The organism is Streptomyces sp. NPDC001668 (assembly GCF_042893155.1).
Classification (GTDB): Bacteria; Actinomycetota; Actinomycetes; order Streptomycetales; family Streptomycetaceae; genus Streptomyces.
In genome coordinates, this window is the sequence record NZ_JBIAUQ010000006.1 from 455,846 (window position 1) to 512,427 (window position 56,582).

General features: G+C 70.9%; 52 protein-coding genes and 3 pseudogenes (2 of these 55 running past the window's edge). 21 read left to right on the forward strand and 34 right to left on the reverse strand.

All coding sequences use genetic code 11. The features are described from left to right. Both ACFYZ8_RS21680 and ACFYZ8_RS21685 read left to right on the forward strand, forming a co-directional pair. Positions 1-80, forward strand: partial view of an ABC transporter permease gene (locus ACFYZ8_RS21680; RefSeq protein ID WP_388537689.1) — the final stretch only. Its footprint begins 1,489 nt before the window's first position; the window shows 80 of its 1,569 coding nt (coding positions 1,490-1,569); its start codon lies beyond the left edge, outside the window; it ends in the stop codon at positions 78-80. A gap of 50 nt (positions 81-130) precedes the next feature. Next, the gene (locus tag ACFYZ8_RS21685) at positions 131-388 is read left to right on the forward strand and encodes a hypothetical protein (RefSeq protein ID WP_388537690.1); all 258 of its coding nucleotides are present in this window, start codon (positions 131-133) and stop codon (positions 386-388) included. Between the two features lie 36 nt (positions 389-424). Here ACFYZ8_RS21685 and ACFYZ8_RS21690 read toward each other — a convergent pair whose 3' ends face one another. The 3 genes and pseudogenes from ACFYZ8_RS21690 to ACFYZ8_RS21700 all read right to left on the reverse strand — a co-directional run bounded on the left by ACFYZ8_RS21690 (position 425) and on the right by ACFYZ8_RS21700 (position 2,443). Next, positions 425-877: a DUF5707 domain-containing protein gene (locus tag ACFYZ8_RS21690; protein ID WP_388537692.1), complete on the reverse strand. Its 453-nt coding sequence runs from the start codon at positions 875-877 to the stop codon at positions 425-427. Positions 878-1,025: 148 nt separating this feature from the next. Next, entirely contained in the window at positions 1,026-2,234 is a 1,209-nt protein-coding gene (locus ACFYZ8_RS21695; RefSeq protein ID WP_388537694.1) for a cytochrome P450, read from the reverse strand. Positions 2,235-2,243: 9 nt separating this feature from the next. Further along, positions 2,244-2,443: pseudogene (locus ACFYZ8_RS21700) on the reverse strand (DUF397 domain-containing protein). A gap of 248 nt (positions 2,444-2,691) precedes the next feature. On the opposite strand from ACFYZ8_RS21700, the gene ACFYZ8_RS21705 reads away from it, so the two are divergent. Next, positions 2,692-3,762: a MerR family transcriptional regulator gene (locus ACFYZ8_RS21705; protein ID WP_388537765.1), complete on the forward strand. Its 1,071-nt coding sequence runs from the start codon at positions 2,692-2,694 to the stop codon at positions 3,760-3,762. Between the two features lie 38 nt (positions 3,763-3,800). Here ACFYZ8_RS21705 and ACFYZ8_RS21710 read toward each other — a convergent pair whose 3' ends face one another. From ACFYZ8_RS21710 to ACFYZ8_RS21780, 15 genes and pseudogenes are all read right to left on the reverse strand, one after another. Further along, on the reverse strand, positions 3,801-4,466 hold the full coding sequence (locus ACFYZ8_RS21710; protein ID WP_359034018.1) for a response regulator transcription factor: 666 nt from the start codon (positions 4,464-4,466) through the stop codon (positions 3,801-3,803). Further along, the gene (locus ACFYZ8_RS21715; protein ID WP_388537767.1) at positions 4,463-5,830 is read right to left on the reverse strand and encodes a histidine kinase; all 1,368 of its coding nucleotides are present in this window, start codon (positions 5,828-5,830) and stop codon (positions 4,463-4,465) included. Before ACFYZ8_RS21715 ends, ACFYZ8_RS21710 begins: the two co-directional genes overlap by 4 nt. 118 nt (positions 5,831-5,948) lie before the next feature. Beyond that, positions 5,949-6,113: pseudogene (locus ACFYZ8_RS21720) on the reverse strand (response regulator transcription factor); the annotation flags it as partial. A gap of 204 nt (positions 6,114-6,317) precedes the next feature. Continuing rightward, the gene (locus ACFYZ8_RS21725) at positions 6,318-7,235 is read right to left on the reverse strand and encodes an alpha/beta hydrolase (protein ID WP_388537696.1); all 918 of its coding nucleotides are present in this window, start codon (positions 7,233-7,235) and stop codon (positions 6,318-6,320) included. Positions 7,236-7,474: 239 nt separating this feature from the next. After that, complete coding sequence (kynU, locus tag ACFYZ8_RS21730; protein WP_388537697.1) at positions 7,475-8,668, reverse strand: kynureninase; 1,194 nt, start codon at positions 8,666-8,668, stop codon at positions 7,475-7,477. Then, positions 8,661-9,503 carry a tryptophan 2,3-dioxygenase family protein gene (locus ACFYZ8_RS21735; RefSeq protein WP_359034012.1) on the reverse strand — a complete coding sequence of 281 codons (843 nt, stop codon included), beginning with the start codon at positions 9,501-9,503 and terminating at the stop codon, positions 8,661-8,663. Before ACFYZ8_RS21735 ends, kynU begins: the two co-directional genes overlap by 8 nt. A 150-nt stretch (positions 9,504-9,653) precedes the next feature. After that, positions 9,654-10,067 (reverse strand): DUF3151 domain-containing protein, encoded by a 414-nt coding sequence (locus tag ACFYZ8_RS21740; RefSeq protein WP_030319763.1) that lies wholly within the window; start codon positions 10,065-10,067, stop codon positions 9,654-9,656. Positions 10,068-10,218: 151 nt separating this feature from the next. Beyond that, the gene (locus tag ACFYZ8_RS21745; RefSeq protein ID WP_388537700.1) at positions 10,219-11,688 is read right to left on the reverse strand and encodes an MFS transporter; all 1,470 of its coding nucleotides are present in this window, start codon (positions 11,686-11,688) and stop codon (positions 10,219-10,221) included. A 58-nt stretch (positions 11,689-11,746) separates the two neighbouring features. After that, positions 11,747-12,778 carry a class II fructose-bisphosphate aldolase gene (fbaA, locus tag ACFYZ8_RS21750; protein ID WP_351989282.1) on the reverse strand — a complete coding sequence of 344 codons (1,032 nt, stop codon included), beginning with the start codon at positions 12,776-12,778 and terminating at the stop codon, positions 11,747-11,749. A gap of 139 nt (positions 12,779-12,917) precedes the next feature. Next, positions 12,918-13,466, reverse strand: a complete 549-nt coding sequence (gene pyrE / locus ACFYZ8_RS21755; protein WP_362667048.1) for an orotate phosphoribosyltransferase — start codon at positions 13,464-13,466, stop codon at positions 12,918-12,920. A gap of 10 nt (positions 13,467-13,476) precedes the next feature. Beyond that, positions 13,477-14,268 (reverse strand): aldose 1-epimerase, encoded by a 792-nt coding sequence (locus tag ACFYZ8_RS21760; protein WP_388537702.1) that lies wholly within the window; start codon positions 14,266-14,268, stop codon positions 13,477-13,479. Positions 14,269-14,281: 13 nt separating this feature from the next. Then, positions 14,282-15,073 carry an SRPBCC domain-containing protein gene (locus ACFYZ8_RS21765; RefSeq protein WP_388537704.1) on the reverse strand — a complete coding sequence of 264 codons (792 nt, stop codon included), beginning with the start codon at positions 15,071-15,073 and terminating at the stop codon, positions 14,282-14,284. Between the two features lie 70 nt (positions 15,074-15,143). Next, the gene (locus ACFYZ8_RS21770; protein WP_388537706.1) at positions 15,144-16,772 is read right to left on the reverse strand and encodes a polyamine aminopropyltransferase; all 1,629 of its coding nucleotides are present in this window, start codon (positions 16,770-16,772) and stop codon (positions 15,144-15,146) included. 89 nt (positions 16,773-16,861) lie between these two features. Further along, entirely contained in the window at positions 16,862-17,386 is a 525-nt protein-coding gene (locus ACFYZ8_RS21775) for a DUF2617 family protein (protein ID WP_388537708.1), read from the reverse strand. Between the two features lie 400 nt (positions 17,387-17,786). Further along, a complete protein-coding gene (locus ACFYZ8_RS21780; protein ID WP_388537710.1) occupies positions 17,787-18,125 on the reverse strand; it encodes a hypothetical protein in 339 nt (112 codons plus the stop codon). Between the two features lie 130 nt (positions 18,126-18,255). Between ACFYZ8_RS21780 and ACFYZ8_RS21785 the strand changes: the two genes are divergently transcribed. Further along, positions 18,256-19,455, forward strand: a complete 1,200-nt coding sequence (locus ACFYZ8_RS21785; protein ID WP_359039782.1) for a pyridoxal phosphate-dependent aminotransferase — start codon at positions 18,256-18,258, stop codon at positions 19,453-19,455. A gap of 2 nt (positions 19,456-19,457) precedes the next feature. On the opposite strand, the gene ACFYZ8_RS21790 is transcribed toward ACFYZ8_RS21785, so the two are convergent. Further along, positions 19,458-19,937 carry a hypothetical protein gene (locus ACFYZ8_RS21790; protein WP_388537712.1) on the reverse strand — a complete coding sequence of 160 codons (480 nt, stop codon included), beginning with the start codon at positions 19,935-19,937 and terminating at the stop codon, positions 19,458-19,460. A 378-nt stretch (positions 19,938-20,315) separates the two neighbouring features. Between ACFYZ8_RS21790 and ACFYZ8_RS21795 the strand changes: the two genes are divergently transcribed. Continuing rightward, positions 20,316-22,217, forward strand: coding sequence for a hypothetical protein (locus tag ACFYZ8_RS21795; protein WP_388537714.1), 1,902 nt, complete (start codon positions 20,316-20,318; stop codon positions 22,215-22,217). A gap of 382 nt (positions 22,218-22,599) precedes the next feature. On the opposite strand, the pseudogene ACFYZ8_RS21800 reads toward ACFYZ8_RS21795, so the two are convergent. Further along, positions 22,600-23,169: pseudogene (locus ACFYZ8_RS21800) on the reverse strand (hypothetical protein); the annotation flags it as partial. Positions 23,170-23,568: 399 nt separating this feature from the next. Further along, on the reverse strand, positions 23,569-24,093 hold the full coding sequence (locus tag ACFYZ8_RS21805; RefSeq protein WP_359039728.1) for a YbjN domain-containing protein: 525 nt from the start codon (positions 24,091-24,093) through the stop codon (positions 23,569-23,571). Positions 24,094-24,233: 140 nt separating this feature from the next. On the opposite strand from ACFYZ8_RS21805, the gene ACFYZ8_RS21810 reads away from it, so the two are divergent. Then, positions 24,234-24,722 (forward strand): hypothetical protein, encoded by a 489-nt coding sequence (locus ACFYZ8_RS21810; protein WP_388537716.1) that lies wholly within the window; start codon positions 24,234-24,236, stop codon positions 24,720-24,722. A gap of 33 nt (positions 24,723-24,755) precedes the next feature. On the opposite strand, the gene clpB is transcribed toward ACFYZ8_RS21810, so the two are convergent. Continuing rightward, complete coding sequence (gene clpB / locus ACFYZ8_RS21815; protein WP_388537717.1) at positions 24,756-27,353, reverse strand: ATP-dependent chaperone ClpB; 2,598 nt, start codon at positions 27,351-27,353, stop codon at positions 24,756-24,758. A 126-nt stretch (positions 27,354-27,479) separates the two neighbouring features. Between clpB and ACFYZ8_RS21820 the strand changes: the two genes are divergently transcribed. Then, positions 27,480-27,893: a pyridoxamine 5'-phosphate oxidase family protein gene (locus tag ACFYZ8_RS21820; RefSeq protein ID WP_388537718.1), complete on the forward strand. Its 414-nt coding sequence runs from the start codon at positions 27,480-27,482 to the stop codon at positions 27,891-27,893. 128 nt (positions 27,894-28,021) lie between these two features. Here ACFYZ8_RS21820 and ACFYZ8_RS21825 read toward each other — a convergent pair whose 3' ends face one another. Further along, entirely contained in the window at positions 28,022-28,357 is a 336-nt protein-coding gene (locus ACFYZ8_RS21825; protein WP_359039857.1) for a hypothetical protein, read from the reverse strand. Position 28,358: 1 nt separating this feature from the next. Further along, positions 28,359-28,520 carry a hypothetical protein gene (locus tag ACFYZ8_RS21830; RefSeq protein ID WP_359039921.1) on the reverse strand — a complete coding sequence of 54 codons (162 nt, stop codon included), beginning with the start codon at positions 28,518-28,520 and terminating at the stop codon, positions 28,359-28,361. Between the two features lie 128 nt (positions 28,521-28,648). On the opposite strand from ACFYZ8_RS21830, the gene ACFYZ8_RS21835 reads away from it, so the two are divergent. From ACFYZ8_RS21835 to ACFYZ8_RS21850, 4 genes are read left to right on the forward strand one after another with little or no spacing between them, the layout of a single operon-like run. Further along, a complete protein-coding gene (locus tag ACFYZ8_RS21835; protein ID WP_359039859.1) occupies positions 28,649-29,689 on the forward strand; it encodes a helix-turn-helix transcriptional regulator in 1,041 nt (346 codons plus the stop codon). Further along, on the forward strand, positions 29,686-30,672 hold the full coding sequence (locus ACFYZ8_RS21840; protein WP_388537721.1) for a helix-turn-helix transcriptional regulator: 987 nt from the start codon (positions 29,686-29,688) through the stop codon (positions 30,670-30,672). The genes ACFYZ8_RS21835 and ACFYZ8_RS21840 overlap by 4 nt, the downstream gene beginning before the upstream one ends. Then, entirely contained in the window at positions 30,669-31,667 is a 999-nt protein-coding gene (locus ACFYZ8_RS21845) for a helix-turn-helix transcriptional regulator (RefSeq protein ID WP_359039863.1), read from the forward strand. The genes ACFYZ8_RS21840 and ACFYZ8_RS21845 overlap by 4 nt, the downstream gene beginning before the upstream one ends. Further along, positions 31,664-32,653, forward strand: coding sequence for a LuxR C-terminal-related transcriptional regulator (locus ACFYZ8_RS21850; protein WP_388537722.1), 990 nt, complete (start codon positions 31,664-31,666; stop codon positions 32,651-32,653). Before ACFYZ8_RS21845 ends, ACFYZ8_RS21850 begins: the two co-directional genes overlap by 4 nt. Here ACFYZ8_RS21850 and ACFYZ8_RS21855 read toward each other — a convergent pair. Then, positions 32,616-33,647: a LuxR C-terminal-related transcriptional regulator gene (locus ACFYZ8_RS21855; RefSeq protein WP_388537724.1), complete on the reverse strand. Its 1,032-nt coding sequence runs from the start codon at positions 33,645-33,647 to the stop codon at positions 32,616-32,618. The two genes, ACFYZ8_RS21850 and ACFYZ8_RS21855, sit on opposite strands and share 38 nt — an antisense overlap. A gap of 459 nt (positions 33,648-34,106) precedes the next feature. Between ACFYZ8_RS21855 and ACFYZ8_RS21860 the strand changes: the two genes are divergently transcribed. Genes ACFYZ8_RS21860 through ACFYZ8_RS21870 form a run of 3 tightly spaced genes read left to right on the forward strand, consistent with a single transcriptional unit; the run spans position 34,107 to position 37,424 of the window. Then, entirely contained in the window at positions 34,107-35,651 is a 1,545-nt protein-coding gene (locus tag ACFYZ8_RS21860) for a circularly permuted type 2 ATP-grasp protein (protein ID WP_359039869.1), read from the forward strand. Further along, entirely contained in the window at positions 35,648-36,580 is a 933-nt protein-coding gene (locus ACFYZ8_RS21865) for an alpha-E domain-containing protein (protein WP_359039871.1), read from the forward strand. The genes ACFYZ8_RS21860 and ACFYZ8_RS21865 overlap by 4 nt, the downstream gene beginning before the upstream one ends. Position 36,581: 1 nt before the next feature. Beyond that, on the forward strand, positions 36,582-37,424 hold the full coding sequence (locus ACFYZ8_RS21870) for a transglutaminase domain-containing protein (RefSeq protein WP_388537726.1): 843 nt from the start codon (positions 36,582-36,584) through the stop codon (positions 37,422-37,424). A 59-nt stretch (positions 37,425-37,483) separates the two neighbouring features. On the opposite strand, the gene ACFYZ8_RS21875 is transcribed toward ACFYZ8_RS21870, so the two are convergent. Then, positions 37,484-38,587 carry a substrate-binding domain-containing protein gene (locus ACFYZ8_RS21875; RefSeq protein ID WP_359039875.1) on the reverse strand — a complete coding sequence of 368 codons (1,104 nt, stop codon included), beginning with the start codon at positions 38,585-38,587 and terminating at the stop codon, positions 37,484-37,486. Between the two features lie 240 nt (positions 38,588-38,827). Here ACFYZ8_RS21875 and ACFYZ8_RS21880 point away from each other — a divergent pair, with 240 nt between their 5' ends. After that, entirely contained in the window at positions 38,828-40,879 is a 2,052-nt protein-coding gene (locus ACFYZ8_RS21880) for a PA14 domain-containing protein (protein ID WP_388537728.1), read from the forward strand. A gap of 51 nt (positions 40,880-40,930) precedes the next feature. Then, positions 40,931-43,360 carry a PA14 domain-containing protein gene (locus tag ACFYZ8_RS21885; protein WP_388537730.1) on the forward strand — a complete coding sequence of 810 codons (2,430 nt, stop codon included), beginning with the start codon at positions 40,931-40,933 and terminating at the stop codon, positions 43,358-43,360. A gap of 55 nt (positions 43,361-43,415) precedes the next feature. Here ACFYZ8_RS21885 and ACFYZ8_RS21890 read toward each other — a convergent pair whose 3' ends face one another. The 5 genes from ACFYZ8_RS21890 to ACFYZ8_RS21910 all read right to left on the reverse strand — a co-directional run bounded on the left by ACFYZ8_RS21890 (position 43,416) and on the right by ACFYZ8_RS21910 (position 48,715). Next, on the reverse strand, positions 43,416-43,862 hold the full coding sequence (locus ACFYZ8_RS21890) for a heat shock protein transcriptional repressor HspR (protein WP_123762115.1): 447 nt from the start codon (positions 43,860-43,862) through the stop codon (positions 43,416-43,418). A 5-nt stretch (positions 43,863-43,867) separates the two neighbouring features. Then, positions 43,868-45,049, reverse strand: a complete 1,182-nt coding sequence (gene dnaJ / locus ACFYZ8_RS21895) for a molecular chaperone DnaJ (RefSeq protein WP_037900884.1) — start codon at positions 45,047-45,049, stop codon at positions 43,868-43,870. Between the two features lie 36 nt (positions 45,050-45,085). Continuing rightward, a complete protein-coding gene (gene grpE, locus ACFYZ8_RS21900) occupies positions 45,086-45,736 on the reverse strand; it encodes a nucleotide exchange factor GrpE (RefSeq protein WP_359039884.1) in 651 nt (216 codons plus the stop codon). Beyond that, positions 45,733-47,577: a molecular chaperone DnaK gene (gene dnaK, locus ACFYZ8_RS21905; RefSeq protein WP_359039886.1), complete on the reverse strand. Its 1,845-nt coding sequence runs from the start codon at positions 47,575-47,577 to the stop codon at positions 45,733-45,735. The genes grpE and dnaK overlap by 4 nt, the downstream gene beginning before the upstream one ends. 94 nt (positions 47,578-47,671) lie before the next feature. Then, positions 47,672-48,715, reverse strand: a complete 1,044-nt coding sequence (locus ACFYZ8_RS21910) for an MraY family glycosyltransferase (RefSeq protein WP_388537732.1) — start codon at positions 48,713-48,715, stop codon at positions 47,672-47,674. A gap of 215 nt (positions 48,716-48,930) precedes the next feature. On the opposite strand from ACFYZ8_RS21910, the gene ACFYZ8_RS21915 reads away from it, so the two are divergent. Next, positions 48,931-51,213, forward strand: coding sequence for a (Fe-S)-binding protein (locus ACFYZ8_RS21915; RefSeq protein WP_388537733.1), 2,283 nt, complete (start codon positions 48,931-48,933; stop codon positions 51,211-51,213). A gap of 116 nt (positions 51,214-51,329) precedes the next feature. On the opposite strand, the gene ACFYZ8_RS21920 is transcribed toward ACFYZ8_RS21915, so the two are convergent. Then, positions 51,330-51,821, reverse strand: a complete 492-nt coding sequence (locus ACFYZ8_RS21920; protein ID WP_388537769.1) for a nucleotidyltransferase domain-containing protein — start codon at positions 51,819-51,821, stop codon at positions 51,330-51,332. Between the two features lie 114 nt (positions 51,822-51,935). Here ACFYZ8_RS21920 and ACFYZ8_RS21925 point away from each other — a divergent pair, with 114 nt between their 5' ends. The 4 genes from ACFYZ8_RS21925 to ACFYZ8_RS21940 all read left to right on the forward strand — a co-directional run bounded on the left by ACFYZ8_RS21925 (position 51,936) and on the right by ACFYZ8_RS21940 (position 55,585). Continuing rightward, positions 51,936-53,216, forward strand: a complete 1,281-nt coding sequence (locus ACFYZ8_RS21925) for an FG-GAP repeat domain-containing protein (protein ID WP_388537735.1) — start codon at positions 51,936-51,938, stop codon at positions 53,214-53,216. A 15-nt stretch (positions 53,217-53,231) separates the two neighbouring features. Next, the gene (locus ACFYZ8_RS21930; RefSeq protein ID WP_388537736.1) at positions 53,232-54,188 is read left to right on the forward strand and encodes a YIP1 family protein; all 957 of its coding nucleotides are present in this window, start codon (positions 53,232-53,234) and stop codon (positions 54,186-54,188) included. Between the two features lie 155 nt (positions 54,189-54,343). Next, a complete protein-coding gene (locus ACFYZ8_RS21935) occupies positions 54,344-55,123 on the forward strand; it encodes a hypothetical protein (protein WP_388537738.1) in 780 nt (259 codons plus the stop codon). Between the two features lie 15 nt (positions 55,124-55,138). After that, positions 55,139-55,585, forward strand: coding sequence for a hypothetical protein (locus tag ACFYZ8_RS21940; protein ID WP_388537739.1), 447 nt, complete (start codon positions 55,139-55,141; stop codon positions 55,583-55,585). A gap of 33 nt (positions 55,586-55,618) precedes the next feature. Here the strand turns inward: ACFYZ8_RS21940 and ACFYZ8_RS21945 are convergent, their stop codons facing one another. Further along, complete coding sequence (locus tag ACFYZ8_RS21945) at positions 55,619-56,128, reverse strand: phosphoribosyltransferase (RefSeq protein ID WP_388537741.1); 510 nt, start codon at positions 56,126-56,128, stop codon at positions 55,619-55,621. After that, a protein-coding gene (gene dcd, locus ACFYZ8_RS21950) for a dCTP deaminase (RefSeq protein WP_359039902.1) crosses the window boundary here: on the reverse strand, positions 56,125-56,582 show its 3' portion. It continues 118 nt past the right edge of the window; only the last 458 of its 576 coding nucleotides appear in the window; its start codon lies off the right edge, out of view; it ends in the stop codon at positions 56,125-56,127. The genes ACFYZ8_RS21945 and dcd overlap by 4 nt, the downstream gene beginning before the upstream one ends.

Sequence of the window (56,582 nt, forward strand, 5' to 3'; positions counted from 1 at the left end):
TACTGCTCCTGCTCGCGCTCGCGGGGGTGCTGGTGGCGGGGGGCCTGGCGGGACTGCGGCGCCGGGACCTGACGACCTGAACCGGGGGGCCGGTCACGCGCGTCCCCGTCTCCATGAAACGGAGGTCTCCATGAGGCGGAGAGCAGACGGAGTGACGTGCGGGGGCTGTGCGCTCTCCGTGGCGGGTGCGATCGGGGCGCCCTCGCTGTGGCTGTCCCTGCCCCGCACCCGGCGCCACCTGGGCGGAGGTTTCGAGAACGAGGGCATGGACTGGACGGTCCTGCTCACGGAGCTGCCGTTCGTGGTGCTGGGAGGAGCTTTGCTGCCCCTCCTGGCCCTCACTCTGCTGGTGCGGCTGACGGGCCGGCGACGGTCCCAGCAGGACTGACCCGGCCGGGCCGACCGGGCCGACCGACCGTGGGGGTCAGGCCACCGTGAAGTCGGCCGCCTTGGTGTCGAGGGTCGTGTCGCCGTCCTCGGCGGTGACCAGGACAGCCACGTGCCACAGGCCCCGCGGGGAGCCCTCGGCGTCGGCGCGGGTGACGGCGACCTTGTAGGTGCACCGCTCGCTGTCCCCGCCCGAGGGCTTGCAGGTGGCCGACTCGACGGCGGCCATCTCCTTGGCCGTCAGCCCCTTCTTGGCGAAGGACGAGTTCGCCGGCCAGGCCAGCACCTTCACGCTCTTGACGTCGGAGGACGCCGTGACGTCGGTCGTGAAGGTCAGCGAGCCGTCACGGTCGGCGGTGGGAGCGGTGTAGCGGGCCGTGCTGTGCGCCAGAGCCGGGGACTGGTCCCCGGCGTAGGCGAGGGCGAAGGCACCGGCGCCTCCGAGGACGACGACACCGGCGGCAACGGAGACAGCAATACGACGCGACATGAGAAATTCTCCCCGACAGGCTCAGTTGGATCTCATCGGCACTCTTGGTGGCGCCGTGCGTCCCATACTGGTCGCGCGACGAGCGCCGGGTATGAGCACGCGTACTCAACTGGAGCCTGAGTAACGGCCGTTGCGTCCTCGCACCTACCTACGGGAGGGCGTTGACCCGCAGCCCCTCCAGCCCCCGGATCACGAAGTTCGGCTTGCGCTCCGGCTCGGCCGCCAGGGCGAGCGTCGGGGCCTTCTCCAGCAGGGCCGTCATGGAGGCGGCCAGTTCGATACGGGCCAGGGGGGCGCCGATGCAGTAGTGGATGCCGGCGCTGAAGGAGATGTGCGGGTTGTCGGCGCGGGTGAGGTCGAGGCGCTCGGGGTCGCGGAACACGGCGGGATCGTGGTTGGCGGAACCGAAGAGCATGGCGATCTCGGCGCCGCGCGGGATGGTCGTGCCGTCGATCTCGATGTCGTCCAGGACCCAGCGTTCGAAGAGCTGGAGCGGGGTGTCGTAGCGCATCAGCTCTTCGACGGCCCGGGGCACCAGGGAGTGGTCCGCGCGCAGTGCGGCGAGCTGCTCCGGGTTGCGGAAGAGGGCGTACCAGCCGTTGACCGTGGAGTTCACGGTGGCTTCGTGACCGGCGTTGAGCAGCAGGACGGCCGTGGAGATCATCTCCTGCTCGGTGAGCCGGTCGCCCTCGTCGTGGGCGGCGATGAGCCCGGAGATGAGGTCGTCGCCGGGCTGCTCGCGCCGCTCGGCGATGAGCCCCCGCAGATAGTCGGAGAACTCGACGGAGGCCCGCACGGCCCTGTCGGCCACGTCCTGCGACGGGTTCAGCTCGTACATCCCGCAGATGTCGGCCGACCAGGGCCGCAGCGGCGCCCGGTCCTTCTCGGGGATCCCGAGCATCTCGGCGATCACCGCGACGGGGAGCGGCTCGGCGACGTCGGTGAGCAGATCACCGCCGCCCTCGGCGACGAGCCGGTCCACCAGCTCACCGGCCAGCTTGGTCACGTACGGCCTGAGCTGCTCGACCGTGCGCGGGGTGAACGCCTTCGACACCAGACGCCGGATCCGGGTGTGGTCCGGCGGCTCCAGGTCGAGCATGCCGTGGTCGTTGAGCGTGTGGAACGGCTCGTGCGCGGCGGGCGGCGCGGTCCGCCCGAAGTCCTCGTGCGAGAACCGGTGCTGATAGGTCCGCCCGAGCCTGCGGTCCCTGAGCAGCGCGGAGACGTCCGCGTGGTGCGGGACGAGCCACTGGTCCGTCGGCTCGAAGTACTGCACACGGCCTTGCGCGCGGAGCTCGGCGTAGGCGGGGTAGGGGTCGGCGAGGAAGGCCGGGTCCCAGGGATCGAAGGCGGTCATACGGGGACGCTAGCCCGGCAGGCGGCCTTCTGAACAGGGGTGTTCCTTCAGGTGGTCGATGAGCGCGGTGAAGGCGGGGGTGGGGAAGGAGAGGGTGGCTCGGGCGGGGGCCTTGGAGTCTTGGACGGCTATGCGGGGGGTACGTCCGCGATCTCGACGCAGGTGTCACCGTCGCCGCCGCCGGAGTACGGGGACTTGCGCCAGTGCATCACAGCTCGTTTTTCAGGCGGTGGATGAAGTCCCGCGACGCCACGGGTTCCAGTGACGCTGCCTGCATCTTAAGGAAGAGTGTTCGAAGCTGTTTCAGCTGAGCCTCCGCGTCGATGAACCGCTCCGCCTCGGCGCATGGGACGCGGCGCCGAGGACGGCCGCGGCCTCGCCCTGGTCAGCGCCTGTGCCGATGTCTGTTGACCCTCGACCTTGTGCAGGGCCCAGAGTTCGGGGCGTGGAGAACGACATGTTCAGCATCGGTGAGACGGCCCGCGACAGCGGACTGGGGGTGAGTGCCCTGCGGTTCTACGACCGTGCCGGTGTGCTCGTGCCCGCCTGGGTGGATCCGGTGAGCGGTTATCGCTGGTACGAACCCGGGCAGCTCGAAGAGGCCCGGCTGCTGGCCCGCCTGCGCCGGGCCGGGATGCCCCTGGCGGACATCCGGCTGGTGCTGGCCAGTTGGTCCGGCGCGGACACCGACCTGCTTCGGAAACTGCTCGAAGCACACCTGCGCCGCCTGGAACAGGGGCTGTCCGAGGCCCGCAGTGAGTTCTCCACACTCCGAGCGCTACTCGATCAACGGGAGAACGGCATGACTTCGCTCCGTACCGCCACCGTCCAGCTGACCACCGCCGCGCCCGAACTTGCGGCCGCCCTCGACACGGTTCGCTTCGCGGCGAGCACCGATCCGGAGCTGCCGATGCTCGGCGGGGTCCTGTTCGACACCGAGGGCGGGAGCCTCCATGTCGTGGCCACCGACCGCTACCGCATGGCTGTCGCGCGGGCCGGTGTCGCCGGGCACGACGGGAACCGGGTCCAGGCCATCGTGCCCGCACCCCTCACCGACGCGATGCGGGCGCTGTTGCACGGCGAGGAACCCGTCCGGCTCTCCCTCGACAATGACCGCGTGACGCTGGAGGCCGGGGACGGGCAGGCGGCCGGCCGCTGCCTCGACCACGACTTTCCCGACTACCGCCGTCTCCTCCCCCGGGCCGGCGAGCGCCGCGCCCTCGTCGATGTCGCGGACTTCCGTGAGGCCCTGGAGACGGGCCCCGTCCGGCCCGACGAGACCGGAGCGCACGACCTCAGCGTGCTCAGCGTGGAGGATGACGGCACGGTGACCCTCTGCGCCGACGGTGACGGCGGCGATCCGAACCGCGTCGCCGTGAACCGCCGGTTCCTGCTGGACGCGCTGGCCGCCGGAGCCCGGGACCGACTGCTTCTGGAGTTCACCGCCCCCACGGCGCCGATCGCGATCCGCCGACCCGACGACGAGAGCGGCTTCTCGATCCTGATGCCGGTCCGCCTGGAGGACTGACGCCACGGCACCACGCCGATCAGGCGCCGCGCGCACCCCTACCCCGGCGTCACCAGCCGCGCCTCGTACGCGAACACCGCCGCCTGGGTGCGGTCCCTGAGGCCCAGTTTCACCAGGACTCGGCTGACGTGGGTCTTGATCGTGGACTCGGCCACCACCAGGCGTTCGGCGATCTCGGAGTTCGACAGGCCCTGGGCGATGAGGACCAGGACCTCCGTCTCGCGGTCGGTGAGGTCGCCGTAGGCGGTGTGGGCGGAGGCCATGAGGCGCGGGGACTCGGAGAGTTTGGAGAACTCCGTGATCAGGCGTCTGGTGACCGAGGGGGCCAGGAGCGCCTCGCCGGAGGCCACGACCCTCACCCCGTCGGCGAGTTGGCGGGCCGAGGCGTCCTTGAGGAGGAAGCCGGAGGCTCCCGCGCGCAGGGCCTGGTACACGTACTCGTCGAGGTCGAAGGTCGTCAGGACCAGCACCTTCGCCGTGCCGTCCGTCGCGACGATCTCCCTGGTCGCCTCGATGCCGTTCAGCTCCGGCATGCGGATGTCCATCAGGACCACGTCGGGGGCGAGTTCGCGGACCCGGTCCACCGCCTCGCGTCCGTTGACGGCCTCGCCGACCACCTCGATGTCCGGCATCGCGTTCAGCAGCACCGAGAAGCCCTCGCGGACCATCATCTGGTCGTCCGCCACCAGCACCCGGATCGTCATGCGTCGTCCTCGTCCTTCAGCGGCACCGGCAGGAACACCGTCACCTCGTACCCTCCCTCGTCCGTGGCCCCCGCCGTCATCTCGCCGTTCAGCATGGAGACCCGCTCCCGCATACCGGTGATGCCGTGCCCCGCTCCCGGCGAGGGCTTCAGCAGCGACAGCTCGGGCCGCGGGCCGTTGACTATGCGCAGGCCCAGGCCGCCCAGGACGTATCCGATCTCGACCCGTGCGCTCGCCCCCGGGGCGTGGCGCAGGGTGTTGCTCAGGGCCTCCTGGACGATCCGGTACGCCGACAGCTCGACGCCCTGCGGGAGTTGGCGCACCGCCCCGGTGACCGTCTTGTCGACGCTCAGGCCGGCTCCGCGCACATTGTCGAGGAGGGCGTCGAGCTCGGCGAGGGTGGGCTGCGGGGCGTCCGGTGCCTCGTAGTCCTCGGCGCGGACCACGCCCAGGACCCGGCGCAGCTCGGTGAGGGCCGCCACCGCGTTCTCCCGGATGGTGGCGAACGCCTTCTCCAGCTCGGGGGGCGGGTTCTCCACCCGGTAGGGGGCGGCCTCCGCCTGGATGGCGACGACCGACATGTGGTGGGCCACCACGTCGTGCAGCTCGCGGGCGATGGTCGTGCGCTCCTCGAGGAGCGTGCGGCGGGAGCGTTCGTGCTCGGTCACCGTCTGCTGGGCGGTCACCGTCTGCTCGGCGCTCCGGCGTATGTGCCAGACGCTCACGACGAGCAGGGACAGCGCGGAGACGAACAGCATCTCCACGGTGTTGGAGCGGTAGTAGTGGCCGCTGCCGAGAGCCGCCTGCCATATCAGGCCGTAGGCCCCGGTCAGCAGCCACATCCACGCGGCGGTGCGCGGCCTGGTGCGCAGGGCCACCACGGTGAGCACGACGAGGTGGCAGGCGAAGCCGCCCGGTAGCCACGGCCAGTCCTGCTGCCAGGAGTTGACGAACCCCATCGGATAGGCGACCGCGGTCGCGGCCAACGACAGCCAGAAGGCCATGACCGGCCGCACCATGGTCAGCAGGATCGGGACCAGGGCGAGCAGGCCGACGACGAGGTTGGTGGTCGCGCCGCGGCCGCTGTTGTCCGAGCCGATGAGCATCGCGATCAGGCCGGCCGCGGTGATCAGCGTGTGGGGTGCCCAGACCGCGTACTCCCGCAGCCGCCCGGTCAGCAAGCGGGAGAGCCCCTTGCCGGCACTCCGGGGAGGCAGCGGGCGGTAGGCGAAGGCGTCACTGATCAGGTCGTGCCGCAGGCCGCGCAGGGCGTCCACGGCGGCCCTGAACTCCGGGCTGCGGGGCTGGTACGCGTCGTATCCGCCGCTGCCGGCCTGCGGAGGTGTCGTGTGCGTCTCGGTCATCTGGGTCACGTTCAAAACGGTAGGCGGGGGCGGGGGTCACCGTCGTCACCAGTGAGACGGGTCCTTCGGGGTCCCTCTCAGGTACTACGGGTCCGGGTCCGGGTCCGGGAAGGGCCGCTCACCGGTACCCCGAGGGCCGCACCAGCCCCGACTCGTACGCGAACACCGCCGCCTGCGTACGGTCCCTCAGCCCCAGCTTGACCAGGATGCGGCCCACATGCGTCTTCACGGTCTGCTCGGCCACCACGAGCCGCTCGGCGATCTCCGCGTTCAAGCCGGCGGCCCGTGAGCCCCGCGCCGTCGTCACCGCCTGCCTGGCGGCCCGTGAGCCTCCCGCGGTCGTGCCCCTCTGTCTGGCGCCGCCCCCTCCATCCGCTCCCCACAGCCACGGCTGTCGTCCGCGTCACGCCAGGGAGCTCACTGGCGTCGTAGCTCTCAGGTATTACGGGTATCACCGGGAGCGCCGGAACACTCGCCGGGACCCACGTCACCACGCCAGCTGCGCGATCTCCTCCGCCACCACCGCGCACGCGTCCGCCGCCGGGTCGATCAGGGGGAAGTGGCCGACGTCCTCCAGCAGGGTCAGCCCAACCACCTCGCCCGCCTTGGCCGCGGCGTCCGCGTACGCCTCGGCGACCGCCTGCGGGACGACCGTGTCGGTGCGGCCCTGGACCAGGGTGGTCGCGATGCCGGTGGGGAGCAGCAGGGCGGGGTCGGCGTACGGCAGCCGCGCGGCGAACCCCTCTTCCCCGCCCAGGAGTTGATGGCACGCCCCGCCGCACACGTCCAGCTTGTCGGCGACCGTGAAGTCGGCGATCGGGGCGAGGGCGACGACCCCGCGCAGGGGTGCCGGACGGTCGGTGCGCCACGCGGCGTCGGCCGGCAGGAGATGCCGGGCCGCGGCCCACAGCGCGAGGTGGCCGCCCGCGGAGTGACCGGTGACCACCATGCGGCGCGGATCGGCCTGCGGCAGGAACTCCCGTACCAGCCCGGGGAGGGCGTCCATCGCGGCGGCCACGTCGTCGAAGGTCTCGGGCCAGCGCCCGGCGACCGGGCCGATGCCGCCCCCGGCACCCTGCCCCGGTACGGACACCCCACCCCGCCGGTACTCCACATTGGCCACCGCGAAGCCCCGCCGGGTCAGGAAGTCGGCGAACGGGGTCACATGACGCCGGTCGTAGGGTGCCCGCCACGCCCCGCCGTGCAGGACGACGACCAGCGGCGCGAGGACGCCTCCGGGGACCGCCTCCTCGCGCGGGGCGTAGAAGTCGATCACCTGGTCGGGGTCGTCGCCGTACGAGGCCGTGGCGTCGGGGTCGACCTCGGCGTGCGAGAAGGCCGACTCCTCCTCGGCCGCGGCGCGGGCTTCTGCGGCGGCACGGGCAGCGGCGGCGTCGTCCGGCATGCTCCAACCTCTCAGCGATGAAACGGATTTGACGGACCGTGAAGCATCCTGGAAGGGGATTCGGCCGTTGGCCGGGACGGTATCAGGCCGATGACGTGCGCGGACACGAGGATGTCACGCTCGGTGAGACTCAAACGGTTCTGCTGTTCCGTCACGCCGACGCCGGGTCCGCCCCGGCCGATCCGCAGCGCCCCGAGGAGCCGCCACCGGGCGGTCGCGGCCCCCTGCTACGGACACGGTCAGGCGAGCGTCTCCGCCAGCACCCGCGCCGCCCGCTCCACGTCCGCGAACCCGACGTACAGCGGCGTGAAGCCGAACCGCAGCACGTCCGGGTGCCGGAAGTCGCCCACCACACCCCGCTCGATGAGCCGCTTCATCACCTCACCGGCGTCGTCACAGCGCAGCGCGACCTGGCTGCCCCGCTCGGCGTGGGCCAGGGGGGTCACGCACTCGACGCGCCCCTCACCGACGTACGACGTGACGCACTCCAGGAAGAAGTCCGTCAGGGCGAGAGACTTGGCGCGCACCGCCTCGACCGTCACGCCGTCCCACACCTCCAGGGCCGCCTCCAGGGCGAGCATGGAGAGGATGTCGGGGGTGCCGACCCGGCCCCGCAGCGCGCCCGGCGCCGGTTCGTACGAGGGCCGCATCCCGAAGGGCTCCGCGTGGGAGTTCCAGCCGGGCAGCGGGGAGTCGAAGCGGTCCTGGTGCTCGCGGCGGACGTACAGGTACGCCGGTGAACCCGGGCCGCCGTTAAGGTACTTGTAGGTGCAGCCGACCGCGAGGTCGACGCCGTGCGCGTCGAGACCGACCGGAAGGGCGCCCGCGCTGTGGCACAGGTCCCAGACGGCGATCGCGCCCGCCGCGTGCACGGCGGCGGTGAGTGCGGGCAGGTCGTGCAGGCGCCCGGTGCGGTAGTCGACGTGGTTGAGCAGGACGGCCGCCGTACGGTCGCCCAGCACGCCCGGCACCTCCGCCGGGGTCACCGCCCGCAGGGTGCAGCCGGTCATGCGGGCCGCGGACTCGGCGATGTACCCGTCCGTGGGGAAGGTGGTCGCGTCGACGACCACCTCGTCCCGGCCGGCCGCCGGACCGCCCGCGAGCCGCACCGCCCCCACAAGTGCCTTGAAGACGTTGACACTTGTCGAGTCGCCGACCACGATCTGCCCGGCCGCGGAACCCACCAGCGGGGCGATCCGGTCGCCGATCCGCTCCGGCGCGGTCCACCAGCCGCTCTCGTCCCAGGACCGGATCCGCAAGGACCCCCACTGACGGCGTACGACGTCCTCGACGCGCCCCGGGACGGCGGCCGGGAGCGCGCCCAGTGAGTTGCCGTCCAGGTACACCACGTCGCCGAGCACGAACCGGGAGCGCACGCCCGCCAGCTCATCCGCCGAGTCCGACTTCTCCGCGCGCAAGGTCAGTTCAGACATGGGACCGCGCCGTCCACAGCTCCGGGAACACGTTGTTGCGCGCGCGCTTCTCCAGCCAGGCCACCCCGGCGGAGCCGCCCGTGCCGGCCTTGGAGCCCATCGCGCGCCGGGTGGCGACGAGATGGTCGTTGCGCCAGCGCCACACCAGCTCGGCGACATCGGTCAACGCCTCACCGAGGCGGGCGAGTTCGTCGTTCTCGGGGCCGGAGTAGAGGGCCGTCCAGGCGGCCTCGACCTCCTCCGACGGCTCGTACCGGCGCGAGACGTCCCGGTCCAGGACCGAGGAGGGGATCGCGTGCCCGCGCCGCGCGAGCAGCCGCAGCACCTCGTCGTACAGGCTCGGCTCGTGCAGTGCCTTCTCCAGCTCGGCGTGGACGCGGGGCGCGCCCCGGTGCGGGACGAGCATGGACGCGGACTTGTCGCCGAGCAGGAACTCCATGCGGCGGTACATCGCCGACTGGAAGCCGGAGCCCTCGCCGAGAGCGCTGCGGTACGAGTTGAACTGCGCCGGGGTCAGCTGGCCGAGCGGCTTCCAGGAGGCGTTCAGCGCCTCCAGTTCCCGTACGGAACGCTTCAGCGCGGCGACCGCGGTGGGCACGTCGTCGGAGCGCAGCGCGGCCGCCGCGGTCTCCCACTCGTGCACGATGACGGTGAACCACAGCTCCATGACCTGGGTCGTGACCAGGAAGACCATCTCTCCGGGATCGTCGGAGAGGGTGTGCTGGAGGTGGGTGAGCACGTCCGCCTTGACGTAGTCCTCGTACGGCGTCGTGCCTTGGAAGTCGAGATGCGGGGTCTCCGGCTCCTGCGTTTCCTGAGCCTCATGGGACGACATCGCTGTCTCCTGTTGTGTACTCCGGGTAGCGGTCCGCCCTGCCGTTACCGACACGGGGCCCCGGTCCCCGCCGGGCATCCTCTTCCATGCTCCCCGCAAAAGGCAAGGCCCGCCTGATCACCCAGGCGGGCCCGGAGAACGTACGGCGGATCAGCCCAGCGTCTGGGCCGCCGTCGGCGAGGAGTCCTTCAGGAACTGCGAGCAGCGCTCGTACTCCTCCTGCTCGCCGATGGATCCGGCGGCACGGGCGAGGGCGTGCAGGGCGCGCAGGAAGCCGCGGTTCGGCTCGTGCTCCCACGGGACCGGCCCGTGGCCCTTCCAGCCGTTGCGGCGCAGCGAGTCCAGGCCGCGGTGGTAGCCGGTACGGGCATAGGCGTACGACTCCACGACGCTGCCCCGCTCGAACGCCTCGTCGGCGAGCTGGGCCCAGGCGAGGGAGGAGGTGGGGTACTTCGCGGCGACATCCGCGGGGGCGGTGCCGTTGGCCAGGAGCTCACGGGGCTCCGGGTCGTCGGGGAGGTGGGTCGGGGGCGGGCCCCCGAGAAGGTTCTCGTGAATGGACATGGGTCCAGTCTCCCTCGCGGAAGGTCTGGTTTCGTCTGCGGGTGCGTGGGGGCCGGTCGCGCAGTTCCCCGCGCCCCCGAACAGGTGGGTACAGCTGAACAGGCTTTCGATGCAGCCGCCCGCACCCGCAGCCGATCCACCCGCAGCCGATCTACGACAGCCTTCCCCGAGCCCGCTCCCCCTCCAGCGGCGGCGCCAGCACCGCTCCGTGCGTCCGGCATTCCGGCCGACGGCACCCCGCCGGCAGCGACCGCACCGTCACGAACGCGATCACCGCTCCCACCACCAACACCCCCGCGCACACCGTCATCGCCCGCCCGAACGCGTCATCGAAAGCCGAAGCCGACCGGTACGCCTCCTCCCCCATCCCCGCGACCAGCGGCAACGCGGCCACCGCGATCAGGCCCGCCGCCCGGGCCGCCGCGTTGTTGATGCCGCTGGCCAGGCCGGCCCGCGCGACATCCACCGAACCGAGCACGGTCGCCGTCAGCGGGGCGACCAGCGCGACCATGCCGGTGCCGAGGACGAGCAGCGCGGGCAGGACGTCCACCACGTACGACGCCCCCGGCCCGACCCGCAGCATCAGCAGCATCCCCGCCGCGCACAGCAGCGGCCCCACGGTGAGCGGGATGCGCGGCCCGATGCGGTCGGCGAGGGCGCCCGAGCGGGCGGAGAACAGCAGCATGAGGGCGGTCGTCGGCAGCAGGGCCGTACCGGCCTGGAGGGCCGACCAGCCGACCACCACCTGGAGCTGGAGCGCGGCCAGGAAGAAGAAGCCGCCGAAGGCCGCGTACACGCACAGCGTCACCAGATTCACCGCGGTGAACTGCCGGGACGCGAAGATCCCGAGCGGCATCATCGGATCGGGCCGCCGCTTCTCCACCACCACGAAGGCGACCCCGGCGGCCACCCCGGCGACCGCCGTCACGGCGACCACCAGGGAGCCGGAACGGGCCTCGATCAGCGCGTACGTCACCAGCGCGAGCGCCAGCGCGCCGAGGACCGCACCGAGCACGTCGAAGCGCCCGTGATCAGCGCGCCCGTCCGCGGACTCGGGGACATGCCGTACGGCGATCGGCGCGCACACCAGTGCCAGCGGGACGTTGAGCAGGAACACCCAGCGCCAGCCAGGACCGTCCACCAGCCAGCCGCCCACGAAGGGCCCGACGGCCGCCCCGATGCCGCCGAACCCGGACCACAGGCCCACGGCCCGGCCCCGGTCGTCGGGATGGAAGGAGGCCTGGATCAGGGCCAGGGACCCGGGCGTGAGCAGGGCGCCACCGACCCCCTGGAGGGCCCGGGCGGCGACGAGGACACCGGCGTTCGGGGCGAGCCCGCACAGCAGGGAGGCGGCCGCGAACCACACCACCCCGACCACGAAGACCTTGCGGCGGCCGAACCGGTCCCCGAGGGAGCCGCCGAGCAGGATCAGCCCGGCCAGCGTCACCATGTACGCGTTGACCGTCCACTGCAGGGCGCCGAGGTCCGCGTCCAGGTCGCGGCCGATGCGCGGCAGGGCGACGTTGACGACGGTCGAGTCCAGCAGCGCCATGCTGGAGCCGAGGACGGTGGTGAGCAGGATCCACTTGCCTTGCGGCGAGGCCAGCCGGACGTCGGACATGCCCCAGGTATACAGCGAGCCCGGTGCCGTAGCACCGGGCTCGCGCAAAACGCGGGTGTTACTTGATCTTCGTGCCCGCCGAGCGCAGGTTCTGCGTGGCCTCGACGACACGGGCGGCCATCGACGCCTCGGCCAGCTTGCCCCAGGTGCGCGGGTCGTAGGTCTTCTTGGAGCCGACCTCGCCGTCGACCTTCAGGACGCCGTCGTAGTTGCGGAACATGTGGTCGGCGACCGGACGCGTGAAGGCGTACTGGGTGTCGGTGTCGATGTTCATCTTGACGACGCCGTTCTCCAGCGCGGTGCGGATCTCCTCCTCCGTGGAGCCGGAGCCGCCGTGGAAGACGAAGTCGAACGGCTGGGACCCGGCCGGCTTGCCGAACTTGGCGGCGACGCCGTCGTTCAGCTCCTTCAGCAGGTCGGGACGGAGGACGACGTTGCCCGGCTTGTACACACCGTGGACGTTGCCGAAGGAGGCGGCCAGCAGGTAGCGGCCCTTCTCACCGAGGCCGAGCGCCTCCGCCGTACGAATGGCGTCGTCGACGGTGGTGTACAGGGAGTCGTTGATCTCGTGCGAGACACCGTCCTCCTCGCCGCCGGTCGGGGTGATCTCGACCTCAAGGATGATCTTGGCGGCGCGGGCGCGCTCCAGGAGTTCCTGGGCGATGGAGAGGTTGTCGGCGAGGGTCTCCGCCGAGCCGTCCCACATGTGCGACTGGAACAGCGGGTTGCCGCCGGCCTTCACACGCTCCTCGGACACGGCCAGCAGCGGGCGTACGTACCCGTCGAGCTTGTCCTTGGGGCAGTGGTCGGTGTGCAGGGCGACCGTGACCGGGTACTTCTCGGCGACGATGTGCGCGAACTCGGCGAGGGCCACGGAACCCGTGACCATCTCCTTGCTGTACTGACCGCCCAGGAACTCGGCACCGCCGGTCGAGATCTGGATGATGCCGTCGCTCTCGGCCTCAGCGAAGCCGCGCAGCGCAGCGTGCAGGGTCTGGGTCGAGGTCACGTTGATGGCCGGGTAGGCGAACTTGCCCGCCTTCGCCCGGTCCAGCATCTCGTTGTAGACCTCGGGGGTTGCGATCGGCATGTGTCCGCTCCTTGTATCTGCGGGTTGGCGTACTGCGTGCTTACGGCCCTGACCTAGACCTTGTGTGGGGGTTCGACGTCATCGTCGGCCTCATCTTTCCAGACTTGGCCGGATGGTCCATCCCGTGGTCACTCCCTGGTCAGTCCAGGCCCAGCTCGTCCTTCGAGTACGCGAAGAGATACGGCACACCCGCACCCTGCTCGATCTTCTCCGCGGCGCCGGTCGCCCGGTCCACGATGGTCGCCACGGCGACGACCTCGGCGCCGGCCTCGCGCACGGCCGCGACCGCTTCGAGGGGGGAGCCGCCGGTGGTGGAGGTGTCTTCGACGACCACGACCCGGCGGCCCGCGATGTCAGGGCCCTCCACCCGCTTCTGCATGCCGTGCGCCTTCGCCGCCTTGCGTACGACGAAGGCGTCGAGCCTGCGCCCGCGCGCGGCGGCGGCGTGCAGCATGGCCGTGCCGACCGGGTCCGCGCCCATGGTCAGACCGCCGACCGCGTCGAACTCCAGGTCGGCGGTCAGGTCAAGGAGCACCTGTCCGACCAGGGGGGCGGCCTCGCCGTCGAGGGTCACCAGGCGGAGGTCGACGTAGTAGTCGGCCTCCAGGCCCGACGACAGGGTCACCTTGCCGTGCACCACGGCCTTGTCGAGGATCTGCTGCTTCAGGGCGGCGCGTGCGTCAGTCATGCCTGTCAGCTTAGAGGCGGCGCCAGCTCCAGGTCGTCGAGGCCTCCAGCGGCTCCAGGGGCGTGACCAGGCGCGGCAGCGTGTTCAGGCCGTTGGGCGGCCCGGTCTGCGGCTCCACGCAGACGGCGGCCTCCTGCTCGTCGTACACCACGACCCACTCCTCGCGGCTGGCCACCTTCAGCTCCAGCTGCCCCGGCCAGGTGAGGGTGACGTCGACGCCGTCGGGCATGCCGAAGCAGTCGTCCCAGGGGCCGGGCTTCGGGTCGAGGCGGTTGCCGGTGGGCAGGTGGTCGTCGCCGCGCTCCTCCTGCCAGGCGGCGGTGAAGTCGAGCCGCACCGGCTCGCCGCCGTCGAGGGTGCGGTTGAACCAGGGGTGCCAGCCGATCTGGGCCGGGAAGGAGGAGTCGTACGTCTCCACGGACATGGTGAGCGTCAGCGCGTCCTCGGTGAGGGCGACGACCTGGGTGACCCGGCCGGGGTAGGGCCAGGGGTCGACGAGGTCGTAGGTGATGACCGCCTCGCCGGTGCCGCTGCGGGCGACCGTCCAGGCGCCGTCTCGCGCGGTGCCGTGGATGGCGTGCGGCGGGGAGTTCAGCGGCATCTGACGGACCGTCGCCCCGTCACGGAAGCGGCCGTCGCGGATGCGGCCGCACCAGGGGACCATCGGGAAGCAGCCGAACCGGTCGCCCTGGCGCAGGAGTTCGGTGCCGGCGACGCGCAGACCGCCGATGCGCCCGCCGTTGGCCGGTTGTACGGTCACCTCCGCGGTGCCCGCGGTCAGCGTGATGTCTTCATGGCTCACGGGACGACATTACTCAACGGCGTTTTCTCAGTACCCGGGTCACCACGATCGCCGATGCCAGCACCACGGCCGCCGCGGGTGCCGCCCAGCGCAGGGTCGCGCTCGAGGCGACCGTCTGGGGGGCCGGGACGGGGGCGTAGCGGCCCCTCGGGGGCGCGTGGTCGACCTCCTCCGCGCTGCGGCCGATCATGGTGCGGCGGGCGTGGGCCGCCTCGGCGGGTGGATCGGCAGGCGGCTCGGCGGGCGGATCCGCAGGCGGCTCGACGGGCGGTTCGACGGGTTCCGGGAAGGCGTCGGCGGGGGGTGCCGCCGGGGGTTCCTCGGGGGTCTCTGTGGCCTCCGCCGTCTCCCCCGCCTCGGGAGTCTCCTCCCCCTCCCCTTCCTCCTGCACCTCGCCCAGCGCCTCCGCGAAACGGTTCAGCAGACGTACGACCGCGGAGCCCACCGCGTCCTGGGGGAGTTCCGTGACGCGGCCGTCCGCCGTGGCCGTGCCGTCGAAGGTCAGGGTCGTGCCGCCGTCCGTGTCGGCGAGGCGGACGGTGAGGGCGAGCTTGACCGAGCCGGCGCCGCGGGCCTCGGTGGCGTCGCCCTCGACGGCGTAGGACCCGTCCTCCCGGGCCGAGACCTGGACCGCGCCCCGGTAGGTGATGGAGTGACTGCCGACCCGCACCTTCAGGCGCCCGGCGACGGGGTCCGCGCCGGCGTCCTGCTGGAGCCCGGGAACCGCCCGGGCGACCCTGACGGGATCCGCGAGGGCCTCCCTCAGCCGCTCGACCGGAACCGGAACGAACACCTCATGCTCCATGGTTGCCGAGCCTACCCAGGGGCGGCGGTCATGCACCCCCGTTGAGGGAAAGTGACCGCGCCCGCCGGTCTCAGTAGCGCGGATGCACCAACGTGGAGGGCGCGAGCCCCCTGACCCGCGTCGGCTGCGCCGCCCGCTCCGCCGCCTCCAGCCACTCCCGGGTGAAGGGCCCCCGCGGGTCCGGGGCCGGCACCGGGCGCGCTTCGCGCGCGGCCAGCACGAAGCCCCAGTCGCGGGGGGCCCGGTACAGGCCGTCCGTGCGGTCGGGGCCCGCGTCGGGGCCGGAGTGGCGGCCGCCGACGCGGTAGGGCGTGGTGCGCAGGCCCGCCGCGCGCAGGGTCGCGTCCACCGTCCAGAAGACCCGGGGGCGGGAGGAGACCGGGCCCGCGTGCACGACGAGACGGCCGTCGGGGGCCAGGACGCGGCGGACGAGGCCGTAGAACTCCTGCGAGTACAGCTTGGTGCTCGCGGTGACACCGGGGTCGGGCAGATCGGCGATCACCACGTCGTACGACGTCCCGGGCGCCGCGGTCCGCAGCAGACGGAAGGCGTCCGCCGTGGTCACGTGGGCGCGCGGGTCGCCGTAGACATGGCCGTTGAGCCGGGACAGCGCGGGGTCGCGGCGGGCCAGGCCGACCACGGCGGGGTCGAGGGCCACGATGTCGACCCGCCGTACACCGGGGTACCTGAGCACCTCGCGGGCGGCGAGGCCGTCGCCGCCGCCGAGGACGAGCACGCGCGCGTGGGGGCCGCTCATCGCGGGGTGGACGAGTGCCCCGTGATAGCGGTGCTCGTCGCGGCCGCTGACCCGGAGGCGGCCGTCGAGGTACAGGTCGAGGGGGTGGCCGCCGGTGCCGCCGGTGAGCACGACCTCCTGGACACCGGTCTGCAGGGCGACGCGTACGTCGTCGCCGTAGACCGCCTCCCGCGCGGCCCGCTCGAAGTCGTCGACGAGTACGGCGGCGGTGGCGAGGACGCCGAGCACGGCGAGGTTGGCGGCCAGCAGCAGCCAGCGGGCCCGGCGGGTCAGGTAGCGGCGGAACAGACCGAGGACCAGGGCGGCGCCCGCGACCGCGTTGACCGCGCCGGTGAGCATCGCGCCGGTCAACTGGCCCAGCAGCGGCAGCAGGAGGAAGGGGAAGGCGAGGCCGCCGACCAGCGCGCCGACGTAGTCCGCCGCGAACAGGTCGGCCACCGCGCCGCCCGCGTCCTGGCGGCGGATGCGCTGGGTCAGCTCCATCAGCAGGGGGACTTCGGCGCCGATGAGCAGACCGATGGCGAGGGAGAAGGCGACCAGGAGCCAGCGCGGACCGCTCGCCCACAGTCCGCCCCAGTCGCCGGTCCACGCGAACACGGCGTACAGCGTCATCGCGCTGCACCCGCCGACCAGCGCGAGCAGCGCCTCCAGGGCGCCGAAGGCGGCCGCCGCGTGCCGGCGCAGCCCCTTCGCGGCGAGCGAGCCGATGCCCATCGCGAAGACCATGACGGACAGCACCACGGAGGTCTGGGTGACCGGGTCGCCGGTCAAGTACGAGGCGAGGGAGACCAGTTCGAGCTCGTACACCAGTCCGCAGGCCGCGCAGACGAAGACACAGGCGAGGACGAGGAACCGGCCCGTGCCGGGGCGGACCGGCAGCCTCGCGGGCCCGGCCCAGGGCGGCGGAGCACTGGGCGGGGCGGGGGCGTGCGACTCGATCACGGTGCGACGTTACGTCACGGCTACGGCACGCTTCGTCACCCACACGTGTGGAACCGGGGGGTAGTTCGGGAGACAGGGGTTTGCGTGGCTCAGCCCGGCGTCCCCACCGGAACCCGGGCCCCGACGCGCGTCCGCGTGGCCACCAACTGCCCGTCCTGCGGGTACGCGTGCCAGGTCCGCCAGTGCACCTGGCCGTCGTACCGCTGGGCCAGCATCGCCGTGAACGCGTGCGGGCTGCCGGGAAAGACCCCGGCGAGTCCGTTCGGATGGTCGGACACCAGTGCCAGCAACTCCTGTGCCCGGCCCGCGAACTGACCCGGCGACAGCGCCTCGACGCGCGCGGCGAACTCGTACTCCCAGTCATCCACCCGCTTGGCCACACCGAGCGGCAGCGGCGTACTGCTTCCGGCGATGCACGCCACCGTCTCCGAGCACGTGCCGCGGTCCTCCTCCAGGAGCACTTGGTGGGACGCGCCGAGGAGTCTCAACTGAAGCTTCGCCCCGGCGATTTCGAGGTCGAGCGTGGCGAGGGCGGGCAACGGCTCCCGCCCCAGGGCCCAGGCGAGGTCGGCCGCGCGCGTGTCGGTGTACGAGGTGTTCAGGGTCGTGAGCATGGGTCGGCTCCGCTGGCACGCAAAGAAAGGGTGGTGTGGGGTTCCGGCACACCCGGGCGACTGTGGGGGGATCGGCCCGGTCAGCCCAGTCGGGAGGTCAGGAGGTGTCCGTAGGACGTCCGAGGGGCTGCGTGGTGTTTTAGAGGGAATCATGAACGGTGGCGCCACCACAGCGTTTTTACCCAACTTCGTGGGGTTTCCATCCCTCCGTGGGCTCCCCAGCTCAACTGTTCAACCACGGCGTGCGCCATGGCGGCCGGAGCGTGCGCCGGAGCACCGGAGTGAAAAAGCGACAAGCGGGGGCGTGCGGCCCGACCCAGGTCCGGCCGCACGCCCCCGCTTTCCCCCGCTCCCCCGTTTTCGGATGCGGTTCCCCCTGCCGGAGCTCAGCTGCCCCGTGTCAGCTGCCTCCCCCGCATCCGCCCCCGCCGCCGCAGGACGACCCGCCACCACAGGACGACCCGCCGCCGCAGGAGTGCCCGCCACCGCACGAGTGACCGCCGGAGTGTCCCCCGTCGTGACCACCGTGGTGACCGCCGTGGTGGCCGCCGTGGTGGCCGCTGCTCCCGGAGTCCGACCCGCCTCCGCCGCCGCCGACCCACCAGCTGTCGCTGCCCGCGGCGCCGCCGCCACCGGCGGCCCGTACCCGGCGGCGCGTCTGGCCGTTCCTGGACACGACAGCGGCCACGCCCACCAGGAACACGACCACGAAGACCAACAGGATGATGCCGATGACCATGGCGCCACCCTCCTTCCCTTACCCCCCGAAGCGACCCCCCGTGGGCGCCTCACCGGTTGCGTGAGCTGGAGATGCCCCTCCGTCTCACGGGCCAAAGCAGAGTTGAGGAACTCCAGAGCTTGGGCGCAGGATGACCGGCATGACCTCCACCGCGCGCCCCCTGCTCAACCGCCGTCTCGCCGAGTTCGGGACGACGATCTTCGCCGAGATGTCCGCCCTAGCCCTGCGGACCGGCTCGATCAACCTGGGCCAGGGCTTCCCCGACACGGACGGCCCCGAGGAGGTCAGGGAGGCGGCCGTGCGGGCGCTGCGCGACGGACGCGGCAACCAGTACCCGCCGGGTCCCGGCGTCCCGGAGCTGCGTACCGCGGTCGCCGCGCACCAGGAGCGCCGCTACGGCCTGTCCTACGACCCCGACACCGAGGTCCTGGTCACGGCCGGCGCCACGGAGGCCATCGCGGCGGCCCTGCTCGCCCTGGTCGAGCCGGGTGACGAGGTCGTCGCGTTCGAGCCGTACTACGACTCCTACGCGGCCTGCATCGCGATGGCGGGCGGGACGAGGGTCCCGGTCACCCTGCGCCCCCAGTTCGAGGGGGGTGCGAGCTTCCGCCTGGACCTCGACGAACTGCGCGCCGCGGTCACCGACCGGACCCGCCTCCTGCTCATCAACACCCCGCACAACCCCACCGGCACGGTCCTCACCCGCGAGGAGCTCACCGCGATCGCCGAGCTGGCCGTGGAGCGGGACCTGCTGGTGGTCACGGACGAGGTGTACGAGCACCTGGTGTTCGACGAGGCCGAGCACCTGCCTTTGGCGAGCTTCCCGGGGATGCGGGAGCGCACGGTCTCGATCGGCTCGGCCGGCAAGACCTTCTCCTTCACCGGCTGGAAGGTCGGCTGGATCACGTCCACGCCCGCCCTGGTCTCGGCGGTCCGCTCGGCGAAGCAGTTCCTCACGTACGTGTCCTCCGGCCCGTTCCAGTACGCGGTCGCCGAGGCGCTGAGCCTGCCGGACTCGTATTTCGACGCCTTCCGCAAGGACATGCTGGCCAAGCGCGACCTGCTGGCCGCCGGTCTGGCCGACGCGGGCTTCGAGGTCTTCAAGCCCGCCGGCACCTACTTCATCACCACCGACATCCGTCCCCTCGGCGAGAGCGACGGCTTCGCCTTCTGCCGCGCCCTGCCCGAGCGCGCGGGCGTCGTCGCCATCCCGAACGCGGTCTTCTACGACCACCGGGAGGCGGGGGCGCCGTTCGTGCGGTTCGCGTTCTGCAAGAAGGACGACGTCCTCCGCGAGGCCGCCGACCGGCTGCGACGGCTGGCGCCCTGAACTCACGCCCCTTCAGCGGTGGCCCGGTCCATGACCTGCCGGTGCCAGGCCACCGCGACGCTCTGCGGGACCTCGGCCGTCAGTCCCTCTTCCATGGTGAAGGCGAGTGACCCGTTGTAGACACCGCCGCCGCAACCGTCGGACTGGTGGGTGAGCCTCTTCTCGGCCGAGACGTCGATGAGAGGTCTGTCAGCGCCCTGGCGGGTGATCCGCAGGCGCACGGAGCCGATGTCGGGGCCCACGTCGTCCGGCAGCGGCAGGTCGACGCTCGTGATGTCCTCGTCGGGCAGCCGGTCCTTGACGCACTCGCCCTTCGCGCACAGTTCCGCCCAGGCCCCGGCGAGATCTCCGTGCCCCTCGTGCACGACGTACACGCCGACACCGGCGACGACGCCCACGCCGCCACACGCCGGGGACGAGCCACAAGCGGACATCGCCATGAGCAGCGTGGAGACGCCGACAAGTACGCGCGGCCTCGTCACTCGCGTCACCATCACCATTTCTCGGCCCCTCCCGGGAGTGCGTTGTGGGACGGCACATACTTCATCACCACCGACCCCGGCGCCCTTCGGCGAGAAGGACTTCTTCCACCCCTTGGGACAAACGGCGAGTTTCTTGACACGCGGTTCTGAGCCGCTTCACGATCTTCACGCTGCTGCCACTCCTGCCGCCCACTCCTCACCCGTACCCGGTGACCTGGGGGCGGTCCGCGCTCCGCCTTCCGCCGAGCCAGGGGCAGGCCGAGGAGGAGAGAAGTGGGTATATCCCGATCTGTCAGATCGCTCACCGTTGCTGCGAGTACCGCTGTGCTGTGCGCCGTCGCACTCGCGCCGACCGCTGTCGCGGACGACACAGGTGCCGTGGTCACGTTCGACGGCATCTCCTCGGACGCCGGAGGGGACGGCACGGTCAGCGCCGGACAGACCGTCACCGGCACGACGGATGTCACCTTCACGGTGCACGCGGACCCGGACGACGAGCCGACCGACGCCGTGGTCAGCATCACCGGCGGCAACCAATACCAGGGCACCGGCACGGTCAAGCAGACCTTCACCCTGAGCCCGGGACAGTGCCTGCCCTCCTGCACCCTGCACGCGACCCTGGACACCGCCGCCACCCAGCAGTTCGGGGGTGCCGCGAACGGGGTGGCCGCGCCGCTGGTGAACGACGGCGCGAACTCCGTCCACGTGGAGGTGGACAGCCCTCGCCCGCGGACCGTCATGGCCGACGCCGCCGTCACCGTCGACAACAACCGGCCGGTCGTCACCCTGCCCGACCTTCCCGGCGACGACGCCTGGACCACCTACAAGCCCGTGGGCCTGTCCGCGGACGGCGAGTTGTCGCTGCGAGCCACCGCGACCGGCGACAACGGCGTTGCGCGCGTACGGTACTTCAGCCCCAGAACGGCCTGGCCCGCTCCCGTCGACCTGACCGCCCCGGACAGCGGCGCGACGTGGACCACCACGCTGGACACGAGCGCGGTCCCGGCCGGCCTGTACGCCGGAGACCTCTACGTCGTGGCCTACGACAAGGACGGCCACGCGGGCTCCCCGGTCCCGGCCGTCACCGTGGTCGACCACGGTTTCACCATCACGCCGAAGCTCGGCACCGTCATCCGCCCGGACAAGACGCCGGTGATCGTCGACTACGCCTACCCGCCGGCGCTCAACAAGACGTTCCCGTCCAACCTGAACTACGCCTACCCGGTCAGCACCACCGTGTCGCTCGACGGCAAGGCGCTGACGACGACGCCGGTCGGCGCCTACACCTACCAGGGAAACACGGACGGCTTCATCGCCGACGTCGATCAACTCCCCTACGGCACCCACACGTTGACGTTCGACTCGGTGGACAACCGCGGCGCCCACGGCCGGGTGGACCTGCCGGTGCGGGTGGTGTCCGAGACCACGCCGACCTGGACGAGCGGCTTCCAGGACTTCCCGGTGACGGGCAGCAGCTGGAAGTTGGCCGCCACGACATCCGCCGCCGACGGCGTCAGCCGGGCCGAGCACTGGACCATCGACGTCGACGGCACGGCGGTCGCCACCGGCGGCTACCCCGCGCAGCCCTCCGGCACCTGGAAGGCCGCGGCCCCCGGGGTGCACGAGGTCACGCTGACCATCGTCTCCCAGTTCGGCGACACCACCGTCAGCAGCATGCCGCTCCGCGTCCTGGCCGCCACGACGACCAAGCTGACCGGCCCGGCCACCAGCACCTACGGCCGCACGGCGACCTTCACCGCCACCGTGACCCGGACCGGCGCCAAGCCCGCGGCCGGCGCCAAGGTCAGTTTCCAGTACAGGCAGGCGGGGACCACCGTCTGGAAGACCCGGGCGACCGTCGCCGCGGACAGCACCGGCAAGGCCTCCTACGCCACGACCGCCCGGTACAACGGCACCTGGCGCGCCGTCACCGCGGCCAAGAACCTGGCGTGGGCGTCCTCGACCAGCACGACGCTGACCTCGCACGTCAAGGCCGTGCTCACGGTCAGCAGACCGGCCACCACCGCGGTCCACAACAAGCCCGTGTCCTACACCGCGCTCAGCTCCCCCTACGTCAAGGGGACCGCACTGCGCTTCCAGGCCCGCAAGAAGGACGGCACATGGGTGACCCTCACCAGCGCCACCCTCTCCACCACGGGCAAGGCCACGGCGAGGATCACCTTCTCGCACACGGGGACGTGGACGCTCCGGGTCTACCGCCCGGGCACGACCGATCTGACGAACTCGTACTCCTCGTCCTGGACGGTCAGGGTCAGCTGATCCGAGACGCCGGGACGGCCCCGACCAGCCTGCGGACAACCGTGAGCTGAAACGGAGCACATGGAAAGCGGGCGCCCGCCCACAGGCTGTGGACGGGCGCCGGGCGCCCGCCACGCCCTCCCGTCACGGCCAGGTGCGCTCAACGCGGTCGTGCCGTACGGCGTAGGCCGCCGGGCCGCCCTTCTCGACGGCCCGATGGACCGTAAGTGATCCACTCTCGTCCGGAACATCCTGCCCGTCGTCAGGAAAGATGCCCCGATGCGGTGAACCGTCCACCCGCAGGCTCTCAGCGCTTCCGCGACACGGCGACCGAGGTTCCGGTCGAGGAAGAACTCAGGCGGCAAGGTGCACCACGGCCCGGCAGAGCGCGTCCACCTGCTCAGCGGGGGTCGATCCGGCGCAGGGCTGTGAGTACCGCGACGGCTCGGGGGTCGGCGTCGGCGAGCGGGTCCGCTGCCCCCGCCTGGGCCGATACGGGCGCGGCCGCCGTTTCCTCAGCGGGCGCGGATGCGGGTGTGACCGCAGCAGCGCCCTGCTTTCGGGGTCTACGCGGCTTCGGTGGCTCGGGGGGACCGTCCGGGTCCGGGGCCGGGTCCGGACCGCCGCCGGGGACGTCGTAGAAGTACGTGCGGGTACGGACGTGCCCGGTGCGCGTTCGCTCGCGGCGGCGCTCCAGGTACCCGGCCGCTTCCAGCTCCCTGAGCGCCCGCGAGATCAGGATCTCGCCCTCACTGAAGTGCTGGCACAGGGCCGGGATGGTCACGGGGGTGCCGTCGGGCAGCGAGGAGATGTACGCCGCGACGCCGACCGTGACCGCGCTGCCGCGCCGCTGGGCGAGGGCGTTGGAGAGCACCGTGAAGTCGGCCGTGAGGCGGGTGCGGACGTGGATCACGCCGGAGGTCGGAGCTCCGGCGTCGGCGCGCGAGGGCGCGTTAGACTGCGGGTCAGCCATCGGGAAGCTGTTCTCTTCCTGATCGGTCAGGCCCTCGTTCGGGATTGCAGTCCCGGCGGGGGCCGAAGTCTGTGTGCGGTTGTCGCGGCGAACGTAACCGCCCGAATCCCGCGCTGCAAGCCGGTCACTCGGACGGGTGACGGGAGCCGTGCGGCCGGCCTCGCGGGCCCTGCACGGACTGGCCTCGCGGGCGCTCTGAAACAGGGTTACCCACAGCCTGTGGACGGCCGCCACGCCCGCCGAAAGGCACCGGTGCCGCCGGGCGACCGACCGGCGCGGACGACGAGAGCCCGGCCCGGACGCGCGGCCGTGGTGGCCGGTGCCCGGGCCGGGCTCTCGTTCGGTTACGGCGCGTATCGGGTCGTCACAGCCGATGCGCCCGCGCGAGCGGGAGGACGCCTACTCGTCGTCCTCGGGCTTCTCCGCGTCGTTGACGTCCTCCTCGAGGCCGAGCTGTTCGACGAGCCACTTGTCGAACTCGATGGCGGCGCGCACCCAGCTCACGGTCGAGGAGACGAAGTGCTCCAGGGCGACGCCGGTGCCGATGAGCATCTGCGCCTCGCCGATCAGACGGACGGTGCCGTCGTCATGGGTGTGGCTGTAGACCTTGGGCCACAGGGTGCGGCGGTTCCAGTCGTCGATCGACTCGAGCAGCTGCGGCTTCTCGTCGATCTGGTGGGGGCGGTCGTAGAACGTCCGTACCGAGAAGACCTGCTGGTCGGCCTCGCCGCGGAACATGAAATACGTACGGAACTGCTCCCACGGCGCCGCGAGGTCACCCTCGTCGTCGACGACATACTTCAGCTCCATCTGGTCGAGGAGCTGCTTCACAAGATCCTGATCCGGGACGACGGGGCCCGCCGGTCCTTGCTGCGGCTCGGGCTGGCCCCCGAAGTTCGGAATCGAGGACGGGTCGATGGTCACCGTGAATTTCCCTTCGTACGGATTCCGCCATCCTCCCCCATCCAGGGAGGGGGGTGGCAAGCCCCGACGGACCCTGTCCTCCCAGGGCTGACATGATCCGGTCAGCCACGGAAAACGAGGGCCGAGGAAACGGGGAGGACATGACCGCGACGCAGACCGGAACACCGGTGGAACAGAGGGTGCCCGGCAGGACCAGATGGGGGGTCTTCCTGGCGATCCTGGCCGTGCCGACGCTGGTGGTGGCGGCCCTGGTCGCGTTGGTGGTCGCCTGGTTCTTCACGGACGACTCGGTCGCGCCGGACGTGAAGGAGACCTCGTGCGCCGAGGCCCTGGCCTTCGGCGGGGCGAAGCTGCCGGCGGGGACGCGCGACACCTGGTGCGGGCTCCAGGCCGGGCCGGAACCCCGCTACGAGGCGCGTTTCCTGATGCCGCGCGGCGAGATCGACGCCTGGGTGGCGGCCGGCTTCCCGCAGGGGCCGAAACTGCGGACCACGCAGTGCGGCGACGCCCAGGTCGACGCGTGCCTGAACGCGGATCCGGTCGCCGGAGAGCGGGCCTTTGTACAGATCGAGATCACCCACGACAGCCGCAACTGGTCCGAGGTGCGGTTCGAGGCGTTCAGGCGGTGAGGAGGGGGCGCCGCCCCCTCCTCACCCTCGTCCTCAGAGCGTCTTGCCGGTCGCCGGGCCCACGATCAGCCCGTCGCCGAAGGCGTCCACCCGGACCGTGTCGCCGTCCTTGACCTCGCCGGACAGGATCTCCTTGGCGAGCCGGTCGCCGATCGCGGTCTGCACGAGGCGGCGCAGCGGGCGGGCGCCGTAGGCCGGGTCCATGCCCTCGACGGCGAGCCAGTCCAGGGCCGCGTCGGTGATCTCCAGGGTGAGCCGGCGCTCGGCGAGGCGCTGGGCGAGCCGGTCGATCTGGAGCCGCGCGATCCGGCCGAGCTCGTCCTTGGTGAGGGCGGAGAAGACGACCAGGTCGTCGAGCCGGTTGAGGAACTCCGGCTTGAAGGAGGCCCGGACCACCTCCAGGACCTGTTCCTTCTTCTCCGTCTCGCTGGTGATCGGGTCGACCAGGAACTGGCTGCCCAGGTTGGACGTCAGCACCAGGATCGCGTTGCGGAAGTCGACCGTACGTCCCTGACCGTCCGTCAGACGCCCGTCGTCCAGCACCTGGAGCAGGATGTCGAAGACCTCCGGGTGGGCCTTCTCCACCTCGTCGAGCAGCACCACGCTGTACGGCCGCCTGCGGACGGCTTCCGTCAACTGGCCGCCCTCCTCGTAGCCGACGTAGCCGGGAGGCGCGCCGACGAGCCGGGAGACGGTGTGCTTCTCGCCGTACTCGCTCATGTCGATGCGGACCATCGCCCGCTCGTCGTCGAAGAGGAAGTCGGCGAGCGCCTTGGCGAGTTCGGTCTTGCCGACGCCGGTGGGGCCGAGGAAGAGGAAGGAGCCGGTGGGCCGGTCGGGGTCGGCGATCCCGGCCCGGGTGCGGCGGACGGCGTCGGAGACGGCCTGCACGGCCTCGCTCTGGCCGATCAGCCGCTTGCCCAACTCCTCCTCCATGCGCAGGAGTTTCTGCGTCTCGCCCTCCAGGAGGCGGCCGGCCGGGATGCCGGTCCAGGCGGCGACGGTGTCGGCGATGTCGTCGGCGCCGACCTCCTCCTTGACCATGGTGTCCTTGGCGGCCTCCTCCTCGGCCTCGGAGGCGGCCTCCAGGTCCCGCTCAAGGGTGGGGATCTCGCCGTAGAGCAGCTTGCTGGCGGTGTCGAAGTCGCCGTCGCGCTGGGCGCGTTCGGCCTGGCCGCGCAGCTCGTCCAGCTTCTCCTTCAGTTCACCGACGCGGTTGAGGGACTGCTTCTCCTTCTCCCAGCGGGCGGTCAGGCCCCGCAGCTCCTCCTCCTTGTCGGCGAGGTCGCGGCGCAGCCGCTCCAGGCGCTCACGGGAGGCCGGGTCGGTCTCCTTGACCAGCGCGAGCTCCTCCATCTTCAACCGGTCGACCCCGCGCTGGAGTTCGTCGATCTCGACGGGCGAGGAGTCGATCTCCATGCGGAGCCGGGAGGCCGCCTCGTCGACGAGGTCGATGGCCTTGTCGGGCAGGAAGCGGGAGGTGATGTACCGGTCGGAGAGGGTCGCGGCGGCCACCAGCGCGCTGTCGGCGATCTGGACCTTGTGGTGGGCCTCGTAACGCCCCTTGAGGCCGCGCAGGATGGCGATGGTGTCCTCGACGGTGGGCTCGGCGACCAGCACCTGCTGGAAGCGGCGCTCCAGGGCGGGGTCCTTCTCGATCCGCTCCCGGTACTCGTCGAGGGTCGTGGCACCGACCATCCGCAGCTCACCGCGCGCCAGCATCGGCTTCAGCATGTTGCCGGCGTCCATGGAGGAGTCCCCGCCGGCGCCCGCGCCCACGACGGTGTGCAGCTCGTCGATGAAGGTGATGATCTGCCCGTCGGAGTCCTTGATCTCGGCCAGGACCGTCTTCAGGCGCTCCTCGAACTCACCGCGGTACTTCGCCCCGGCGACCATCGCCCCGAGGTCGAGCGCGACGAGCCGCTTGTCCTTGAGCGACTCGGGCACGTCCCCCTTGACGATCCGCTGGGCGAGCCCCTCGACGACGGCGGTCTTGCCGACGCCGGGCTCGCCGATGAGGACGGGGTTGTTCTTCGTACGGCGGGAAAGGACCTGGACGACCCGGCGGATCTCCTGGTCGCGGCCGATGACGGGGTCGAGCTTGCCGTCCCGCGCGGCGGCGGTGAAGTCGGTCCCGAACTTCTCCAGGGCCTTGTACTGCCCCTCGGGGTCGGCGGTGGTCACCCTGCGCCCTCCTCTGGCCTTCTGGAAGGCGTCGATCAGCTTCTTCGGGGTGGCACCCTGCCCGGTCAGCACCTCGGCGGCCGGTCCGCCCTTGGCGGCGATGCCGATGAGCAGGTGCTCGGTGGACAGGTACTCGTCACCGAGGTCCTTGGCGCGGGCCTGCGCGTCGGCGATGACGGTGAGCAGGTCGCGGTTGGGCTGCGGGGGCGCGACGGTGGACCCGGCCACGCTGGGCAGCGAGCCGAGCACCTTCTCGGCCCCGGCCCGCACGGCGGCCTGGTCGGCGTCGGCGGCCGCGAGCAGATCGACGATGTTCTCGTTGTCCTGCCCCTGGAGCAGAGCGAGGAGCAGGTGGGCGGGGGTGAGGTCCGGGTGTCCCTCGGTCACGGCCCGGTTGCTGGCCGCGTTGATCGCGTCCCGGCTCCGGTTGGTCAGCTCGGCATCCACGTGTCCGTACTCCTCCTGCTGTCGCTCCTGTACCGACTCCTGTACTGACTCAGTCAGCGTACATAAAGTTGAGTCTATTCCACTCAAGGCGGTCCACGGGAGGAATGGGGGGCTAGCTTTCCCGGCATGACCTCCTACGCCCAGGATCCGGGTGCCCCGGACCCGTCGTTCCTCAGCTTCTGGCGCGAACGGCATCTGTGCACACTGACGACACCCCGCCCGGACGGCACCCCGCACGTGGTGCCCGTCGGGGTGACGTACGACCCGGAGGCCCGTCTCGCCCGGGTGATCACCAACCGGACCAGCGCGAAGGTACGGCACGTGCTGGCGGCCGGCGAGGACGGGGCGGCGGTGGCGGTGTGCCAGGTGGCGGGGCGGCACTGGGCCACGCTCGAAGGGCGGGCGCGCGTCCGCACCGAGCCGGACCGGGTGGCGGAGGCGGTACGGCGGTACGCCGAGCGCTATGAGCGCACTCCGGCGCCGAACCCGCAGCGGGTGGTCATCGAGATCTCACTCACGGGAGCGATGGGGCATTTCTGAGCCAGAGCGGAACCGCCCGATAAGCCGAAATGTCGCCCAAAACTGCAGCGGCGTCACCGTGTTCAGGTCACGGTGACGCCGCTGCGGGGGGAAGCACCTGAGCGATCTGTTACGACGGGGGAATCGCGTCAGGCACTGCGGGGGGTGGCTGTGATGGTCCGCGGAGTGGGGGTTTCCGGTTCCACCAGCCGATGGTCTCGTTGGTCCAGGTTCACAAAGATCATTCCGTACCGGATGGCACACCGAACGGGCTGCGGCGCCCCCCGAGGCCGCCGCAGACACCGGTACGCCCGTACGTCCTCGTCCTCGTCGCGCGTGACGACCACCGGTTCGCCGAAGACAGTCACCATCAACGAGTCACCGGGGTGGGGGATCGCGGTGACGAGATCGATGAAGTGCCAGCCGGAGCGGTAGGCGGTGGCCATTTCTCTGCGGAAGGAGCGGTCGTCGGGTGGGGTAGTCATGTCAGTCCCAGACCGTGTCCGCCGGGAACGCCTGCACCTCGTCACCGGCGACCACGGTTTGCGCGGTCCCGGTGGCACCCACTCCATGAACGTCGCTCTTCGCACCGGAGAGGCCGGCGAACGCGCCGAGCGCCACAACGGCGGAGAAGGCGGCGACAAGCACCGAGCGAAGCATTCTGTTACGCATAGTCGGCTTCGTCCTCACTTGAAAGTCCCCTTTTCCCCCGTCGAGTAAGACGATGGCTCATTCGGGCACGTCATGGCCACACGAACGGTGCATCATGTTCCTGCATGTTCAGGACCCTGGGGGGTGGAAATTTGGTAGCGAATGGGACTAAGGCGACACATCCCCATGCGGTGACCGAGTTGTGTGAGGAAGGTGGCCGTCTTTACGCCAACGCTCTGCGGACAGGACGCGTCTCGCGTGCGGACGCGGAGTCGGTTCCCTGTCTGCTGGAGTTCGCCCTCCTGCACCCCGATCCGGACGACGCGAACTGGATGCTCCCGGTTCCGCCGTCGGTCGCGCTCGCCCAGCGACTGAACCCGCTGGAACACGAGATCACCGAGCGCAGGCGGATGTCGATCGAGCTGGCCGACGCCTTCGAGCCGTTCATGTCCCTGAGCGCCCAGCAGGTGGCACCGGCGCACTCGATCACGGTCCTGGAGGGGCTCGACCGGATCAACACGGCGCTCGACCTGGCGACGTCCCAGTGCCAGTCCGAGGTGCTCACGGTCCAGCCGAGCCGGGGCCAGCGTCCCGAGAACCGGCTGATCGAAGGGCTGGAGCGGGACAGGACCCTCATCGAGCGCGGCGTCCGCATCCGGACCCTGTACCAGCACGTCGCCCGGTACAGCCCCGAGCGGCTGGCCTACATGGAGCAGTTCGCCGACGGCAAGGTGGAGTACCGCACCATCGACGAACTGGTGGAGCGGCTCATCATCTGCGACGAGACCGTGGCCTTCATCCCCGTCCGGGACGACCGGCAGGTCGCCCTGGAGCTGCGGCACCCGGGTCTCGTGGGCTATCTGGTCAAGGTCTTCGAGTTCATGTGGAGCCGGGCGGTCCCGCTCAGTGCCGGCGCCCCCTACGAGACCGCGCCGGACGGCATCACGGACATCCAGCACTCCATCGCCAAGCTCCTGGTCGAAGGGCATGTGGACGAGGCGATCGCCCGGCGCCTGGGCATGAACGTACGCACCTGCCGCGCCCACATCGCCAAGCTCGCGACCGCCCTCGGCAGCGGCAGCCGCGCCCAGCTCGGCTTCCTCATCGCGCAGTCGGGCATCCTCGACCAGGGTCACTCGGCATCGCAGGGGGACGGCCGCCCGTGACCGGGGCTCACACGCACGGAACCGAGGAATTGTGCGCGGCGGGCCTGAACCTGTACACCCGTGCGCTGCGCGAAGGCCGGGTGGACGCCGGGGAGGCGGACCAGGCGCCCTGTCTCGTCGACCTCGGTCTGCTGCAACCGGACATCGGGGACCTGCGGTGGCTGCGGCCCGTCAGCCCGGCCTTCGCCCTGCACCGGCTGCTGCGCGGCGTCGAGGACCGCATCGCCGACGAACGGCGCCGTGAGGAGCGGCTGGCCGCGATGTTCGAGCCGCTGGTGGGGGTCGGCGCCCGGTCCACGGCACCCGCGGAGACGCCGACGATCAGTGTCCTCAGCGGTCTGGACCGTATCGGCGAGGCCATTGAGCGGACCGTGGCGGGCACCTCGGGCGAGATGCTCACCATCCAGCCCCACACCCATCACACCCCGCCTGCCGAGATCTACGCCGAGGCGCTGGCCCGCGATCAGGAACTGCTCGACCGCGGCGGCCGTATCCGCACCCTCTACCAGCACACCCAGCGGCACGCCCCCAGCATCCTGGCCCGCTACGAACGCCTCCGCGGCGACGTCGAGGCCCGCACCCTCGACGAGGTCACCCAGCGGCTGATCGTCGTCGAGCGCGAGGTCGCCTTCATCCCCGCCAACCAGGACCGCACCCTCGCCCTGGAGATCCGCCACCCCGCCATCGTCGGCTTCCTCGCCACCGCCTTCGACCGCCTGTGGCGGCTGGCCACCCCCATGCACCCCCAGGCCGTGCAGCAGCCGACCCTCAACGGCATCACCCCCCGCCAGCGAGCCATCGCCGCCCTCCTCGTCGAGGGCCACACCGACGCCGTCATCGCCGACCGCCTCGGCATGAACATCCGCACCGCCCGCGTCCACATCGCCAAGCTCGCCGCGACGCTGGGCAGCGAGAGCCGCGCCCAGCTCGGCTACCTCATCGCGGAGTCAGGAATCCTCAAGCAGGAGGGAGAGACCGAGTGACCCCGGTGCCCCACCCCGAGCACGGCGTGGAGAACCTGTGCGCGGCAGGGACGGAGCTGTACGCACGGGCCCTGCGCGAGGGGTACGTGCCCGGCGCCGACGCCGCAAAAGCGCCCTGTCTGCTCGACTTCGGGCTCCTGCATCCCGCCGTCACGGACCCGGAGCGGCTGGAGCCGGTCGCGCCGGCCGTCGCCCTGCACCGCATGCTGCGGATCGCGGAGGAGCGCGTCGCGGACGAGAGACGGCGCGAGGCCCGGCTGACCGAGACGTTCGAGCCCCTGATGCGGATCGACGGCCGCCGTACGGGCGCCGGTGACTCCTCGATGATCAGTGTCCTCAGCGGCGTCGACCTCATCGGCCGGGTCATCGGACAGGCCATGGCCGACAGCTCGGAGCTGCTGTCCATCCAGCCGAACACCAGCGACCGGCACACCGAGCCGCCGCCCTTCGTGCATGTCGAGGCCTTCGACCGCGACCAGGCGCTGCTCGACCGCGGCGGCCGTATCCGCACCCTGTACCAGCACACCCTGCGCCACGCGCCGAGCGTCGTGGCCCGCTACGAGCGGCTGAACGGCGACGTGGAGGCCCGCAGCCTGGACGAGGTGACGGAGCGTCTGATCATCGTCGACCGGACCGTGGCCTTCATCCCCGCCAACAAGGACCGCACCCTCGCCCTGGAGATCCGCCACCCGGCCCTGATCGCCTTCTTCGTCACCGCGTTCGACCGGCTGTGGCGGCTGGCCACCCCGATGTACCCCGAAGCGGTCCAGCAGCCCACGCGCAACGGCATCACCCCCCGCCAGCGGGCCATCGCCGCCCTGCTCATCGAGGGCCACACCGACGCCGTCATCGCCGACCGGCTCGGCATGAACATCCGCACCGCCCGCGTCCACATCGCCAAGCTCGCCGCGACGCTGGGCAGCGAGAGCCGCGCCCAGCTCGGCTACCTCATCGGGCAGTCCGGCATCCTCGGGCCGGAGGAGGCGGGCGCGTGACGACGGTGGCGGCACACCCGGAGCACGGCCCGGACGACCCGTGCCCGGAAGGCATCGAGGTCTACGAACGTGCCCTGCGGGAGGGCGGGATCGACAGCCGGGACGCCTCGTCCGTCCCCTGTCTCGTCGGCACCGGGCTGCTGCGGCCCGACGCCCGGGACACCGGCCGGCTGGAGCCCGTACCGCCCGCCCTGGTCCTGCACCGCAGGCTCCGCGCCACCACCGACCGTGCGGCGGACGAGCGGCGACGCCAGGAGCGGCTCGCCGAGGCGTTCGCGCCGCTGCTGCGGATCGGCGGGCGCAGTACGGCAGCGGAGAACCCGGCGATCCGGGCCATCAGCGGCACCGGGCCCATCAACGAGGCCATCACCAAGGCCATGACCGGCGTCGAGGGCGAACTGCTGTGTGTGCAGCCCAACGTCCACTACAACGACAGCCGGGGCGCCGCCGCCCAGGTCGTGGCGATGGACCGGGACCAGGCGCTGCTCGACCGCGGCGCCCGTATCCGCACCCTGTACCAGCACACCCAGCGCCACATGCCGCTCGTCCTCGCCCGCTACGAGCAGCTGCGCGGCGACGCCGAGGCCCGTTCCCTGGACGAGGTCACCGACCGGCTCATCGTCGCCGACCGGGACGTCGCGTTCATCCCCGCCGGCAAGGACGGCACGGTCGCGCTGGAGGTCCGGCACCCGGCCCTGGTGGAGTTCCTGGCCGCCACCTTCTACCGGCTGTGGTGGCAGGCCACGCCCATGTATCCGCAGACCGTGCACCGGCCGAGCCTCAACGGCATCACCCCGCGCCAACGGGCCATCGCCGGACTGCTCGTGGAGGGCCACACCGACGCCGTCATCGCCGACCGGCTCGGCATGAACATCCGCACCGCCCGCGTCCACATCGCCAAGCTCGCCGCCACCCTCGGCAGCGAGAGCCGCGCCCAGCTCGGCCACCTCATCTGGCGGTCCGGGATTCTTGACCGGGGAGCGTGACGGGGGCGACCCCGGCCGTCGGCCCGTCCAGGCCCACCTGCGCTATCCGCACGCCCAGTTGCGTACGGCTGGCCGCCCCGAGCGTCTCCGACAGCCGGGCGATGTGGGCCCGGCAGGTGCGGACGCTTATCCCGAGGCGTTCCGCGATCACCGCGTCCTGGTGCCCTTCCGCCAGCAGCGCGGCGATGGACTGCTCGCGGTGGGAGATGCCCTCGATCCCGGTGTCGGGCAGCGGGGCGGTGAGGGGGATCGCCAGGCGCCACAGCCGCTCGAAGACCGTCACCAGGTACTCCACCAGCGCGGGGTGCCGTAGCTCCAGGGCGAGGGTGCGGTCGGCGTTGGCGGGGATGAAGGCCACCGTGCGGTCGAAGAGGATCAGCCGGTCGATGACCTCGTCCAGCGTCCGCGCCTGGACCGCGCCGCCCATCAACTCCAGGTAGTTCAGGAGCCCTTGGCCGTGCCGGGCGACATGGGTGTACAGGTCCCGCATCCGCACGCCCCGGCCGCGCAGCGCCAGCGCCCGGTGCAGGCCCTCCGTCAGTTCGTGCTCGGGACGGATGCCGCCGGGCTGGACCGTGAGGACCTCCGTGGTGCACGCCTCGGTCGCCTCGTCCATCGCGGCCTGGATGCGGGACAGGCCGTCGAGGACCCGGATCGCGGTCCCCTCGCCGGCACCCGGCACGACACTGGGTCCGAGGCCCGCGTACCGCTCGACCGCCGCGACCGCCTCACCCACCCGCCGCTGGCTGGCGCTGACCTCGTCGTGGACCCCGCGCAGCAGCCGGGTCATGACCTCCTGCGGTGCCGTCGGCACCAGCCAGTCCATGTCGTCGGGGTCCGGGTGCAGCAGGGCGAGTTCGAGCAGGCAGGGCACCGGTTCGGCGTCGGAGCGCGGCACGCGGCCGCGCCGTACGGCCCGGGAGTACACCCGGTCCCCGGCCTCGCACAGCCGGTCAGCGCCGTGTGGATGGTCGTCCGCCCCGAGCCCGGCCATTGCCCATCCCACCCCCGGTTCCAGCGTCTACCGCCCTCTTGTCCTGTTCCCCACCGGGGCGTCGAAGCCCCCTAGGCTCCGCAACTATGCGCGGCCCGGACCGGCTCCGCAACACGGCTCCTCGGGCCGCAGGCGGGGAAAACGGCCGGTATACCCCCTTACCTACGGGGCCTTGGCCGGTCCGTCTGCAACAAGCTGACGACGGCGCCGCCACCCTCACGAGTGCCTCGTGAACCCGCCCCTCGAGCCAGAGGCAGGAAAACCCACCGGAACACCCGCCACCCACGCCCCAGTCGCTCTCGCCCTGGCCCTCGGAGCTGTCCCACCCGGTGGCCGCCACCCGCGCCGCGACCGCGTACGACGGCCTCCGCCGGCCCGCTTCCCCCACCCGCCCCGTGCGTCAACTCCCGGAAACCACGCAGTGATCACCCCGTTACGTGCCGCACTTAACGTCAGCTCATGGCGGACATATTTGACGCGTACGCGTTGGCCGACGCGTGGGACGAGATGTTCGAGCGGCCGGGCGAGGTCAGGACCGCCTACGAGCCGGTGCTGGCGGCGCTCCAGCCGATCGAACCGAGTGAACTCAGGTTCCGGGCCGACCAGATGGCCCGGGCGTTCACCGACAGAGGCGTGACCTACGCCTTCGCGGGCGAGGAGCGGCCCTGGCCGCTGGACCTCGTGCCCCGGATCCTCGACGCCCTCGAATGGGATCTCGTACAACGCGGGGTGAGCCAGAGAGTCAGGGCCCTGGAGGCCTACCTCGCCGACGCCTACGGGCCCGCCCGCGCCTTCGAGGACGGTGTGGTGCCCTGGCGGCTGCTGCTGAACTCCCCGCACTTCCACCGCGCCGCGCACGGGCTCGAGCCCGTCAACAGGGTGAGGATCCACGTCGCCGGCATCGACCTGGTACGGGACGAGCAGGGCGACTTCCGGGTCCTGGAGGACAACGTCCGGGTGCCCAGCGGGGTGTCGTACGTCATCGAGAACCGGCGCGCCATGACCCGCGTCTTCCCCTCCCTCTTCGACGGGCAGCACGTGCTCCCCGTCGACGGTTACACGCAGAAGCTGCTCGCCGCGCTGCGGGCAGCCGCCCCCGACGGCGTCCAGGACCCCCGGGTGGTGGTCCTGACCCCCGGGCCCAGCAACGCCGCCTACTTCGAACACGCCCTGCTCGCCCGGCTGATGGGCGTGCAGCTGGTCGAGGGGCACGACCTGGTGTGCCGGGGCAACCGGGTGTGGATGCGCACGACCCGCGGCGAGGTGCCCGTCCATGTCGTATACCGGCGCCTGGACGACGACTTCCTCGACCCGCTCCACTTCCGCCCCGACTCGGTGATCGGCTGCCCGGGCATCCTCGGCGCGGCCATGGCGGGCCATGTCACCCTCGCCAACGCGGTCGGCAACGGCATCGCCGACGACAAGCTGCTCTACACGTACGTCCCGGACCTGATCCGCTACTACCTCTCCGAAGAACCGATTCTCCCCAATGTGGAGTCCTTCCGGCCCGACGAACCCGGCCAGCTGGAAGCCGTCCTCGACCAGATCGACCAGCTCGTCGTGAAGCCCGTCGACGGGGCCGGCGGACAGGGCATCGTCATCGGGCCCAAGGCCGACCGCGAGACGCTGGAGAGAACCCGCAAGGCCGTCGCCGCGGACCCCCGGGGCTTCATCGCCCAGCGTCCCGTCGCCCTGTCCACCTCCCCCACCCTCGCGGGCGACCGCATGGCGCCCCGCCACATCGACCTGCGCCCCTTCGCCGTCAACGACGGCAACGACATCTGGGTCCTGCCCGGCGGCCTGACCCGGGTGGCCCTCCAGGAGGGCAACCTGATCGTCAACTCCAGCCAGGGCGGCGGCTCCAAGGACACCTGGGTGCTCGCCGAGGGCCCCGCGGAACCGCCCCCGCCCCCGGACAGCAGTACGCACCTGGACATCGCCCCACGCCAGCACGGTCCCGACGGCACCGCCGACGTCGTACAGGAAGGGGCGCAGCAGCAGTGAACGACGTGATCCTCTCCCGGATAGCCGAGGCACTGACCTGGACCGGCCGTTATGTCGAGCGGGCGGACAACACCGGCCGGATCCTCGACGCCTACCTCCACCGGATGCTGGAGGACCCGTGGCGCGACGAGGACGTGGCCTGCCGGGCGCTGTACGCGATCCTCGGCGTCGACGCGGGCGGCACCCGGGTCGACATGCAGCAGGTCCTCGACCAGCTCGCCTTCGACGCCCGCTCGACCTGCTCCATCGAGGGCGCGCTCGGCGCGGCGAGGCTGAACGCCCGCAGCGCCCGTGAGGCCGTCTCCTCGGAGATGTGGGAGTGCCTGAACTCCACCTGGCACGCGCTGGCCGACCAGCGGCTCGCGGCCCGCCGTACCGGCCCTTACGCCTATCTGGAGCTCGTACGGCGGCGCTCGGCCCTCTTCTTCGGGCTCGCCGACTCCACCATGAGCCGTGACGACAGCTGGCGCTTCGTCGTGCTGGGCCGTTCCCTGGAGCGGGTCGACATGACCGTGCGGCTGCTGTCGGTGCGGGTCCTGGACGCGGCCCACGCGCCCGACTGGCCGACCCTGCTGAGCGCCTCGGGCGCCGACGAGGCGTACGCGCGCGTGTACGGCGGTTTCGGCGACACCCCCCGGGTGGCGGAGTTCCTGCTCCTGGACCGGGATTTCCCGCGCTCCGCGCTGCACGCGCTGACGACGGCGGAGGAGTGCCTGACCGCGCTCGGCCGCCCCCGCCAGGACCCCGCGCGCCGCCCGATCGGCCGGATGCGCACCCGCCTCGAATACCTCGACCTGCACGCCCTCCAGGAGCAGCTCCCGCTGCTGCTCAGGGACTTGCAGACCGCGTGCATGGCCTCCGCGGAGGCGGTGGCGGAGCGGTTCTTCCCGTACCAGGGGCCCGTCGAGTGGGCCCAGGAAGGAGCGTGAGGTGACTCGCAGGCTCCGCATCAAGCATGTCACCGAGGTCTCCTACGCCCAGCCGGCGGCCTCGTCCCACAACGAGGTCCGCATGACCCCGCTGACGCTGCCCGGCCAGACCACCCTGGACGCCCGGGTCACCGTCAGCCCGACGACGCCCACCTGGTCGTACTGGGACTACTGGGGCACCCAGGTCACCGGCTTCGACCTGATGGACCCGCACGGCCATCTCACCATCACGGCCTCCAGCCTGGTCGAGACGGCCCCGCCGGAACCGCTGCCGGCCGCGCCCACCTGGGCCGAGGTGGCCGAACGCGTCGCGCACTCGCGCCTGTTGGAGTTCGCGAGCCCGACGGGCCGTACGACGGTCCCGCCGAAGCTGGTCAAGAAGGCCCGGAAGGCGGCGGCCGGCCTCGACCCGCACCAGACGGCGGTCGCGGTGTCGGACCTGGTCGCCGACCGGGTGTCGTACCTCCCGGGCGCGACCAGCGTGAACACCTCCCCGGCGGAGGCCTGGGAGCAGGGCGCGGGCGTCTGCCAGGACATCACCCACCTCACCGTCGCCCTGCTCCGGGGCGTCGGCCTCCCGGCCCGCTATGTCTCCGGCTACCTCCATCCGGAGCGCGAGCCCGAACTCCACCGGCCCGTCGCCGGGGAGAGCCACGCCTGGATCGAGTACTGGGCGGGCGACTGGTGCGGCTACGACCCCACCAACCGGGTCCGCGCCGACGAGACCCACGTGGTGGTGGCCCGGGGCCGCGACTACGACGACGTGACCCCGCACAAGGGGATCTACCGGGGTGTCGCGGGCGGGTCGCCCGAGGTGACGGTGGAGTTCACACGGGTGGCGTGACAGTGCGGAGGGGCCGCAGGGGAATCCCCCTGCGGCCCCTCCGTCGCACCGGTTACCGGTTACTGCAGGCCCGCCGCCGCACAGGCGCTCTTGTACTGCGAGGTGCAGATGTCCTTGACGGTGTAGATGCCGTCCTTGACGACCGTGCTCTTGATGTTGTCCTTGGTCAGGGCGACGACCTGGACGAGCTGGGCCGGGATGTCCTTGTTCGTGGGGCTGTCGACGCTGTCCGTGGCGAGGGCGTCGAACTGGATGCCCTTGCCCTGGATCTTCGTCACGGCCATCTCGGCGGCGGCCTCGGCCTCGTCCGGGTAGGGCTTGTACACGCTCATGTACTGCTCGCCCGAGACGATCCGCTGCACCGCGGCCAGCTCCGCGTCCTGGCCCGTGATCGGCGGGATCTTGGTCATGCCCGCGTCCTCCATCGCCTGGATGGCGGCGCCGGCCATGGCGTCGTTGGCGGAGTAGACGGCCTTGATGTTGCCCTTGCCGAGCGCGCTGATCGCCTCGGTCATGTCCTTCTGCGCGATCTCCGGCTTCCAGCCGTCGACGTCGTAGCTCTTGGCGATCGTCAGCTTGCCGTTGAGCTCGGACATCGCGCCCGCCTTGAACTGCCCGGCGTTCGGGTCGGACGGCGAGCCGTTGATCATGACGATCTTGTCGGAGGTGTCGATGCCGGAGCCGAGCGCCTCGACGAGGGAGCGGCCCTGCACCTCGCCGACGAGTTCGTTGTCGAAGGAGACGTACGCGTCGATCGGGCCCTCGGCGAGCCGGTCGTAGGCGACGACCGGGATGCCCGCGTCCTTGGCCTTCTGCACCATGCCCGCGATGGCGTGCGAGTCCACCGCGTCCAGCAGGATGACGTCGACCTTCTCGTCGATCATCTGCTGCATCTGCGTGGCCTGCTTCTTGGCGTTGGCCTCGCCGTTCGCGTAGATGGTCTTGCCCTGCTTGTTCGTGAGCTCGGCGACCTTCTTCTTGATGATCGGGTAGTCGAACTCCTCGTAGCGGGTGTTCGTCTTCTCCGGCATCAGCACGCCCACGGTGATGTCGTTGCCCTTGGTCGGGCTCGCCTCGGTCCCGCTCGCGGCGCCGAGCGCCCCGCAGGCGGCCAGCGAGAGGGTCATCGTGGACGCGGCCACGGCTATGGCGATACGACGCATGGGGCTGCTCACTTCTGGTGCTTTCCGGACGCGGGCGCGGCATTGCGGCCCATGTGTCTGAAAAGCCAACGCGGGGCCGCCCACCGACGTCAAGCGGAATCACTTAACGAGTGCGCAACGCCACTCTCCGCCGACGGTGTGAAGACTTGGGGCGAACACTAGTACAACCAACTTCACACCTCGCGAGTCGTGATCACAGCAGCCCCACAACTGCTGTTCCCTGTACGACCAGAGGATCGAATGAAGTCAGCCAGACGGACGACCGCCACCGCCGTCGTCCTCGCCACCGCCGGCACCCTCGTCACCCTGACGACGTCCGCCGCCTCGGCGACCGTGTCGTGCGCCTCCCCCGTGTTCAAGCGGCAGTTCTACGCGAACACCTCCTTCTCCGGCACCCCGAAGAAGACGGACTGCGACAACGCGATCGACCAGAGCTGGAGCGGCGCCCCCGTCACCGGCCTCCCGAAGGACACCTTCGGCGTCCGCTGGAGCGTGACCCGCGACTTCGGCTCCGGCGGACCCTTCGCACTCAACGCCACCGGCCTGGACGGCATCCGCGTGTACGTCGACGGCGTCCGCAGGATCGACCTCTGGAAGAACGTCTCCACAACAGTCACCAAGACCGCCAACGTCACCATCCCCTCCGGCAAGCACACCCTGCGCATCGACTACGCCAACTGGACCGGCACCGCCAAGGTCAAGGTCACCTACACGCCCAGGACTTCGGCCGACGTCGACAAGGTCAAGCCCCTCGTCCCGACCGGCACCTCGGTGACGTACGACAAGACCACCCGCAAGGCCAGGGTCGCCTGGGCGAAGAACAAGGAGATGGACCTCGCGGAGTACCGCGTGTACCGCCGTCTCAAGGGGAGCGGCACCTGGCAGAAGGTGAGCGCCACCACCTCGACCTCCGCCGCCGACAGCCCACCCCCTGCCGGCGACACCTACTACTACGAGGTCCGCGCCCGCGACCAGGCCGGCAACGAGTCCGGCGGCACCGCCGACCAGGCCGTCACCACCGTCGACCGGACCGGACCCGCCGCGCCCTCCGGGCTCACCGCACACGCCGACCTGCACGGAATGGTGGTCGCCTGGAACGCGGTGGCGGACGCGACCGGCTACGAGCTGTACGAGAAGGACCCGGCCACAGGCTCCGACATCCTGGTCAAGGAGCTCGCGGGGACATCCCACACGTTTGGTGTTCCGGAGACAGGGACCACCCACACGTATGTGGTGCGCGCCCAGGACTCCGCGGCGAACTGGAGCCCCTACTCAGCCCCGGTCACCGCGGACGGCATCGACCGCACCGCCCCGGAGGCACCGCAGAACCTGCGGGCAGTGGTCTACGGCGGCTCGGTCGACCTCTATTGGGACGCGCCGCGGGATCGCACGAGCGACGAGCTCACCAATGGTGCGCACTTCACTGTGCTGCGTTCGAAGGGAACGGCGCTCGGCGCGGACGCGGTCAAGGTCGCCTGCGACTATCCGGACCACAGCACAGGCGGTAGCGAGGACCACTCCACGTTCGGATGCCAGGATCTCGACTGGGAACTCGACACCGCATACACCTACGGCGTCATCCTCACCGACGGCAAGGGCAACGCGTCGGCCGTCTCCACGACGGTCACCGCAACGACCGCCGACCGTACCGCGCCACTTCCCCTCACGGGTCTGACCGCCACTCCCCGGGCAGACGGGATGGTGCTGCGCTGGAACCCGCCCGTCGACGACGACATCGCCTCCTACGACGGATGGATCGGCACACGTCGGGACGACGGGACCGTGCGGTGGCTCGACAGCTGCTACAGCGCTACCGGTGACGCCCGGGGCTTGCTCTGCGTGGACATCCCGGACGGCGAGACGCTGGTCTACGCCGTGACAGCCAGGGACAAGTGGGGCAACTCGCTGTCCGTCACCGACCCGTCCGTCCCCACCGTGTCCGCAACAGAGCTGGACACGACGCCGGCCGAGCCCATTGACGCTGACCACGCGCCACTGCTGGGCGGCGGGGGCTGGACGTGGACCTCTGACATCCTCGAGTTCGACTGGCGCTGCGAGGGCGAGGTGTGCGCCGACATCACGGCCTACAAGATCAGCCGCTGGGACCCGGCCACCCGCACTTACGAACCGCTGGACACCGTGTCGGCCGTGCCCGACGCCTCCCGCTACACCTACCTCGACAAGACCCAGCCGCTCGGCCAGATCTCGTACTACCGGATCGTCGGTCTCCGCAGCGACGGCACGGAGACGGCCGCCGCGCACTCCTACCGGATCAGGCCGGACGTGGTCTGAGGGTCGCATCCCACGGCCGTCCCCTTTCATCGCTCGAAGCAAGAGGCACGAATGAACCCTGTCAGTCGTACAACGGCGGGCGCCCTGGTGCTGGCCACCGCGGGTGGGCTGATCACCACCATGGCCGCTCCCGCCTCGGCCACGACCACCTGCACTTCCCCCGTGTTCAAGCGGCAGTTCTACGCGAACACCTCCTTCTCCGGCACCCCGAAGAAGACGGACTGCGACAACGCGATCGACCAGAGCTGGAGCGGCGCCCCCGCCTCCGGCCTCCCGAAGGACACCTTCGGCGTCCGCTGGAGCGTGACCCGCGACTTCGGCTCCGGCGGCCCCTTCGCACTCAACGCCACCGGCCTGGACGGCATCCGCGTGTACGTCGACGGCGTCCGCAGGATCGACCTGTGGAAGAACACGTCCACGACGGTGAGCAAGACCGTCAACACCACGATCCCCTCCGGCAAGCACACCCTGCGCATCGACTACGCCAACTGGACCGGCACCGCCAAGGTCAAGGTCACCTACACGCCCAGGACTTCGGCCGACGTCGACAAGGTCAAGCCCCTCGTCCCGACCGGCACCTCGGTGACGTACGACAAGACCACCCGCAAGACCAAGGTCGCCTGGGCGAAGAACAAGGAGATGGACCTCGCCGGGTACAAGCTGTACCGGCGGCTCAAGGGCACGTCGTTCGGCAGCAAGCCCGTCACGACGACGACCGGCACGTCGTACACCGACAGCACGCCGCCCACCGGCGCCACCTACTACTACGAGGTCCGCGCCTACGACAAGGCGGGCAACGAGTCGTCGGGCACCGCCGACCAGCCCGTCACCACCGTGGACACGACTCCGCCCGCGGCGCCGTTCCTGGAGATGGACGCGTGCCCGGACGACCAGCCCTACGCGGCCCCGGAAATGGTCACCACCGCCGAGAACCGGGCCGACATCGCGGAGTACCAGCTCCAGCGGCTCGCCCCGGCCACGAACACCTGGTCCACCGTGTACACCGGCGCCAAGGGCGCGGTCTGCGACACCGGTCAGGCCGCCGACGGCAGCAAGGTCACCTACCGGGGACGGGCGCGGGACGCCGTCGGCAACTGGTCCGTGTACTCGGCGGCGACCACCTTCACCACCTTCGACATGACCCCGCCGGCGACCACCGCCGACGCCCGGGTGGAGTACCGGGCCGGCGTGCCGCACCTGGTGTGGTCGGCCGTCGACGGAGCGGCCTCGTACCAGGTCCTCCAGTACGACCGGGCGACCGGCGACTGGCTCGACGCGCTGCCCGGAGCCACGGGCAACACCCCGACCACCACCACGGGGACCGATGTGGTGCCGCGTCAGCTGCTCGCGGTCGCCGACAGCTACCGGTACGCGGTGCGCTCGGTGGACGCGAAGGGCAACGCGGCCGCCCCGGTGGAGGTCACGCTCACCATGGCCGACCGGCCCGAGGCGATCGCGCCGTTCAGCACCACCGCGAACCGCTTCGACGAGGGGGTGATGATCGAGTGGAGCAGCGCCGACCCATGGACCTTCGGCGAGGACAGGCCCCTGCTCACCTACCGGATCGTCCGCACCGACAAGGCGACCGGCGAGCGCAGCGCGGTGGCCGCCTGCAAGCCCAACAACTCGCAGGACCTGCCGCTGACGGACCCGGAGACGTACTGGACCTGGAACACCGGCGACGCCCCCGACTACGCCGGCCCCCGGCAGATCAACGGCGTCTGCTGGGACGTCTCCGGCGCCTCCGAGACGACGTACGACTACACGGTCACGACGATCGACCCGTACGGCCATGAGTCGCGGCCCGGCCCAGCCGCCACCGCGACCACGCCGGACACCGTGCGCCCGGCTCCGGTGGAGAACCTGGCCGCCGAGCGGATCCCGCTCGGTGTGCGCCTGACCTGGACACCGCCCGCCGACGACGACGTCACCGGCTACAAGGTGTGGCAGGGCGTCACGGACCCGGACACCGGCGAGACGGAGTGGAAGGAGAACTGCTGGACCGGCGAGTCCCTGGCCGCGACAGAGATCCTCTGCCCGACGGTCCCCGACGGCGCCACGCACACCTACAAGGTGGCCGCCACGGACGGCTCCCCCCTGATCCCCTGGTACGCCGGCCCCGAGGCCTTCCACCCCGCCGAGCTCTCCGTCACCCTGCCCGACACCCGGCCGCCCGGCTGGACGGGCACCGAGGTCCGTGAGGACAGCTACCCGGACCTGTCCGTGGACTGCTCCGAGAGCTCCGGCCTCGGCGACTGCTCCCGGTTCACGGGCTACCGCGTGGAGCGCTGGGACCCGGCGGCGAACGCCTACGCCACCCTGGCCGAGGGCGCGATGGGCGACGCCAACTCATACATGGACAAGACGGTCAACGGGGACAGGCTGAACCTGTACTACTACCGCGTGGTCCTCCTGGACTCCGCGGGCGCCGAGACCGTGGCCCGCTCGGCGGCGTACGGCATCTGGGAGTACGAGTTCTGACCCGGCACACGAGAAGGGGCCCGGAGAGATCTCCGGGCCCCTTCCCCATGTCCGCCTAGTCCTTCGCCCTCTTGGGCCGCCACACCACCAGCGCGCTGGTCTGCTGGACCTCCTGGTACGGGACCAGGTCACGGCGGTACGACGCGTGCACCGCCGCCTCGCGCTGCTGCATGGCCGCCGCGGCGCCCTCGACGGCCGCCTGGAGCTCGGCCACCCGGGACTGCAGCGCCGCGACCTGGTTCTCCAGCTCGATGATGCGCTTGATGCCGGCGAGGTTGATGCCCTCGTCCTGCGACAACTGCTGGACGGTGCGCAGCAGTTCGATGTCGCGGGCCGAGTAGCGCCGGCCCCGCCCGGCCGTGCGGTCCGGGGAGACCAGGCCGAGGCGGTCGTACTGCCGGAGGGTCTGCGGGTGCAGGCCGGAGAGCTGGGCCGCCACCGAGATGACGTAGACCGGGGTCTCCTCGGTCAGTTCATACGGGTTGCGTCGACGACCGTCCACTCGAATCATGCTCCCTTCGCGGCCTGGAACAGCTCCGCCCGTGGATCCTCACCCACGGTCGCCTCGCGATACGCCTCGAGCGCGTCACGAGCCTTCCCCGACAGCTCGGTCGGGACACTCACCTCTACGGTGACCAGCAGGTCGCCCCGGGTGCCGTCCTTGCGGACCGCGCCCTTGCCCCGCGCCCGCATGGTGCGGCCGTTGGGCGTGCCCGGAGGCAGTTTCAGCGTCACCGAGGGGCCGCCCAGCGTCGGCACCTTGACCTCGCCGCCGAGCGCCGCCTCGGAGAAGGTCACCGGGACCGTCACCGTGAGGTTGTCGCCCTTGCGGCCGAAGACGGGGTGCGTGTCGACGTGCACGGTGACGTACAGGTCGCCCGCCGGGCCGCCGCGTTCACCGGGCGCCCCCTTCCCGCGCAGCCGGATCCGCTGGCTGTCCGACACCCCGGCCGGGATGCGGACCTGCATGGTGCGCGAGGACTTGGCCCGCCCGGAGCCCTTGCAGATCTCGCAGGGGTTCTCCGCGATCAGGCCCCGGCCCTTGCAGTCCGGGCAGGGGTCCGTGAGCGAGAAGCCTCCCCCGGAGCCCCGGGCCACCTGGCCGGTGCCCACGCAGGTCGGGCACACGCGCGGGTTGCCGTTGGCGTCGCCGGTGCCCGAACAGGCCTTGCAGGGGGCCTGCGAGGACATCCTGAGCGGGACCGTCGCGCCCTCGATCGCCTCGGTGAAGCTGAGGGTGACCTCGGTGTCGATGTCCTGCCCGCGCCGGGGCTGGACGCGCGTGGTTCCGGAGCTGCCCCGGTTGAACAGGCCCCCGAAGACGTCTCCGAGTCCGCCGCCGAAGCCGCCGGCTCCCTGGCCCCCGCCCTGGGCGCCGCCTCCGAAGAGGTCGCCCAGGTCGAAGTTGAAGGAGCCGCCCGCGCCGCCCGGCCCCGGGCGGAAGCCGCCGTTGCCGAAGAGAGCGCGGGCCTCGTCGTACTCCTTGCGCTTCTTGGGGTCACCGAGGACGTCGTTCGCCTCGGAGATCTCCTTGAAGCGCTCCTCGGCCTTGGTGTTGCCCTTGTTGGCGTCCGGGTGGAACTCGCGGGCGAGCTTGCGGTACGCCTTCTTGATCTCGGCCTCGGTGGCGTCCTTGGGGACGCCGAGGACCTTGTAGTAGTCCTTCTCGATGAAGTCCTTGGTGCTCATCCTCAGCGTCCCTCCTTCCGCTCATGCCCTGCGATCTCAGCCCTCCTCAGGGCCGTTGTCCTTCTCCTCGCCGGCCTCGGACTCGTCCTTGACCGTCTGCGCGCCCGGCTGCGGCTCGGCCACGGCCACCCGCGCGGGGCGGATGGTGCGCTCGCCGATGCGATACCCAGGCTGCAGAATCGCCACGCACGTCGTCTCGGTGACGTCGGGCGCGTAACTGTGCATCAGGGCCTCGTGGATCGTCGGGTCGAAGGGCTCGCCCTCCTTGCCGAACTGCTGAAGGCCCATCTTCGCCGCGACGGTCTCCAGGGACTCCGCGACGGACTTGAACCCGCCGAGCAGTTCCCCGTGTTCCCGCGCGCGGCCGATGTCGTCGAGCGTGGGCAGGAGCTCGGTCAGGAGGTTCGCGACGGCGATCTCCTTGACCGTGATCCGGTCCCGCTCCACCCGGCGGCGGTAGTTCTGGAACTCGGCCTGGAGGCGCTGGAGGTCCGCGGTGCGCTCGTCGAGCGCCTTGCGCGACTGGTCCAGCTGGGCCGTCAGGCCGGCGATCTGCGCTGTTGCGTCCCCGGCCGGGGCCGCCCCCGCCTCCGAAGAGGGGTCGGCGGCCTTCGGCTCGGCGTCGTCGGGGGTGGCGCCGGAGGGGACGTCGGGCTTCTCGTCGAAGCCCGGGGTCTCCTCCGTCACGCGGCACCGTCCTTGCGCTCGTCGTCCACGATCTCGGCGTCCACGACGTCGTCGTCCGCCTTGGCCTGGGAGGCACCGGCGTCCTCGCCGCCGGCGGCCTGCGCGGCCTGGGCGTCGGCGTACATGGCCTGGCCGACCTTCTGGGAGACCGCGGCGACCTTCTCGGTCGCGGTGCGGATCTCCGCGGTGTCCTCGCCCTTGAGCGCGGCCTTCAGCTCCTCGACGGCGGACTCGACCTCGGTCTTGACCTCGCCGGGGACCTTGTCCTCGTTGTCCTTGAGGAACTTCTCCGTCTGGTAGACGAGCTGCTCGCCCTGGTTGCGGGTCTCGGCGGCCTCGCGGCGGCGGTGGTCCTCCTCCGCGTACTGCTCGGCCTCCTGGCGCATCCGGTCGACCTCGTCCTTCGGCAGCGAGGAGCCGCCGGTGACGGTCATCTTCTGCTCCTTGCCCGTGCCCAGGTCCTTCGCGGTCACGTGCATGATGCCGTTGGCGTCGATGTCGAAGGCGACCTCGATCTGCGGGACACCGCGCGGGGCCGGCGGCAGACCGGTCAGCTCGAACATCCCGAGCTTCTTGTTGTACGCCGCGATCTCGCGCTCGCCCTGGTAGACCTGGATCTGCACGGACGGCTGGTTGTCCTCGGCCGTCGTGAAGATCTCGGACCGCTTGGTCGGGATCGTGGTGTTGCGCTCGATGAGCTTGGTCATGATGCCGCCCTTGGTCTCGATGCCGAGGGACAGCGGGGTCACGTCGAGGAGCAGGACGTCCTTGACCTCACCCTTGAGGACACCGGCCTGCAGGGCGGCGCCGATGGCGACGACCTCGTCCGGGTTGACGCCCTTGTTGGCGTCCTTGCCGCCGGTGAGCTCCTTGACGAGCTCGGCCACGGCGGGCATACGGGTGGAGCCACCGACGAGGACGACGTGGTCGATCTCGTTGATGGAGACGCCGGCGTCCTTCATGACGTTGAAGAACGGGGTCTTGCAGCGCTCCAGGAGGTCCGCGGTCAGCTGCTGGAACTGAGCCCGGGTGAGCTTCTCGTCCAGGTGCAGCGGGCCCTCGGCGGAGGCGGTGATGTAGGGCAGGTTGATCGAGGTCTCCGTCGAGGAGGACAGCTCGATCTTGGCCTTCTCGGCGGCCTCGCGGAGGCGCTGGAGGGCCATCTTGTCCTTGGCGAGGTCCACGCCGTGACCGGACTTGAACTGCTGCACCAGGTAGTCGACGACACGCTGGTCCCAGTCGTCACCACCGAGGTGGTTGTCACCGTTGGTGGCCTTCACCTCGACGACGCCGTCGCCGATCTCCAGGAGGGACACGTCGAAGGTGCCGCCACCGAGGTCGAAGACGAGGATCGTCTGGTCGTCCTTGTCGAGGCCGTAGGCGAGCGCGGCCGCGGTGGGCTCGTTGACGATGCGCAGGACGTTCAGGCCCGCGATCTCGCCGGCCTCCTTGGTCGCCTGACGCTCGGAGTCGTTGAAGTACGCCGGGACGGTGATGACCGCGTCGGTCACCTTCTCGCCCAGGTAGGACTCGGCGTCCCGCTTCAGCTTCTGGAGGATGAAGGCGGAGATCTGCTGCGGGTTGAAGGGCTTCCCGTCCAGCTCCATCTTCCAGTCGGTGCCCATGTGCCGCTTCACCGAACGGATGGTCCGGTCCACGTTGGTGACCGCCTGGCGCTTGGCCACCTCGCCGACCAGCACTTCGCCGTTCTTCGCGAAGGCGACGACGGACGGCGTGGTCCTGGCACCCTCGGCGTTGGTGATGACGGTGGGCTCGCCGCCTTCGAGAACGCTGACGACGGAGTTAGTCGTGCCCAGGTCGATGCCGACCGCACGTGCCATGGTTGATTCCTCCAGCTGACTTGAGTGGAACAGGCTCAAGTGTGCACGACACGTCCGGCTCGGTCAACAGACCTGAGTCGTATGGACTCAACTCTTATCCGTTCCTTACACGCAACTGGCCTGTGACCTGCGGCGATACCCGACGCGGGGCCCCAGGGGACTTGAGATCGGGCTTCACGTTCGGCTTGACGCGGAGCAGTGCGAGAACGACGACGAGGTCGCCCCCGGCGACCCAGAGGACTCCGGTCGCGGCGATCCACCCGAGGTGCACGAGAACCGCGACGAGTACCCCCGCGAAGGCCGCGACACCCAGGACGACGGACGCCCCCTGCACGGTGAGCCCGAGCCGCCGCAGCCGGTGGGCGAGATGGTCGGGGGCGGCCCTCAGCAGCGGCCGCCCGGACAGCCGCCGGGCCAGCACCACGAGGACGACGTCGGCGGCCACCACCGCCGTCAGCGCGAACAACACGCCCGCCCCGGAGCCGAGTTCCTGCCCCGCGCGGGTCGTCACGGCCGCGGACGCGAGCACGAACCCGGTGAACAGCGCTCCGCACGCGCCGAGCCCCATGCGCGCGGGATGCCAGTTGTGCATCAGAAACCCGGTCAGCGCGGCGGCCAGCACGCTCAGCAGGACGGCGAGCCCGTCCATCACCTCGGCCGCCGCGCAGGCCGCCGCCCCGAAGGCGGTGACGACCCCGACGGTCCCGGCGAGCCCGTCGGCGTGGTCCAGCGCCTTGAACCCGAGGGCGACGAAGACGATCCAGCCGACCGCGAGGATCCCGGCGGCCACCCCGGTCTCCTCGTACGGCACGACACACGCCGCCGCCACGGCCGTACCGCCCACGAGGAACCGCGCCTTGACCCGCCGTACGTCGGCGACGAGCCCGAGGAGGGCCACGGCGGCCCCGGCGACGAGCAGCCGTCCGGCCTCGGGGCCGAGCGGGGTGACACCCCGCCAGTCCCCGGCGAAGGCCACCCCACAGGTGGCGGCCACCACCGCCACCCCGCCGGACAACGGCATGGGCCGCCGCCATCGCCGGTCGACGATCCCGAGGCGCAGGGCGGGCAGCCGCAGCAGGGCGGCGAGCACGGCGGCGAGGAACAGGGCGGAGGTGGCGGCGAGGATCCCGTAGAGCACGAGCCTAAATTAGCGCCGTATGTACCAATTCATCACGAATAACACGATCGGGTTTTAAGGTAACCCTCAGCGATTCAGATCACCCCGTGCCCGGCTACAGTGCGGCGGAGGATGGGGGTAGTCTCAGACGGACTGCATAAGTTACCGCTTAGTAATGACGAGGTCCCTTGTCATGGATCTCTCGTAGACCCCTCGCAGGCCCGAGGAGCCCCGAAATGCAACTCGCCGCGATCATCGTGTCGCTGGTACTGACCGTGGTCGGCGTGGCACTGCTCGCACGCGCCATCGGCCAGTTCGTCCGGTACTTCAAGCTGGGCCAGCCGGTGCCCGCCGGAAGCAGGACCGACAACCCCTACGCCCGCAGCGTGACGCTGGTGAAGGAGTTCCTCGGCCACACCCGGATGAACCGGTGGGGCATCGTCGGCTTCGCCCACTGGTTCGTGGCCATCGGCTTCCTGACCCTGCCGCCGACCCTCGCGCAGGCCTTCGGCCAGCTCTTCAAGGCCGACTGGGTGCTGCCGGTCATCGGCGAGTTCCTGCCGTTCGAGCTGTACATCGAGTTCATCGGCGTGATGACGATCCTCGGCATCGCCGTCCTGATCGTCATCCGGCTGCTGAGCCTGCCCTCCCGCCCCGGCCGCAAGTCCCGCTTCGCCGGCTCCAAGGCGGGTCAGGCGTACTTCGTCGAGTACGTCATCCTCACCATCGGCCTGGCCATCTACGTGCTGCGCGGCCTCGAGGGCGCGCTGCACCACGTGGACGGCTACGAGGCCGGGTACTTCGCCTCGTACCCCCTCGTCCTGGCTTTCAAGGGCCTGAGCGTCTCCACGCTGCAGAACCTCGTCTACCTCGTCGCGATGATCAAGATCGGCACGTCCTTCGTGTGGATGATCGTCGTGTCGCTGAACACCAACATGGGTGTGGCCTGGCACCGCTTCCTGGCCTTCCCGAACATCTGGTTCAAGCGTGAGGCGACCGGCGGCACCGCCCTCGGCGGTCTCCAGCCGATGACGTCGGGCGGCAAGCCGATCGACTTCACCGACCCCGGTGACGACGACGTCTTCGGTGTCTCCCAGGTCGAGCAGTTCTCCTGGAAGGGCCTGCTGGACTTCTCCACCTGCACCGAGTGCGGCCGCTGCCAGTCGCAGTGCCCCGCCTGGAACACCGGAAAGCCGCTCTCCCCCAAGCTCCTGATCATGTCGCTGCGCGACCACGCGCACGCCAAGGCCCCGTACCTGCTGGCCGGCGGCGGCAAGACGATGGAGGGCGAGGAGAAGGCGTCCGAGGAGCAGCTGGCCGGTGTGCCCGCGTCCGCTCTCGCCGAGGCCGAGCGCCCGCTGATCGGGACCGTCGAGGAGAACGGCGTCATCGACCCGGACGTCCTGTGGTCCTGCACCACCTGCGGTGCCTGCGTCGAGCAGTGCCCGGTGGACATCGAGCACGTGGACCACATCGTCGACATGCGCCGCTACCAGGTGATGATCGAGAGCGCGTTCCCGTCCGAGGCGGGCACGATGCTCAAGAACCTGGAGAAGAAGGGCAACCCCTGGGGCCTGGCCAAGAAGCAGCGCCTGGAGTGGCTCAAGGAGGTCGAGTTCGAGGTCCCGGTCGTCGGCCAGGACATCGAGGACCTCACCGAGGTCGAGTACCTGTACTGGGTCGGCTGCGCGGGCGCCCTTGAGGACCGCGCGAAGAAGACCACGAAGGCGTTCGCCGAGCTGCTGCACATCGCGGGCGTCAAGTTCGCGATCATGGGCGGCGACGAGAAGTGCACCGGTGACTCCGCCCGGCGTCTCGGCAACGAGCCCCTGTTCCAGGAGCTCGGCATGGAGAACGTCATGGCGCTGAACATGGCGTTCGGCGAGGAGCTGGACGACGACGGCAAGGTGGTCGCCGAGTCCGCCAAGCCGAAGTCCGCGAAGAAGATCGTCGCGACCTGCCCGCACTGCCTCAACACCATCGGCAACGAGTACCCGCAGCTCGGCGGCGACTACGAGGTCATCCACCACACCCAGCTGCTCCAGCACCTCGTCGACGAGGGCAAGCTCGTCCCGGTCACCCCGGTCGAGGGCATCATCACCTACCACGACCCGTGCTACCTGGGCCGCCACAACAAGATCTACACGCCCCCGCGCGAGATCATCGCGGGCGTCCCGGGCCTCCGGAACGAGGAGATGCACCGCCACAAGGAGCGCGGCTTCTGCTGTGGCGCCGGTGGCGCGCGGATGTGGATGGAGGAGCGGATCGGCAAGCGCATCAACAACGAGCGCGTGGACGAAGCCCTTTCGCTCAACCCGGACATCGTCTCCACCGCCTGCCCGTTCTGCCTCGTCATGCTCACGGACTCCGTGAACGGCAAGAAGAACGACGGCAAGGCCAAGGAGTCGATCCAGGTCGTCGACGTCGCCCAGCTGCTGCTCCAGTCCGTGAAGACGCCGGTCGACCCGCAGGACACGGCGGAGTCGGAGAGCGAGCCGGAGCCGGAGCCGGTGAAGTGACGCGGTGAAGTGACGCCGGTGAAGTAGCGCTCACGACGGTGCTGTTCGGCGCCCTCGGGTCCCACCGGACCCGGGGGCGCCGCGTTGTGCGGTCCCCGCGCGGAAGTGGTCTCCGCTCAGAAGTGGGTGGCGATCCCGAAGACCCGCCGGAGCTGAGCCATGTCGTGCCGGTCACGCTCCGAGGGCTCGTACCCCTGGTGGAAGTAGACCTGCTGATCGGCGGACAGACACGGAACGGCCGTCCCGCCGATGCTCCCGGTCACGAAGCCGGCGGCCGGGTACGTGAAGGGCCGCTCCGGCTCCCCCGACGCCTGCACGGCGGAACCGTCCCCGGCGAAGACCAGCGGATGCAGATCGACCTCCCGTCCGCCGGGAGCGGTGACCACGAACCGCACCGGCCGCAGGTCGAGGCTCTCCACGAAGCCCGCGCCGGCCAGGGCCGCCACCACGGCGGGCTCCTGCTCCCGCCGGTGCATCAGGTCCAGGTCGCGATGGTGGCGGGTCTGCTCGCCGACCAGCGCGTCGATCCCCCACCCACCCCCGACCCAGACCTCCGCCCCGGCCCGCCGCAACAGGTCCAGGATGTACAACACCGCGTCCGCGTCCACCACTTGACTCCAGGGTCGTACGGGGCTGTCGCCACCAGTCGAACACGTGCATCATTGCCGGGGTCGTTGTCAATGATGCTGACGAGGTGAACGGTGCGCGCGCGTAGAGGTGTTGTGGGTACGGCGGCCCTGTGTGGCACCCTCCTCCTGGCCGCCTGCGGTTCCACCCCGCACACCGGATCCGCGGACCGCACCCCCGTACAGATCGCCGACGCCCCCGCCAGGCTCCCCGTCCCGAAGGGCAAGGGCAGCAGGACGGCGGACGACTTCAACGGCGACGGCCACCGCGACCTCGTCCTGGGCGACCTGGTCAAGGAGCAGGCCCACGCCGACGACCCCGGCATCGGCGTCGTCTACGGCAGCGAGCGCGGACTCGTCCCGGGCACACGGCAGTTGATCACCCCGAGCGGGCAGGGCGCGGCCACCGACGGCCAACTCCCCGCCCTGTTCGACGCGGAGGCCACCTGCGACCTGGACAAGGACGGCTTCACGGACCTCGTCGTCTCCACCGACCCGCCCTACGACGGCCAGGGCCGGCCCCCGGTCCCGCTCCAGATCCTCTTCGGCTCCCCGACCGGCCTGACCGGCAAGGCCGTACACCTCACCGTCCCGCCCGCCGCCCGCGTCGGCAACGACTGGCCCGACCAGCCGGTCTGCGGCGACTTCGACGGCGACGGCGCGAAGGACCTCGTCCTGCACGCCAGCGGCGGCCGTCTCACCTACCTGCGCGGCCCGTTCACCCGTAAGGGCGCCCCGAGCGAGGCCGGCGCCCCGATCCAGTCGCCCGGCGAGGTCCCCACGGGCCCGGCCGCCGACGTCGACCGCGACGGCTACGACGACCTGGTCGTCCGTACGGCTCAGGGCCCCGGCCCCTCCGCCGTGGTCCTCGGCGGCCCGGCGGGGCCCACCCGCACCGGAGCCGTCCTGCCGTCCGGTATCGACGTGGCCCTCGGCTCCTTCGGCCGGGGCGAGGCTCTGGACGCGGCGGTCGGTGCCATGGGCGGAACGTCACTGCGCTACGACCTCCCCGGGGCCGTACGCGGAAGCCTGGCCGCGGCAGGCTCGGTGCTCGACGCCGCCGACTTCGACGGCGACGGCCGGTCCGACCTGGTCTCCAGCGGCTCACGACTCCGGGTCTTCCAAGGCCGTACGGCCGGTCTGTCCGCGCAGGCGACGGTGACCGTGGAACCCCCCGCCACCGGCACCACCCGGGTCCTCGCGGTCGGCGACTTCGACGGCGACGGCCGGGCGGACCTGGCGGTGCGGACGTATCAGAGCGAGACGAAGGACATCGTCGCGGTCTACGCGGGCGAGGAGAAGGGCCTCGTGAGCCCGAGGCCGGCCGTCACGTTCTCCACGTCCGCGTTCCTCACCGGCCCCGTAAGGGAAGACTGAGGGCCCCCTTAGGGGATGTCACAGCTCGGCAGCAAAGCCGTCCCCGAAACGCCCGGCCGCGTACACCACTCTCCAGGACCAGGTACGTTCGAAGACGTGGCTGGATTCAGGATCGGACGCGGCCGGGACAACGGCGCTCCTCATACGCGACCGCAGCAACCTCCGTACGGGCAGCAGGCGCCCCAGGGACAGCCGTACGGCTATCCCCCCGCGCCGCAGCCCCACCCGGGTCAGTGGACCCAGGGCGGCGGCGGGGCCTACGACGAGCCGGAGTACTTCGGCGACGGCGGCGGCGCCCCGCAGCCGCAGGGCGGCCATGACCCGTACGCCGCGAACAACCCGGGCCACACCCAGGCGTTCTCGATCGACGAGGACCCCTACAACCAGGGCGGCACCTACCGCGCGGGCTCGGCCCCGGCGGCGCCCGTGGGCCCCCGCCTGCACTGGAAGGAACTCCTGAAGGGCATCCTGCTCTCGCCCAAGCAGACGTTCCTGCAGATGCGGGACTACACGATGTGGGGCCCGGCCCTCATCGTGACCTTCCTCTACGGCCTGCTCGCGGTCTTCGGCTTCGAGGGCGCCCGAGAGGACGCGATCAACGCGACTCTGTCGAACGCGATCCCGATCGTCCTGACGACAGCCGTCGCCATGGTCCTGTCCGCCTTCGTCCTGGGCGTCGTCACCCACGCCCTGGCCCGCCAGCTCGGCGGCGACGGCGCGTGGCAGCCCACGGTCGGCCTCTCCATGCTGATCATGTCCCTGACCGACGCCCCCCGTCTGATCGTGGCCATGTTCTTCGGCGGCGACGCGTCCTTCGTCCAGCTCCTCGGCTGGGCGACCTGGGTGGCGGCCGGCGCCCTCCTCACCCTGATGGTGTCCAGGTCCCACGACCTCCCCTGGCCGAAGGCCCTCGGCGCCTCGGCGATCCAGCTGATCGCCCTGCTGTCGATCGTGAAGCTGGGCACCTTCTAGCCTTCCCGGCACGCGGAAGGGCTCCCGGTGTTCTGTCACCGGGAGCCCTTCGCCGTGCGTGAGACGGGGGATGCGCGGTCGGAGCCATGTCTCGGATACTCGGGACGCCGCAGAGGCCGCCGCCAGCGGGGCGGCACACGGATCAGGGGGACAATGTGCTGGCGAATCTGCTGCCGGGCCTTCGCGACGTCCGAGCACCACTCTCGACAGGCTGCATCTGGCTCCTGACGCTGTGGCTGATCCTGGAGGACCGCGTTCCGACACCCCAGCAGGCTCACGGCGTCTGGGCCTCCCTGTATCGCCTCGGAGGCCTGATAGGCCCTGCCGGAGTGCTCGCGTCCGGCGCCTTCCTCGCCTACCTCATCGGCGCCATGCTCGCCGTCCGAGTGGTCACCGTGAACGCGCGGGAAGCACCGAAGGCGGCCAGATTCCGCAGCGGCGGCACGGCCCTCACACCACGCGTGTCACGTCTCGCGTACGACGACCTGGTCAGCTTTCTCCAGGACCAGGGCCGGTTGCCCCGCCCGGTACCCGAGGGCAACGCGGCCGTGAACCCGGAGCGCGAGCGCGGCGAACGCCTCGTGGTCGGCCTGGCGGTACGGGACATCCTCGGGGAGACGCGGCAACTGCGCACCAAGCTGCTGATCGCCAGCTACGACCTGTTCAACGAGTACGACCGAGCGGTGGGTGAAGCCGAGTTCCGCAAGAACGTCGCCTACGCCCTCCTGGGCCTGACAGCCACCCTCAGTTGGCTGCAATCACCGTGGTGGGCACTCCTTTTGATCGTCTCCGCCCGGCTCTACGTCGCGGGAGTGGGCAGCGAACGCGCGGCCAACGACGTCATCGTCCAGGCCGTGGTGGCAGGCCTCATCACTCCCCTCTCCATCACCGGGGCGGCAGGAGTGCCGGCCGTACCCACGGGACGAAGCCAGTAGAGGATCGGTCACCGGATGAGAGGAGCCGCCGTGGAGCTGGCGCCGTCGAGGTGGGGCCGCCTGGCCAACAGCGGCTTGGGCGTGGTCCCCGCTGCCGGAAGCCTCGTCTGCACGGCCCAGGCCCCCGGTGCGTACCCGCGCTTGGCGGGCTGCACGGTGCTGCTCGTCTGCGTGGTCATCGCCGTGCGGGGATACCGGCTCGGCGTCTTGTGCAGGGACGCCGAGCTGACGGTTCGCGGATACCTGTGGACGCGGACCATCCTCCGCGGCAGCATCACGGAGATCACCGGGTTCCCCGCGGTCCGCTGGACCGATTCCCGTGGGCGCGGGCGCTGGTCACCCCTGTGGGTCTTCCACACGAGCTCTCGCGAGCCCGCCCGGACCACGGCCGCCAAGGAGCGGAACACAGAGGCACTTCGCCGCTGGCTACGGCCCCACGAGAGAAGGCCGACCCGCCGGTAGGCGCCTCCTCGGGCATCCGCGAAGACCCGCGGCTCAGACCGCTTCCCGGTTCTCCTTGGGCGCCTCGCCCGACCTGCTCACCGGAGGCAGAACGCTCCACGGAAAGTTGATCCAGTCGTCCGTGCGCTTCCAGACGTACTCGCACTTCACCAGGGACTGCGACTTCTCGTAGATGACCGCGGAGCGGACCTCGGCAACGGCGTCGAGGCAGAAGTCGCGCACCAGTTTGAGTGTCTTGCCGGTGTCGGCGACGTCGTCGGTGATGAGGACCTTCTTGTCGGAGAAGTCGATGGCGTTGGGGACGGGGGCCAGCATGACCGGCATCTCCAAAGTGGTCCCCACGCCGGTGTAGAACTCGACGTTCACCAGGTGGATGTTCTTGCAGTCGAGGGCGTACGCCAGGCCGCCGGCGACGAAGACTCCGCCGCGGGCGATCGAGAGCACGACATCGGGCTCGTAGCCGTCGTCCGCGATGGTCTGCGCGAGCTCGCGGACGGCGGTGCCGAACGCCTCGTAGGTGAGGTTCTCCCGTGCGGCGCTCATACCTGGGTCCGGTGGAAGTTGAGGAAGGAGCGGGAGGCGGTGGGACCGCGCTGGCCCTGGTAGCGGGAGCCGTAGCGCTCACTGCCGTAGGGGAACTCGGCCGGCGAGGAGAGCCGGAACATGCACAGCTGGCCGATCTTCATCCCCGGCCACAGCTTGATGGGGAGGGTGGCGAGATTCGACAGCTCAAGGGTCACGTGCCCGGAGAAACCCGGGTCGATGAACCCCGCGGTGGAGTGGGTCACGAGCCCGAGCCGCCCCAGCGAGGACTTGCCCTCCAGGCGCGAGGCCAGGTCGTCGGGGAGGGTGATGACCTCGTAGGTCGAGGCGAGGACGAACTCGCCGGGGTGCAGGATGAACGGCTCGTCGCCCTCCGGCTCCACGAGCCGCGTCAGGTCGGCCTGCTCGACGGAGGGGTCGATGTGCGGGTAGCGGTGGTTCTCGAACACCCGGA

Excerpts from the sequence above, each read along its gene's own strand:
- ACFYZ8_RS21685 (WP_388537690.1), top strand. The coding sequence starts at position 131 with ATGAGGCGGAGAGCAGACGGAGTGACGTGCGGGGGCTGTGCGCTCTCC.
- ACFYZ8_RS21690 (WP_388537692.1), bottom strand. The coding sequence starts at position 877 with ATGTCGCGTCGTATTGCTGTCTCCGTTGCCGCCGGTGTCGTCGTCCTC.
- ACFYZ8_RS21695 (WP_388537694.1), bottom strand. The coding sequence starts at position 2,234 with ATGACCGCCTTCGATCCCTGGGACCCGGCCTTCCTCGCCGACCCCTAC.
- ACFYZ8_RS21705 (WP_388537765.1), top strand. The coding sequence starts at position 2,692 with ATGTTCAGCATCGGTGAGACGGCCCGCGACAGCGGACTGGGGGTGAGT.
- ACFYZ8_RS21710 (WP_359034018.1), bottom strand. The coding sequence starts at position 4,466 with ATGACGATCCGGGTGCTGGTGGCGGACGACCAGATGATGGTCCGCGAG.
- ACFYZ8_RS21715 (WP_388537767.1), bottom strand. The coding sequence starts at position 5,830 with ATGACCGAGACGCACACGACACCTCCGCAGGCCGGCAGCGGCGGATAC.
- ACFYZ8_RS21725 (WP_388537696.1), bottom strand. The coding sequence starts at position 7,235 with ATGCCGGACGACGCCGCCGCTGCCCGTGCCGCCGCAGAAGCCCGCGCC.
- kynU (WP_388537697.1), bottom strand. The coding sequence starts at position 8,668 with ATGTCTGAACTGACCTTGCGCGCGGAGAAGTCGGACTCGGCGGATGAG.
- ACFYZ8_RS21735 (WP_359034012.1), bottom strand. The coding sequence starts at position 9,503 with ATGTCGTCCCATGAGGCTCAGGAAACGCAGGAGCCGGAGACCCCGCAT.
- ACFYZ8_RS21740 (WP_030319763.1), bottom strand. The coding sequence starts at position 10,067 with ATGTCCATTCACGAGAACCTTCTCGGGGGCCCGCCCCCGACCCACCTC.
- ACFYZ8_RS21745 (WP_388537700.1), bottom strand. The coding sequence starts at position 11,688 with ATGTCCGACGTCCGGCTGGCCTCGCCGCAAGGCAAGTGGATCCTGCTC.
- fbaA (WP_351989282.1), bottom strand. The coding sequence starts at position 12,778 with ATGCCGATCGCAACCCCCGAGGTCTACAACGAGATGCTGGACCGGGCG.
- pyrE (WP_362667048.1), bottom strand. The coding sequence starts at position 13,466 with ATGACTGACGCACGCGCCGCCCTGAAGCAGCAGATCCTCGACAAGGCC.
- ACFYZ8_RS21765 (WP_388537704.1), bottom strand. The coding sequence starts at position 15,073 with ATGGAGCATGAGGTGTTCGTTCCGGTTCCGGTCGAGCGGCTGAGGGAG.
- ACFYZ8_RS21775 (WP_388537708.1), bottom strand. The coding sequence starts at position 17,386 with ATGCTCACGACCCTGAACACCTCGTACACCGACACGCGCGCGGCCGAC.
- ACFYZ8_RS21780 (WP_388537710.1), bottom strand. The coding sequence starts at position 18,125 with ATGGTCATCGGCATCATCCTGTTGGTCTTCGTGGTCGTGTTCCTGGTG.
- ACFYZ8_RS21785 (WP_359039782.1), top strand. The coding sequence starts at position 18,256 with ATGACCGGCATGACCTCCACCGCGCGCCCCCTGCTCAACCGCCGTCTC.
- ACFYZ8_RS21810 (WP_388537716.1), top strand. The coding sequence starts at position 24,234 with ATGACCGCGACGCAGACCGGAACACCGGTGGAACAGAGGGTGCCCGGC.
- ACFYZ8_RS21820 (WP_388537718.1), top strand. The coding sequence starts at position 27,480 with ATGACCTCCTACGCCCAGGATCCGGGTGCCCCGGACCCGTCGTTCCTC.
- ACFYZ8_RS21825 (WP_359039857.1), bottom strand. The coding sequence starts at position 28,357 with ATGACTACCCCACCCGACGACCGCTCCTTCCGCAGAGAAATGGCCACC.
- ACFYZ8_RS21835 (WP_359039859.1), top strand. The coding sequence starts at position 28,649 with ATGTTCAGGACCCTGGGGGGTGGAAATTTGGTAGCGAATGGGACTAAG.
- ACFYZ8_RS21855 (WP_388537724.1), bottom strand. The coding sequence starts at position 33,647 with ATGGCCGGGCTCGGGGCGGACGACCATCCACACGGCGCTGACCGGCTG.
- ACFYZ8_RS21860 (WP_359039869.1), top strand. The coding sequence starts at position 34,107 with ATGGCGGACATATTTGACGCGTACGCGTTGGCCGACGCGTGGGACGAG.
- ACFYZ8_RS21875 (WP_359039875.1), bottom strand. The coding sequence starts at position 38,587 with ATGCGTCGTATCGCCATAGCCGTGGCCGCGTCCACGATGACCCTCTCG.
- ACFYZ8_RS21880 (WP_388537728.1), top strand. The coding sequence starts at position 38,828 with ATGAAGTCAGCCAGACGGACGACCGCCACCGCCGTCGTCCTCGCCACC.
- ACFYZ8_RS21885 (WP_388537730.1), top strand. The coding sequence starts at position 40,931 with ATGAACCCTGTCAGTCGTACAACGGCGGGCGCCCTGGTGCTGGCCACC.
- dnaJ (WP_037900884.1), bottom strand. The coding sequence starts at position 45,049 with ATGAGCACCAAGGACTTCATCGAGAAGGACTACTACAAGGTCCTCGGC.
- dnaK (WP_359039886.1), bottom strand. The coding sequence starts at position 47,577 with ATGGCACGTGCGGTCGGCATCGACCTGGGCACGACTAACTCCGTCGTC.
- ACFYZ8_RS21915 (WP_388537733.1), top strand. The coding sequence starts at position 48,931 with ATGCAACTCGCCGCGATCATCGTGTCGCTGGTACTGACCGTGGTCGGC.
- ACFYZ8_RS21930 (WP_388537736.1), top strand. The coding sequence starts at position 53,232 with ATGTCACAGCTCGGCAGCAAAGCCGTCCCCGAAACGCCCGGCCGCGTA.
- ACFYZ8_RS21940 (WP_388537739.1), top strand. The coding sequence starts at position 55,139 with ATGAGAGGAGCCGCCGTGGAGCTGGCGCCGTCGAGGTGGGGCCGCCTG.
- ACFYZ8_RS21945 (WP_388537741.1), bottom strand. The coding sequence starts at position 56,128 with ATGAGCGCCGCACGGGAGAACCTCACCTACGAGGCGTTCGGCACCGCC.